Source organism: Kosakonia sp. YIM B13571 (assembly GCF_042788095.1).
Classification (GTDB): Bacteria; Pseudomonadota; Gammaproteobacteria; order Enterobacterales; family Enterobacteriaceae; genus Kosakonia; species Kosakonia quasisacchari.
In genome coordinates, this window is record NZ_JBHZPL010000011.1 from 1 (window position 1) to 56,754 (window position 56,754).

55 protein-coding genes (1 of these 55 only partly in view) are annotated in these 56,754 nt (G+C 53.2%); 26 read left to right on the top strand and 29 right to left on the bottom strand.

Annotation, left to right across the window (positions count from 1 at the left end):
- Nucleotides 1-185 precede the first annotated feature (185 nt).
- The gene (mobB, locus tag ACFX4O_RS19890; protein ID WP_380210637.1) at nt 186-695 is read right to left on the bottom strand and encodes a molybdopterin-guanine dinucleotide biosynthesis protein MobB; all 510 of its coding nucleotides are present in this window, start codon (nt 693-695) and stop codon (nt 186-188) included.
- On the bottom strand, nt 692-1,279 hold the full coding sequence (mobA, locus tag ACFX4O_RS19895; protein ID WP_380210639.1) for a molybdenum cofactor guanylyltransferase MobA: 588 nt from the start codon (nt 1,277-1,279) through the stop codon (nt 692-694). The genes mobB and mobA overlap by 4 nt, the downstream gene beginning before the upstream one ends.
- A gap of 69 nt (nt 1,280-1,348) precedes the next feature.
- Here mobA and ACFX4O_RS19900 point away from each other — a divergent pair, with 69 nt between their 5' ends.
- The 3 genes from ACFX4O_RS19900 to dsbA all read left to right on the top strand — a co-directional run bounded on the left by ACFX4O_RS19900 (nt 1,349) and on the right by dsbA (nt 3,320).
- Nucleotides 1,349-1,618 carry a YihD family protein gene (locus ACFX4O_RS19900; protein WP_017460091.1) on the top strand — a complete coding sequence of 90 codons (270 nt, stop codon included), beginning with the start codon at nt 1,349-1,351 and terminating at the stop codon, nt 1,616-1,618.
- A gap of 75 nt (nt 1,619-1,693) precedes the next feature.
- Nucleotides 1,694-2,680, top strand: a complete 987-nt coding sequence (locus tag ACFX4O_RS19905) for a serine/threonine protein kinase (protein ID WP_380210641.1) — start codon at nt 1,694-1,696, stop codon at nt 2,678-2,680.
- Nucleotides 2,681-2,696: 16 nt separating this feature from the next.
- Nucleotides 2,697-3,320: a thiol:disulfide interchange protein DsbA gene (dsbA, locus tag ACFX4O_RS19910; protein WP_131413656.1), complete on the top strand. Its 624-nt coding sequence runs from the start codon at nt 2,697-2,699 to the stop codon at nt 3,318-3,320.
- A gap of 77 nt (nt 3,321-3,397) precedes the next feature.
- Here the strand turns inward: dsbA and tnpA are convergent, their stop codons facing one another.
- A complete protein-coding gene (gene tnpA / locus ACFX4O_RS19915) occupies nt 3,398-3,835 on the bottom strand; it encodes an IS200/IS605 family transposase (RefSeq protein WP_074775106.1) in 438 nt (145 codons plus the stop codon).
- Between the two features lie 132 nt (nt 3,836-3,967).
- Nucleotides 3,968-4,876: an acyltransferase gene (locus ACFX4O_RS19920; protein ID WP_380210644.1), complete on the bottom strand. Its 909-nt coding sequence runs from the start codon at nt 4,874-4,876 to the stop codon at nt 3,968-3,970.
- A 423-nt stretch (nt 4,877-5,299) separates the two neighbouring features.
- On the opposite strand from ACFX4O_RS19920, the gene polA reads away from it, so the two are divergent.
- Complete coding sequence (gene polA / locus ACFX4O_RS19925) at nt 5,300-8,086, top strand: DNA polymerase I (RefSeq protein ID WP_380210646.1); 2,787 nt, start codon at nt 5,300-5,302, stop codon at nt 8,084-8,086.
- 317 nt (nt 8,087-8,403) lie between these two features.
- Here polA and yihA read toward each other — a convergent pair whose 3' ends face one another.
- On the bottom strand, nt 8,404-9,030 hold the full coding sequence (gene yihA, locus ACFX4O_RS19930) for a ribosome biogenesis GTP-binding protein YihA/YsxC (protein WP_380210818.1): 627 nt from the start codon (nt 9,028-9,030) through the stop codon (nt 8,404-8,406).
- Between the two features lie 574 nt (nt 9,031-9,604).
- Here yihA and yihI point away from each other — a divergent pair.
- Together yihI and hemN are read left to right on the top strand one after the other, a co-directional pair.
- Nucleotides 9,605-10,108: a Der GTPase-activating protein YihI gene (yihI, locus tag ACFX4O_RS19935; RefSeq protein ID WP_380210648.1), complete on the top strand. Its 504-nt coding sequence runs from the start codon at nt 9,605-9,607 to the stop codon at nt 10,106-10,108.
- Nucleotides 10,109-10,294: 186 nt separating this feature from the next.
- Entirely contained in the window at nt 10,295-11,668 is a 1,374-nt protein-coding gene (gene hemN / locus ACFX4O_RS19940) for an oxygen-independent coproporphyrinogen III oxidase (RefSeq protein ID WP_380210650.1), read from the top strand.
- 63 nt (nt 11,669-11,731) lie between these two features.
- On the opposite strand, the gene ACFX4O_RS19945 is transcribed toward hemN, so the two are convergent.
- From ACFX4O_RS19945 to glnA, 4 genes are all read right to left on the bottom strand, one after another.
- Nucleotides 11,732-11,854: a YshB family small membrane protein gene (locus tag ACFX4O_RS19945; protein WP_141399381.1), complete on the bottom strand. Its 123-nt coding sequence runs from the start codon at nt 11,852-11,854 to the stop codon at nt 11,732-11,734.
- Nucleotides 11,855-11,964: 110 nt separating this feature from the next.
- Nucleotides 11,965-13,374, bottom strand: a complete 1,410-nt coding sequence (glnG, locus tag ACFX4O_RS19950) for a nitrogen regulation protein NR(I) (protein WP_380210652.1) — start codon at nt 13,372-13,374, stop codon at nt 11,965-11,967.
- 8 nt (nt 13,375-13,382) lie between these two features.
- A complete protein-coding gene (gene glnL, locus ACFX4O_RS19955) occupies nt 13,383-14,432 on the bottom strand; it encodes a nitrogen regulation protein NR(II) (RefSeq protein WP_131413662.1) in 1,050 nt (349 codons plus the stop codon).
- Between the two features lie 264 nt (nt 14,433-14,696).
- Nucleotides 14,697-16,106: a glutamate--ammonia ligase gene (gene glnA, locus ACFX4O_RS19960; RefSeq protein ID WP_380210654.1), complete on the bottom strand. Its 1,410-nt coding sequence runs from the start codon at nt 16,104-16,106 to the stop codon at nt 14,697-14,699.
- Nucleotides 16,107-16,488: 382 nt separating this feature from the next.
- Between glnA and typA the strand changes: the two genes are divergently transcribed.
- From typA to fabY, 5 genes are all read left to right on the top strand, one after another.
- The gene (gene typA / locus ACFX4O_RS19965) at nt 16,489-18,312 is read left to right on the top strand and encodes a ribosome-dependent GTPase TypA (protein ID WP_131413663.1); all 1,824 of its coding nucleotides are present in this window, start codon (nt 16,489-16,491) and stop codon (nt 18,310-18,312) included.
- Between the two features lie 143 nt (nt 18,313-18,455).
- Entirely contained in the window at nt 18,456-19,055 is a 600-nt protein-coding gene (gene yihX, locus ACFX4O_RS19970) for a glucose-1-phosphatase (RefSeq protein ID WP_380210656.1), read from the top strand.
- On the top strand, nt 19,049-19,921 hold the full coding sequence (locus tag ACFX4O_RS19975) for a virulence factor BrkB family protein (protein ID WP_131413665.1): 873 nt from the start codon (nt 19,049-19,051) through the stop codon (nt 19,919-19,921). Before yihX ends, ACFX4O_RS19975 begins: the two co-directional genes overlap by 7 nt.
- Complete coding sequence (dtd, locus tag ACFX4O_RS19980) at nt 19,918-20,355, top strand: D-aminoacyl-tRNA deacylase (protein WP_131413666.1); 438 nt, start codon at nt 19,918-19,920, stop codon at nt 20,353-20,355. The genes ACFX4O_RS19975 and dtd overlap by 4 nt, the downstream gene beginning before the upstream one ends.
- Nucleotides 20,356-20,399: 44 nt before the next feature.
- On the top strand, nt 20,400-21,341 hold the full coding sequence (gene fabY, locus ACFX4O_RS19985; RefSeq protein WP_165501948.1) for a fatty acid biosynthesis protein FabY: 942 nt from the start codon (nt 20,400-20,402) through the stop codon (nt 21,339-21,341).
- Nucleotides 21,342-21,388: 47 nt separating this feature from the next.
- Here the strand turns inward: fabY and ACFX4O_RS19990 are convergent, their stop codons facing one another.
- The 6 genes from ACFX4O_RS19990 to fdnG form a co-directional block, all read right to left on the bottom strand.
- Nucleotides 21,389-21,727, bottom strand: a complete 339-nt coding sequence (locus ACFX4O_RS19990) for a nuclear transport factor 2 family protein (RefSeq protein ID WP_380210658.1) — start codon at nt 21,725-21,727, stop codon at nt 21,389-21,391.
- A 22-nt stretch (nt 21,728-21,749) separates the two neighbouring features.
- The gene (locus tag ACFX4O_RS19995) at nt 21,750-22,661 is read right to left on the bottom strand and encodes an alpha/beta hydrolase (RefSeq protein ID WP_380210660.1); all 912 of its coding nucleotides are present in this window, start codon (nt 22,659-22,661) and stop codon (nt 21,750-21,752) included.
- 159 nt (nt 22,662-22,820) lie between these two features.
- Nucleotides 22,821-23,750, bottom strand: coding sequence for a formate dehydrogenase accessory protein FdhE (gene fdhE, locus ACFX4O_RS20000; protein WP_380210662.1), 930 nt, complete (start codon nt 23,748-23,750; stop codon nt 22,821-22,823).
- Nucleotides 23,747-24,382, bottom strand: a complete 636-nt coding sequence (gene fdoI, locus ACFX4O_RS20005) for a formate dehydrogenase cytochrome b556 subunit (protein ID WP_017459690.1) — start codon at nt 24,380-24,382, stop codon at nt 23,747-23,749. Before fdoI ends, fdhE begins: the two co-directional genes overlap by 4 nt.
- Nucleotides 24,379-25,281: a formate dehydrogenase subunit beta gene (gene fdxH, locus ACFX4O_RS20010; RefSeq protein WP_131413671.1), complete on the bottom strand. Its 903-nt coding sequence runs from the start codon at nt 25,279-25,281 to the stop codon at nt 24,379-24,381. Before fdxH ends, fdoI begins: the two co-directional genes overlap by 4 nt.
- 12 nt (nt 25,282-25,293) lie before the next feature.
- Nucleotides 25,294-28,344: a formate dehydrogenase-N subunit alpha gene (fdnG, locus tag ACFX4O_RS20015; RefSeq protein ID WP_380210665.1), complete on the bottom strand. Its 3,051-nt coding sequence runs from the start codon at nt 28,342-28,344 to the stop codon at nt 25,294-25,296.
- A 241-nt stretch (nt 28,345-28,585) separates the two neighbouring features.
- Here fdnG and fdhD point away from each other — a divergent pair, with 241 nt between their 5' ends.
- The gene (fdhD, locus tag ACFX4O_RS20020) at nt 28,586-29,422 is read left to right on the top strand and encodes a formate dehydrogenase accessory sulfurtransferase FdhD (protein WP_380210666.1); all 837 of its coding nucleotides are present in this window, start codon (nt 28,586-28,588) and stop codon (nt 29,420-29,422) included.
- A 126-nt stretch (nt 29,423-29,548) separates the two neighbouring features.
- Complete coding sequence (locus ACFX4O_RS20025; protein ID WP_249880354.1) at nt 29,549-29,761, top strand: YdgH/BhsA/McbA-like domain containing protein; 213 nt, start codon at nt 29,549-29,551, stop codon at nt 29,759-29,761.
- A 50-nt stretch (nt 29,762-29,811) separates the two neighbouring features.
- Here the strand turns inward: ACFX4O_RS20025 and ACFX4O_RS20030 are convergent, their stop codons facing one another.
- Together ACFX4O_RS20030 and ACFX4O_RS20035 are read right to left on the bottom strand one after the other, a co-directional pair.
- On the bottom strand, nt 29,812-30,309 hold the full coding sequence (locus ACFX4O_RS20030; RefSeq protein ID WP_235855302.1) for a YgjV family protein: 498 nt from the start codon (nt 30,307-30,309) through the stop codon (nt 29,812-29,814).
- A gap of 55 nt (nt 30,310-30,364) precedes the next feature.
- On the bottom strand, nt 30,365-30,886 hold the full coding sequence (locus tag ACFX4O_RS20035; protein ID WP_380210669.1) for a Crp/Fnr family transcriptional regulator: 522 nt from the start codon (nt 30,884-30,886) through the stop codon (nt 30,365-30,367).
- Between the two features lie 136 nt (nt 30,887-31,022).
- On the opposite strand from ACFX4O_RS20035, the gene ACFX4O_RS20040 reads away from it, so the two are divergent.
- Nucleotides 31,023-31,235 (top strand): YdgH/BhsA/McbA-like domain containing protein, encoded by a 213-nt coding sequence (locus tag ACFX4O_RS20040; RefSeq protein WP_249880354.1) that lies wholly within the window; start codon nt 31,023-31,025, stop codon nt 31,233-31,235.
- Between the two features lie 249 nt (nt 31,236-31,484).
- On the opposite strand, the gene ACFX4O_RS20045 is transcribed toward ACFX4O_RS20040, so the two are convergent.
- Nucleotides 31,485-31,910 (bottom strand): flagellar protein FlhE, encoded by a 426-nt coding sequence (locus ACFX4O_RS20045; protein ID WP_380210670.1) that lies wholly within the window; start codon nt 31,908-31,910, stop codon nt 31,485-31,487.
- Between the two features lie 402 nt (nt 31,911-32,312).
- Between ACFX4O_RS20045 and ACFX4O_RS20050 the strand changes: the two genes are divergently transcribed.
- From ACFX4O_RS20050 to ACFX4O_RS20065, 4 genes are read left to right on the top strand one after another with little or no spacing between them, the layout of a single operon-like run.
- Nucleotides 32,313-33,050, top strand: a complete 738-nt coding sequence (locus ACFX4O_RS20050) for an ABC transporter ATP-binding protein (protein ID WP_380210819.1) — start codon at nt 32,313-32,315, stop codon at nt 33,048-33,050.
- On the top strand, nt 33,043-34,293 hold the full coding sequence (locus tag ACFX4O_RS20055; RefSeq protein ID WP_380210672.1) for an ABC transporter permease: 1,251 nt from the start codon (nt 33,043-33,045) through the stop codon (nt 34,291-34,293). Before ACFX4O_RS20050 ends, ACFX4O_RS20055 begins: the two co-directional genes overlap by 8 nt.
- Nucleotides 34,286-35,752 (top strand): TolC family protein, encoded by a 1,467-nt coding sequence (locus tag ACFX4O_RS20060; RefSeq protein WP_380210674.1) that lies wholly within the window; start codon nt 34,286-34,288, stop codon nt 35,750-35,752. The genes ACFX4O_RS20055 and ACFX4O_RS20060 overlap by 8 nt, the downstream gene beginning before the upstream one ends.
- Nucleotides 35,745-37,046, top strand: coding sequence for an efflux RND transporter periplasmic adaptor subunit (locus tag ACFX4O_RS20065; RefSeq protein WP_380210676.1), 1,302 nt, complete (start codon nt 35,745-35,747; stop codon nt 37,044-37,046). The genes ACFX4O_RS20060 and ACFX4O_RS20065 overlap by 8 nt, the downstream gene beginning before the upstream one ends.
- 9 nt (nt 37,047-37,055) lie before the next feature.
- Here the strand turns inward: ACFX4O_RS20065 and ACFX4O_RS20070 are convergent, their stop codons facing one another.
- Nucleotides 37,056-37,379, bottom strand: coding sequence for an AzlD domain-containing protein (locus ACFX4O_RS20070; protein ID WP_380210678.1), 324 nt, complete (start codon nt 37,377-37,379; stop codon nt 37,056-37,058).
- Nucleotides 37,379-38,041, bottom strand: a complete 663-nt coding sequence (locus ACFX4O_RS20075) for an AzlC family ABC transporter permease (protein ID WP_380210680.1) — start codon at nt 38,039-38,041, stop codon at nt 37,379-37,381. The genes ACFX4O_RS20070 and ACFX4O_RS20075 overlap by 1 nt, the downstream gene beginning before the upstream one ends.
- Before the next feature lie 101 nt (nt 38,042-38,142).
- On the opposite strand from ACFX4O_RS20075, the gene ACFX4O_RS20080 reads away from it, so the two are divergent.
- The 6 genes from ACFX4O_RS20080 (at nt 38,143) to ACFX4O_RS20105 (ending at nt 45,051) form a co-directional block, all read left to right on the top strand.
- Nucleotides 38,143-38,691 carry a helix-turn-helix domain-containing protein gene (locus tag ACFX4O_RS20080; RefSeq protein WP_380210682.1) on the top strand — a complete coding sequence of 183 codons (549 nt, stop codon included), beginning with the start codon at nt 38,143-38,145 and terminating at the stop codon, nt 38,689-38,691.
- A gap of 415 nt (nt 38,692-39,106) precedes the next feature.
- Entirely contained in the window at nt 39,107-39,643 is a 537-nt protein-coding gene (locus ACFX4O_RS20085) for a fimbrial protein (RefSeq protein ID WP_131412937.1), read from the top strand.
- 50 nt (nt 39,644-39,693) lie between these two features.
- Nucleotides 39,694-40,398 carry a molecular chaperone gene (locus ACFX4O_RS20090; protein ID WP_131412935.1) on the top strand — a complete coding sequence of 235 codons (705 nt, stop codon included), beginning with the start codon at nt 39,694-39,696 and terminating at the stop codon, nt 40,396-40,398.
- Between the two features lie 47 nt (nt 40,399-40,445).
- The gene (locus ACFX4O_RS20095; protein WP_380210685.1) at nt 40,446-42,983 is read left to right on the top strand and encodes a fimbria/pilus outer membrane usher protein; all 2,538 of its coding nucleotides are present in this window, start codon (nt 40,446-40,448) and stop codon (nt 42,981-42,983) included.
- 14 nt (nt 42,984-42,997) lie between these two features.
- On the top strand, nt 42,998-44,311 hold the full coding sequence (locus ACFX4O_RS20100) for a fimbrial protein (protein WP_380210687.1): 1,314 nt from the start codon (nt 42,998-43,000) through the stop codon (nt 44,309-44,311).
- Nucleotides 44,308-45,051: a molecular chaperone gene (locus ACFX4O_RS20105; protein ID WP_380210689.1), complete on the top strand. Its 744-nt coding sequence runs from the start codon at nt 44,308-44,310 to the stop codon at nt 45,049-45,051. The genes ACFX4O_RS20100 and ACFX4O_RS20105 overlap by 4 nt, the downstream gene beginning before the upstream one ends.
- A gap of 29 nt (nt 45,052-45,080) precedes the next feature.
- On the opposite strand, the gene rhaM is transcribed toward ACFX4O_RS20105, so the two are convergent.
- From rhaM to rhaB, 9 genes are all read right to left on the bottom strand, one after another.
- Complete coding sequence (gene rhaM, locus ACFX4O_RS20110) at nt 45,081-45,395, bottom strand: L-rhamnose mutarotase (RefSeq protein ID WP_380210691.1); 315 nt, start codon at nt 45,393-45,395, stop codon at nt 45,081-45,083.
- Entirely contained in the window at nt 45,392-46,540 is a 1,149-nt protein-coding gene (fucO, locus tag ACFX4O_RS20115; protein ID WP_380210692.1) for a lactaldehyde reductase, read from the bottom strand. The genes rhaM and fucO overlap by 4 nt, the downstream gene beginning before the upstream one ends.
- A gap of 62 nt (nt 46,541-46,602) precedes the next feature.
- Entirely contained in the window at nt 46,603-47,625 is a 1,023-nt protein-coding gene (locus ACFX4O_RS20120; protein WP_380210694.1) for an ABC transporter permease, read from the bottom strand.
- Nucleotides 47,622-48,626, bottom strand: coding sequence for an ABC transporter permease (locus tag ACFX4O_RS20125; protein WP_380210696.1), 1,005 nt, complete (start codon nt 48,624-48,626; stop codon nt 47,622-47,624). Before ACFX4O_RS20125 ends, ACFX4O_RS20120 begins: the two co-directional genes overlap by 4 nt.
- Complete coding sequence (locus ACFX4O_RS20130) at nt 48,626-50,137, bottom strand: sugar ABC transporter ATP-binding protein (RefSeq protein WP_380210698.1); 1,512 nt, start codon at nt 50,135-50,137, stop codon at nt 48,626-48,628. Before ACFX4O_RS20130 ends, ACFX4O_RS20125 begins: the two co-directional genes overlap by 1 nt.
- A gap of 49 nt (nt 50,138-50,186) precedes the next feature.
- Nucleotides 50,187-51,173, bottom strand: a complete 987-nt coding sequence (gene rhaS / locus ACFX4O_RS20135) for a rhamnose ABC transporter substrate-binding protein (RefSeq protein WP_131412917.1) — start codon at nt 51,171-51,173, stop codon at nt 50,187-50,189.
- An 82-nt stretch (nt 51,174-51,255) separates the two neighbouring features.
- Nucleotides 51,256-52,086: a rhamnulose-1-phosphate aldolase gene (gene rhaD, locus ACFX4O_RS20140; RefSeq protein WP_131412915.1), complete on the bottom strand. Its 831-nt coding sequence runs from the start codon at nt 52,084-52,086 to the stop codon at nt 51,256-51,258.
- Between the two features lie 65 nt (nt 52,087-52,151).
- Nucleotides 52,152-53,411: an L-rhamnose isomerase gene (gene rhaA / locus ACFX4O_RS20145; RefSeq protein ID WP_017459664.1), complete on the bottom strand. Its 1,260-nt coding sequence runs from the start codon at nt 53,409-53,411 to the stop codon at nt 52,152-52,154.
- Nucleotides 53,408-54,877 carry a rhamnulokinase gene (rhaB, locus tag ACFX4O_RS20150; RefSeq protein WP_380210701.1) on the bottom strand — a complete coding sequence of 490 codons (1,470 nt, stop codon included), beginning with the start codon at nt 54,875-54,877 and terminating at the stop codon, nt 53,408-53,410. The genes rhaA and rhaB overlap by 4 nt, the downstream gene beginning before the upstream one ends.
- A 299-nt stretch (nt 54,878-55,176) precedes the next feature.
- On the opposite strand from rhaB, the gene rhaS (ACFX4O_RS20155) reads away from it, so the two are divergent.
- A complete protein-coding gene (gene rhaS / locus ACFX4O_RS20155; RefSeq protein ID WP_380210703.1) occupies nt 55,177-56,013 on the top strand; it encodes an HTH-type transcriptional activator RhaS in 837 nt (278 codons plus the stop codon).
- A 73-nt stretch (nt 56,014-56,086) separates the two neighbouring features.
- Nucleotides 56,087-56,754 carry the 5' portion of an HTH-type transcriptional activator RhaR gene (gene rhaR / locus ACFX4O_RS20160; RefSeq protein ID WP_249880372.1) on the top strand. It continues 181 nt past the right edge of the window, so 668 of the gene's 849 nt are visible here — the first part of the coding sequence; its start codon is at nt 56,087-56,089; its stop codon lies off the right edge, out of view.

Below are 56,754 nucleotides of genomic sequence, written 5' to 3' on the forward strand. Positions count from 1 at the left end.
TCAGAAGTGAAACGCCGTAGCGCCGATGGTAGTGTGGGGTCTCCCCATGCGAGAGTAGGGAACTGCCAGGCATCAAACAAGTGAAGAGGCCATCCTGACGGATGGCCTTTTTGCGTTTTTACTCTGCGAAAAACCCGGACCACAATGCCAATTGCTGGCTTTTATCTACCAGTCAATAAGTAAAATTAATCCACTTGCCTAATCCAGCGCAAAATAAACGTTACTATCTGCTCAATATCATTCAGGTTTAGCACCGGCACACCATGCATCAGAGGGATATCACTGGCAATGGCGATAACATGCTCGTCTATCGCGAGTTCCGCTAAATCATGACCACAGTCATGCCGCCAGAGCAGGATTTTGGGCACAGCCTCGTGTTTAAAACCCTCGACCAGTACCAGATCCAGTTTTGTTGCATCCATTCTGCTCACCAGATATGCCAAATCTAGCTCTGCCTCATCCGGCGTTTCTGTCATTAGCGCCCAGCGTTGTGAGCTGGCAACCAACGTTTGCGCCGCACCTGCTTTACGTAATTCATAGCTGTCTTTACCGGGCTTATCGATATCCATATCGTGATGAGTATGCTTGATTAGCCCGGGGCGAATACCGTGTTCACAGAGAGCTGGAATCAACTTCTTAAGCAGCGTTGTTTTCCCTGTTCCGCTCCAGGCGGCAATGGCAAGTAATGGGATCATGCTCTCTCCTGCCAGTGCGCGAGATCATCAGGTGTGTTCACATTGACGAATGCGGATTTCGCATCACTGAAATCCACCGCATGCCCTCCCATTTGTCGCATAAACACCATCACTCGGCGTTCACCGCCTGCGAGATAATTCTGCAAAAATGGTAAAACGCTGCGGTGTACCAGAGCAATTGCCGGGTGATCTCGTTCACCATCATTAACCCACACTGCCGACGCATTATGCTGCCGGTTCTTTTGTAACCGAGCCACAAGATCCGTTGGTATACGTGGCGTATCGCACGGGCAAAACAGAAACCACTCCCCATCACTTTGTTGCATAACAGAGATAATTCCCGCCAGCGGGCCGGGAAAATCATCCAGCGTATCTGTGAGGACCGGTAAGCCGCTGGCGCGATAAATTTCAAGGTTTCGATTGGCGCTGATAACTAAGCTGGTTACCTGGGGTGCCAAACGTTCGGCAACATATTGCCAAAGCGGTTTGCCATTTAATTCCTGCAGCCCTTTATCTTTCCCACCCATCCGCGATGCTTTTCCACCCGCCAGCACCACGCCTGTTACTGCACTACTGTCCGTCACCCTTATCGCCTCTTTTATTGTGGGTTTTACCCTGCTAACGTGTCTGTACCCAGAGTAAGGAGCACAATTATGAAATGTAAACGCCTGAATGAAGTTATCGAACTTCTCCAGCCCGCATGGCAAAAAGAGCCTGAGCTTAATTTAGTGCAATTTTTGCAGAAACTGGCGCAAGAGTCAGGTTATCAAGGCGACCTTGTAGATTTAAGTGATGACATCCTGATCTATCACCTGAAAATGCGCGACTCCTCGAAAGATGCGGTGATCCCTGGCATTCAGAAAGATTATGAAGAGGATTTTAAAACCGCGCTGTTGCGCGCGCGTGGCGTAATTAAAGAGTAAAAGCTTGTAAGCGGCGCAACCGAATACGCTACGAAATGATATCCTGAATTATTCGTCGTATTTTCGGATCCCAGGATGACCTGCAACGCCTTTACCTTCCAGACATTACACCCGGATACCATTATGGATGCGCTGTTTGAGCAGGGGATCCGGGTGGATTCCGGGCTTACTCCGCTAAACAGCTATGAAAACCGCGTTTATCAATTTCAGGATGAAGATCGCAAACGTTATGTGGTGAAGTTTTACCGTCCGGAGCGTTGGTCTGCAGAACAAATTCTTGAAGAGCATGAATTTGCATTAGATTTGCAGGGTGATGATGTTCCGGTCGCGGCACCGCTCGCTTTCAACAATCAAACCTTGCTCATCCATCAGGACTTCTTTTTCGCCGTTTTCCCAAGCGTTGGTGGTCGTCAGTTTGAAGCCGACAACCTGGATCAAATGGAATGGGTTGGTCGCTACCTTGGCCGGCTGCATCAAACCGGCAGTAAAAGGCTTTTTTCAAGCCGCCCGGAAATAGGTGTTAAAGAATACCTGATTGAGCCACGTCAACTCTTTGAAACAACTACGCTCATTCCTTCTGGATTAAAAAAGAAATTTTTGCCTGCAGCCGATAAACTTATCGATGCCGTAATGGTGCAGTGGCACAACCGTTTTAATCTTCTGCGCCTGCATGGCGATTGCCATGCAGGGAATATTCTCTGGCGAGACGGGCCAATGTTCGTTGATTTAGACGATGCCCGTAATGGCCCCGCCGTACAGGATTTGTGGATGTTGCTACATGGTGATAAAGCCGAGCAGCGAATGCAGATGGAGATGATCGTCGAGGCCTACGAAGAGTTCAGTGAGTTCAATATGGCTGAGCTGGGGTTAATCGAGCCGCTACGCGCCATGCGGCTGGTTTATTATCTGGCATGGCTGATTCGTCGCTGGGACGATCCGGCATTTCCGAAAAATTTTCCGTGGCTGAACAGTGAAGATCACTGGCACAGGCAAACATTGATTTTTCTTGAACAGGTGAAGGTTCTTCAAGAACCACCTTTAGCATTAACACCAATGTATTAAATGGAGAGAGTTAACCATGAAGAAGATTTGGCTGGCGCTGGCAGGAATGATTCTGGCTTTTAGCGCCTCAGCAGCACAACCTACAGATGGTAAGCAATTTATTACGCTTGATAAGCCAGTGGCGGGTGAGCCGCAGGTGCTTGAGTTCTTCTCGTTTTATTGCCCGCACTGCTATGACTTTGAGCAGGTTTGGCATGTCGCTGACGCGGTGAAGAAGAAGCTGCCAGAAGGCACAAAAATGACCAAATACCACGTGGAATTCTTAGGTCCACTGGGTAAAGAGATGACGCAGGCGTGGGCTGTGGCCATGGCGCTTGGTGTGGAAGATAAAATCACCTCTCCACTGTTTGAAGCGGTGCAGAAAACGCAAACCGTGCAATCTGTTGCTGATATTCGCGATGTCTTCATCAGCGCGGGCGTGAAAGGCGAAGAGTACGACGCAGCGTGGAACAGCTTCGTGGTGAAATCGCTAGTTGCTCAACAAGAAAAAGCGGCTGCAGATTTACAACTTCAGGGCGTTCCTGCCATGTTTGTTAACGGGAAATACCAGGTTAACCAGCAGGGCATGGACGGCAGCAGCCTGGATGCCTTCGTTCAGGACTACGCAAATACCGTGAAATATCTGGTTGAGAAGAAGTAAAAAACCACCTGCATAGCAGGTGGCATTGATAACGCCCCATAGGGGCGTACTAAGTCCAGACTCTGAGAGCCTTCCCTTCACACCTCTTTTAGTGGAAGCTGGCTCTCTTCAACTTCATGTTTTTCCTGATACTTCACATACTTTCTGATCATTTCTTCGTTTATACCTACGGTATCCACGCAGTAACCTCGTGCCCAAAAATGATTTCCCCATAGCTTGTTCTTTCGCAGGTAGGGAAATTTACTGAACAATCGAAGTGCCGTTTTACCCTTTAAATGACCTATTACATGGGAAATCGAAAGCCGTGGCGGCACCTTTACCAGTAGATGAACATGATCTAGCTGGACATTTAGCTCCACAACTTCTATCCCAAGCTGTTCACTTGAGATCCTTATTTGCTTATAGACCTCTTTACCTACATTGTTCCTCAGGATGCGAAATCGGTACTTGGGTGTCCAAACGATATGATATTGACAACACCAGAGCACATGAGATGCTTTCTGGAATCTACTCATGGTTAAATCCTTATCAGTTATGGGGATAACAGATTCGGATTTTCCCATGAGTAGCATTACTGGCAGAGCCAACCTGTTGCTGACCACCTCCTCCGGAGGTGGTGTTTAGGCAGGGATAAATAAAAACGCCGGTCACTGACCGGCGTTTTTGTATTCAGTTTTGATGGTATCAATCAGTTCATCTTTCCCAAGCCACAGCTTATTCAGCCACTGCTGGAAACTCCGTTTAAAATTTTTATCGTTAACGTAGTCCCCATGTAACACGTCATCCACCGGCAATAAATTAATTCGCACGACAATACGCGTCAGCTTACCGGTTAGCATATTAAAGAATGGTGTGTTGTCGTTTTCTGGATAACAGAGCGTAACATCAAGTAATTTATCGAACTGTTTGCCCAATACATTCAGCGCCATGGCGACACCAGCCGCTTTTGGCGATAGCAGGTTTTTGAAAGAAGAACGTGTTTGGTTGCGCTTTTCTTCAGTAAAACGTGAGCCTTCAACAAAGTTCACAATCGTGGTTGGGTGTAAGCGAAATTTTTCGCATGAACGGCGTGTGGTTTCTACATCTTTACCCCGACGTTCAGGGTGGCGAATCAAATAACCTCTGGAATAACGGCGCATAAACGGCATATCCAACGCCCAGCAAGCAAGACCAATAAAAGGTACCCACGCCAGTTGCTGTTTAAGGAAATATTTGTTCATGGGGATATGTTTACGAAACAGCACACATAACACCACAATATCCGCCCAGCTATGATGATTGCAGATCAGCAAATACCAGTTCTTCTTATCCAACCCTTCCAGCCCCTCAACATCCCATTTTAAATAAGGGTTGAGGTGCAGTAGCCAGGAAAGCCCTTCACACCAGCAATACATCATAAAATTGCAAAAGGTTGAGATCATACGCCATAGCGCGGGAACTGGAATTAATAGCTTGAGTATTCCAGCGATAATAATGGGCACGGAGCAAACAATGGTAACCAATATGGTGAGCAGGACACTCAAAAATAGAGTAATTACCGCAAGGAATCTCGACATAGTTATATTATTCAGAAAGTTAGCCGCTAAAAGAACACTAAAAAAAGCGCAAGGCGCAGATCTTAACAGAAAACAGTTATCAGGAATGCTTAAACCTTGCTGGTAATACCTGAGGAATTATCGGCAATAAATCAAATCTAATTTACTTATATCCACATAGCGTAAATTGCCATCATAAAGCAATAACGATCGTTTTTAGTTGTGTAACTGTTTGAATATAAATGGTTTGTATAATTCTACGATCTGAGAAATGGCACAAAAGTCCAGCCTGACAGAAATTATTCACAAACTTATCCACAGGATGTTTATGCGAGCGATCCCGACGATCGCGAAATCTTTTTCGGCATTTTCCGCGAAAAACTCATGTTTTCTCCCTGTCTGTGGCATCCTTTAACCATAATTTGATAAACAGGCATGGACATCATGGTTCAGATCCCAGAAAACCCACTTATCCTTGTTGACGGCTCGTCTTACCTATATCGCGCGTATCATGCGTTTCCGCCATTGACTAACAGCGCCGGTGAACCTACTGGTGCTATGTATGGTGTACTTAACATGTTGCGCAGCCTGATTTTGCAATACCAGCCGACACATGCCGCGGTGGTGTTTGATGCGAAAGGCAAAACCTTCCGTGATGAACTGTTTGAGCATTACAAGTCACATCGCCCGCCAATGCCGGACGATTTGCGAGCGCAAATTGAGCCGCTGCACACTATGGTAAAAGCGATGGGATTGCCGTTACTGGCGGTCTCTGGCGTTGAAGCGGATGATGTCATTGGCACGCTGGCGCGCGAAGCCGAAAAGGTTGGCCGGCCCGTGCTGATAAGCACCGGTGATAAAGATATGGCGCAGTTGGTGACGCCAAACATTACGCTTATCAATACTATGACCAACACGATCCTCGGCCCGGATGAAGTCGTCACAAAATACGGTGTCCCGCCGGAGTTAATTATCGATTTCCTCGCCCTGATGGGTGACTCCTCAGATAACATTCCTGGCGTGCCGGGCGTTGGCGAGAAAACGGCGCAGGCATTGCTGCAAGGGCTGGGCGGTCTGGATACGCTCTATGCCGAGTCGGATAAAATCGCCGGGCTCACCTTCCGCGGTGCCAAAACCATGGCGGCGAAGCTTGAGCAGAATAAAGAGGTGGCCTACCTCTCTTACCAGCTGGCCACGATTAAAACGGATGTCGAACTCGAGCTGACCTGCGAACAGCTGGAAGTTCAGCAGCCTGCAGCGCAAGCGCTCCTGGAGCTTTTTAAGAAATATGAATTCAAACGCTGGAGTGCTGATGTAGAAGCGGGTAAATGGCTCCAGGCGAAAGGCGGGAAACCGTCGGCGAAACCGCAGGAACCCATTGAGATTGAAGCAGAAGTTGATATTCCTGCTGTCGTGCTGTCGGCGGAAAATTACGTCACCATTCTCGATGAAGAGACGTTGCAAACATGGATCGGCAAACTGAAAAGTGCACCGCTCTTTGCTTTCGATACAGAAACCGACAGCCTCGATAATATCAGCGCCAACCTGGTTGGTCTCTCCTTTGCGACCGAACCGGGTATCGCGGCTTATGTGCCCGTTGCGCATGATTATCTTGACGCACCGGATCAAATCCCGCGCGAGCGCGTGCTGGAATTACTGAAACCGCTGTTGGAAGATGAAAGTGCCCGTAAAGTGGGGCAGAACCTCAAATACGATCGCGGTGTGCTGGAGAATTACGGCATTCAACTGCGCGGCATTGCCTTCGATACAATGCTGGAATCCTACGCACTGGATAGCGTCGCTGGCCGTCATGATATGGACAGCCTCTCTGAGCGCTGGCTGAAACATAAAACGATTACCTTCGAAGAGATTGCCGGTAAAGGTAAAAATCAGCTGACGTTTAATCAGATCGATCTTGAGCAAGCGGGGCGTTATGCGGCGGAAGATGCTGATGTCACGCTACAACTGCATCTTAAGATGTGGCCGGAACTGCAAAATAATGCCGGGCCGCTGAACGTCTTTCAGAACATTGAAATGCCGCTGGTGCCGGTAATTTCACGTATCGAGCGTAACGGCGTCAATATTGATCCCGCCGTGTTACACAAGCACTCCGAAGAGTTGACGCTGCGCCTGGCGGAACTGGAGAAAAAGGCGCATGAAATTGCGGGCGAGCCGTTTAACCTCTCGTCAACCAAGCAGCTGCAAACCATTCTGTTTGAGAAGCAAGGCATTAAACCGCTGAAGAAAACACCTGGTGGCGCGCCGTCGACTTCAGAAGAGGTACTCGAAGAGCTCGCGCTGGATTACCCGTTGCCAAAAGTTATTCTCGAACATCGTGGGTTGGCGAAGCTGAAATCGACCTATACCGATAAGCTGCCGCTGATGATCAACCCGAAAACCGGTCGCGTGCATACCTCGTATCACCAGGCCGTTACGGCAACGGGCCGTTTATCTTCGACCGATCCGAACCTGCAAAATATTCCGGTACGTAATGAAGAAGGCCGTCGTATTCGCCAGGCCTTTATCGCGCCGAAGGATTACGTCATTGTCTCGGCGGACTACTCGCAAATTGAGCTGCGTATTATGGCGCACCTGTCACGCGATAAAGGTCTGCTGTCTGCGTTTGCCGAAGGTAAAGACATTCACCGCGCAACGGCGGCAGAAGTGTTTGGTTTGCCACTGGAAAGCGTCAGCAATGAGCAACGCCGCAGCGCGAAAGCGATCAACTTTGGGCTGATTTACGGCATGAGCGCCTTTGGTTTATCGCGCCAGCTTAATATCCCGCGTAAAGAGTCGCAAAAGTACATGGATCTCTACTTCGAGCGTTATCCTGGTGTGCTGGAATATATGGAGCGTACCCGCGCGCAGGCGAAAGATCGTGGCTACGTTGAAACGCTGGACGGACGCCGTCTTTACCTGCCGGATATTAAATCCAGCAATGCGGCCAGACGAGCCGGTGCGGAACGTGCGGCGATTAATGCTCCTATGCAGGGAACGGCTGCAGACATTATCAAACGTGCAATGATCGCGGTAGATAGCTGGCTGCAAAGCGAGAAACCGCGTGTGCGGTTGATCATGCAGGTGCACGATGAACTGGTGTTTGAAGTGCATAAGGATGATGTCGAGGCCGTGTCGAAAAAGATCCATGAACTGATGGAGAGCAGCACCAAACTGGATGTGCCGTTGCTGGTGGAAGTCGGGAGCGGTCAAAACTGGGATCAAGCGCACTAAGTATTCGGTGGATGAGGCGCTTTTCTGTAAGTAAGCAACAAATCACCGTGAGTTTTGTGACAATCATTAGAATTCCCTATGTAAAAATTGAAAAGAAATTACAAAAAGTGCTTTGTCAGGATCTAAAAAGGGAGTAGAGTTATTCGCGTAGGGTACAGAGGTAAGATGTTCTATCTTTCAGACCTTTTACTTCACGTAATCGGATTTGGCTGAATATTTAGCCGCCCCAGTCAGAAATGACTGGGGCGTTTTTTATTGTGCGAAAGGAAGGAAAAACAAAGAAAAAAGCGCGGCGAGTGCCACGCTGGATATGAAGATTATTCGCCGCTTTCTTCTACTGGCGGTAGGTTATTGAACCAGCCATCCAGTTTCTCACGTAATTTGTCCACGCCCTGTTTCTTCAGCGACGAGAAAGTTTCAACCTGTACTTCGCCGTTAAAGGCGAGCACGGCTTCACGCACCATATTCAGTTGCGCTTTACGCGCGCCGCTGGCAAGTTTATCCGCCTTGGTCAGCAGCACCAGCACTTGTAGATTGCTCTCGACTGCCCAGAGGATCATCTGTTGATCAAGGTCTTTCAGTGGATGACGAATATCCATCAGCACCACCAAACCTTGCAGGCACTGGCGTTTTTCGAGGTATTCTCCCAGTGCGCGCTGCCATTTAAGTTTCATCTCTTCCGGTACTTCCGCGTAGCCGTAACCTGGCAAATCGACAAGACGTTTGCCATCGGCGACTTCAAACAAGTTGATCAGCTGCGTACGGCCGGGCGTTTTCGAGGTTCGCGCCAGGTTTTTCTGGTTGGTCAGGGTATTCAGTGCGCTCGATTTACCTGCGTTGGAGCGGCCAGCAAAAGCCACTTCGATGCCGGTATCGGCGGGTAAGTGGCGAATATCAGGCGCACTGGTGACAAAGTGCGTCTGTTGGTAATTCCAGTTAGTCAAAATGGTCGTCTCCATCGTTAAAGCATGCGGCGATTATACCTGAACCTACGCAAAAGGCTGTTTTTCTCGCCAGAAACTCTGCTGTGAGCCATTACCGCGCGATATGTAAGATATTTGCCCTTTTCGTTATGCGAACTTTCAGAGAAATTGCAAGTTAAAAAATGAATAAACATTATATAATCAAAGAGTTATGCATATAGAATTTTCTTAAATTGCGGTTCTAGTCCTTTTCCTGCTTGTCAGTCTAGCTCAGAAAGGTAAAGTAACCCACCAAGGCCGGATGCCGCTTGTGGAAGGATAACTCACGGAATGAGGGGTCAGGAGCGCCAGGAGGCGAAGACCGGAGACTCATGTCAGAAGACATTGAACAAGGAAAAGGAACCGTAACAAGGAACGTTCTACGCTAACGGATAAACAGGGCAAGTTGATAGCGAACAGGGAATGTAAAACCCATTACGGGTGAAGGGTCAAGAAAAAAGGCGACAGTTTGCACTGTCGCCTTTTTTCTTTGCTTGCTTTCTGCTAGATTCCGCCGCAATTCTATACTGATGAAAAACGACTTAAGACCACAATTATGAAAAAACTGTCCACCAATCCGCGCGGTAAAGTGCGCCGTAAAACCCGTGAAGAGCTGAATCAGGAAGGCCGCGATCGCAAGCGTGATAAAAAGCACCGCGGTAATGTTTCAGGCAGCCGTGCGAACGGTGGCGGTGACGTTTCTGGCTCCGGAAGGGGTAAGCAGCAAAAAGATCCGCGTATTGGCAGTAAAAAACCGATCCCGCTGGGTGTCACCGACACACCGGTTACCAAGCAGCACAAACCTAAGAGCGAGAAACCTATGCTTTCACCGCAGGCTGAGCTGGACATGTTGGAAACGGATGAGCGCCTGGACGCGCTACTGGAACGTCTGGAAGAGGGTGAAACCCTGAGCGCTGACGATCAAGCGTGGGTCGATGCCAAACTGGATCGCATTGATGAGCTGATGCAGAAACTCGGTCTTTCTTACGATGATGACGAAGAAGAAGAGGAAGAAGAAGGTAAGGAAGATATGATGCGTCTGCTGAAAGGCGGCAACTAATCCTTTTCTATGGGGCTTTCTGTCCTGCTTATAACCCTTCCGGTTATATGTTATCTGGTGTGGTTATTCGTTAAACTACAGCGGTTGTCGCGGCGCAAACTGTGGCTGCGCAACCGGCTTATGACCCGAAGCGAGGTCAGGCCGGGCCGCCGGAACCGCCAGCGGCGTCATCGGAAGGAGTAAACAATGTCTGAGCAAGTCATCGACTGGGATCTGGCCCTGATCCAGAAATATAACTATTCCGGGCCGCGTTATACCTCATATCCCACCGCGCTGGAGTTTTCCGACGCTTACGGCGAAGACGATTTTCGCAAGGCTATTGCACGTTACCCTGAGCGACCGCTGTCGTTGTATGTGCATATCCCGTTTTGCCACAAGCTGTGCTACTTCTGCGGCTGCAATAAGATTGTCACCCGCCAGCAGCATAAAGCCGATCAGTATCTGGACGCGCTTGAGCAGGAGATTATTCACCGCTCGCCGCTGTTTGCCGGTCGTCACATCAGCCAGTTGCACTGGGGCGGCGGTACGCCGACCTATCTGAACAAAGCGCAAATTAGCCGCCTGATGAACTTGATGCGCAGCCATTTTGCGTTTAATGCTGATGCCGAAATCTCGATCGAAGTTGATCCGCGCGAAATTGAACTGAATGTGCTCGATCATTTGCGCAGTGAAGGCTTTAATCGCCTGAGCATGGGTGTGCAGGATTTCAATAAAGAGGTTCAGCGTCTGGTCAACCGCGAGCAGGACGAAGAGTTCATCTTCGCGCTGCTCAATCACGCCCGCGATATTGGTTTTACCTCGACCAATATTGACCTGATTTACGGCCTGCCAAAACAGACGCCGGAAAGCTTCGCTTTCACGTTACAACGTGTGGCGGCGCTTAACCCGGATCGCCTGAGTGTCTTTAACTATGCGCACCTGCCAACGCTGTTCGCCGCGCAGCGTAAAATCAAAGATGCTGATCTGCCGACGGCGCAGCAGAAGCTCGATATTTTGCAGCAAACCATCACCTCGCTGACCGGTTCCGGTTATCAGTTTATTGGCATGGATCACTTTGCCCGCCCGGACGACGAGCTGGCTATTGCTCAACGTGAGGGTGTATTGCACCGTAATTTCCAGGGTTACACCACCCAGGGTGACAGCGATCTGCTGGGGTTGGGCGTTTCTGCCATCAGCATGATTGGCGATAGCTATGCGCAAAACCAAAAAGAGCTGAAACACTATTATCAGCAAGTGGACGAGCGTGGAAATGCGCTGTGGCGCGGTATTACGTTAACCCGTGACGACTGTATTCGCCGCGATGTGATCAAAGGGCTGATTTGCAACTTCCGCCTCGAATTCGATGTGGTGGAGCGCGCCTGGGATCTTGATTTCCGTGACTATTTTGCCGAGGATTTGCGCCTGTTGGCACCACTGGTGGATGACGGGCTGGTGGCGATGAGCGAGCAGGGATTACAAGTCACACCGAAAGGGCGTTTGCTGATCCGCAATATCTGCATGTGTTTCGATGCTTATCTGCGGCGCAAAGCGCGTTTACAGCAGTTTTCAAGAGTGATTTAAGGATGGGCATCAAGCCTACAAAACACGTTCTGTAGGCTTGATAAGCGCAGCATACCGCGAAGGTTAGCTAAACAGCCCAACCAGCGCGGCACACAACACAGCCGCGATGGCCGTTTGCGGTGTGTGGCTTGCCGACGCGCCAGCTTCTACGCCTGCAGTGACCACATTGATTAATGATTCCAGCATGATGACCTCTCCCATGAACGGGCAAGATCATACGTCACTGCCGGTAACAGTAAAGCGCAAAATAGCGGCAATTTGCGATCGCGGATCATTCTTTACACTTCGCCTGCCTGTTATTCCATTCCCAGCTCTTTCAACTTACGCGTCAGGGTGTTACGACCCCATCCGAGCAGCCGCGCCGCTTCCTGTTTGTGGCCCTGTGTGTGGCGCAGCGCCGTGGTCAGCAAGGTGCGCTCCATTTCGGGTTGCGCTTCTGAAAGCAGGTTTTGATGACCGGAACGTAATGCGCGATCCGCCCATTGTGCCAGCAGCGTTGCCCAACTATCTGGCAGGCTCTGAGAAGGGCTATCCGGCACGGTAGTTTCGAACAGCTCGCCTGGCAAATCCTGAATCAACACTTCCTGGCCTGCGGCCATAACCGTTAACCAGCGGCAGGTGTTTTCCAGTTGGCGGACGTTACCTGGCCATGCCAGACGCGTTAACGCGATTTCGGTTTCCGGGTGCAGTAGTTTCGTTTCTACGCCCAACTCGCGTGCGGCGACTTGCAAAAAGTGGCGCGCTAAACGCGGAATATCTTCCCGGCGTTCGCGCAGCGGCGGCAAATGGACACGGATCACGTTCAGGCGGTGGAACAGATCCTCACGGAATTTGCCCTCCTGAACGCGTTGTTCCAGGTTCTGGTGCGTGGCTGCGATGATGCGTACATCGACTTTCACCGGCGCATAGCCGCCAACGCGGTAAAACTGGCCATCGGCCAGCACACGTAGCAAACGTGTCTGTACGTCCAGCGGCATATCGCCGATTTCGTCCAGAAACAGTGTCCCGCCATCGGCTTGCTCAAAACGTCCCTGACGAATCGTATTCGCGCCGGTAAACGCCCCTTTTTCGTGACCAAACAGTTCCGATTCAATCAAATCCTTCGGAATGGCCGCCATATTGAGGGCGATAAACGGTGCTTTCACGCGCGGGCTGTGGCGATGCAGTGCATGAGCCACCAGTTCTTTACCGGTTCCCGACTCACCATTAATCAATACGCTGATCGACGAGCGCGACAGGCGACCGATAATGCGAAACACATCCTGCATCGCCGGTGCTTCGCCGATGATGTCCGTTGTCGGGCCGCTGACCTGAACATTGCGCGGCTGCTGCTGTTCCTGATAATGGCTGATGGCGCGCTCAACCAGTGCCACGGCTTCGTCGATATCAAACGGTTTGGGCAGATAATCGAATGCCCCTTGTTGATACGCGCTTACCGCAGCGTCGAGATCGGAATGCGCGGTCATAATGATGACCGGGAGCATCGGATGGCGCTGTTTGATCTGTTTCAATAACGCGAGCCCATCCATCCCTGGCATACGAATATCCGAAAGCAGTACATCCGGGGTTTTGGTGGTGAGCGCATCTAGCACTTCATTGGCACTTTCAAACGTTGTACAACTCAAGCCTGCCCCGGTGAGCGCGCGTTCCAGCACCCAACGGATGGAGCTATCGTCATCAACGATCCAGACTATCCCTCGTTGCATAAACACCTCTACTTCCGAATAGGCAGAAATACCGAGAATTCGGTATGGCCTGGCCAACTGGTAAATTCAATTTTGCCAGAATGTTGATCAATCAAACTGCGTGCGATAGATAACCCAAGCCCGGTGCCGCCTTCGCGTCCGCTCACCATCGGGTAGAACAATGTATCCTGGAGGTGCGACGGAATACCCGGGCCGTTATCTTCCACATCTATTCTCGCCGCGAGGCGATAGCGCACACCATGCAGCGTCAACTGGAAGGCGGTACGGGTGCGCAGAATGATTTCACCCCCTTCCGGCCCCAGCGCCTGCAAAGCGTTACGCACAATATTCAGTAAAACCTGCTCGATTTGGTCAGGATCGTGCGCGAGCTCCGGCAAACTTGGATCGTAATCACGGGTTAAGGTGACATTTTCCGGCAGCTCCATTGATACCAGTTTCACCACGCGCTCGGCCACTTTGTGAATACTTTCGGTAACATGCATCCCCGGTTGCTGCGGCCCCAACAGACGATCAACCAGGTTACGCAAGCGGTCAGCCTGCTCAATGATCACTCTGGTGTATTCCAGCAGCGCCGGATCGGGCAACGCTTTGCTCAGCAACTGTGCCGCGCCGCGTAAACCGCCAAGCGGGTTTTTAATTTCATGCGCCAGACCGCGTACCAGATCGCGCGCCGCAACTTGTTGGGCGTGCTGGAGCTGCTCCTGGCTCAGACGGCGCTGGTTATCCATCGGCGCCATTTCCAGCAGAATCAAACCATCCGGCAGACGTTGCGCCGTCAGCGAAAGAATGTGTGAGCGCCCGTCAATGACGAGAGTCACTTCGTTATCGGTAAATCCCTGTCCGGCATGCAAACTTTCCCGCATCAAATCGATGTTCAGTGAAAAGTAACTCAGCAGTTCGGGGAGCGGAGTGCCGAATAGCTTACGTGAGCTTTGCGCCAGCAGTTGCTGTGCCGCAGGGTTGGCGTAATGTACCGCCAGGTCGTCATCAACCAGCAAGATGCTGTTGATCAAAGAATTGAGGATCTGCCCAGCATCGGGCAGCACGCCGCTTGCCATTTAGCAGTCTCCCGGAGGTGTGCACCAATTTAGTGCATTATAGCGTTTTATTGGTAAAAAGCGCGTTAGATCAGGTTGTTGGTGGAGAAAAAAGCCCATCCAGGGATGGGCTAAAAGTTCCACGGCAACTAAAATCCTCTGGCATCTTTCTCACCGTAGCTGCGTTGGTTCCCTCATTCGCCCGAATCACTTAATAGACTAAGCTCATCGGGACACATTCAGTTGCCACCTTACTGCGACAAGACCTCTGCCGAGTCTTAATTCTTAAACGCTGTAGTACAGTTCGAACTCTACCGGGTGCGGCGTCATGCGAACGCGGTCGTTCTCTTCGATACGCAGCGCGATGTAAGCATCGATAGCGTCGTCGGTGAACACGCCACCGGCAGTCAGGAACTCGCGGTCAGCATCCAGCGCGTTGAGCGCTTCTTCCAGAGAGCCTGCAACCTGCGGGATTTCTTTCGCTTCTTCAGCCGGCAGGTCATACAGGTTTTTGTCCATCGCTTCGCCCGGGTGGATTTTGTTTTTAATACCATCCAGACCGGCCATCAGCAGCGCTGCGAAGCACAGGTACGGGTTAGCTGCCGGGTCCGGGAAGCGCACTTCGATACGACGCGCTTTCGGAGACGCAACAACCGGGATACGGATAGATGCAGAACGGTTACGTGCAGAGTAAGCCAGCATTACCGGAGCTTCATAACCCGGGACCAGACGCTTGTAAGAGTTGGTGGTCGGGTTAGACAGGGCGTTGATGGCTTTCGCGTGTTTAATTACGCCGCCAATGTAGTACAGCGCCATTTCAGACAGGCCAGCGTATTTGTCGCCAGAGAACAGGTTAGTGCCATTCTTGGACAGAGACATGTGGCAGTGCATACCGGAACCGTTATCACCGAACATCGGTTTCGGCATAAAGGTCGCGGTTTTACCAAAGCGGTGAGCAACGTTGTGCACCACATATTTGTAAATCTGAATTTCGTCCGCTTTTTTAGTCATGGTGTTGAAGCGGGTTGCCACTTCGTTCTGACCAGCCGTTGCCACTTCGTGGTGGTGAGCTTCAACAACCAGGCCCATCTCTTCCATCACCAGACACATGGTAGAACGCAGATCCTGTGCTGAATCTACCGGCGGAACCGGGAAGTAACCGCCTTTCACTGCCGGACGGTGACCTTTGTTACCACCTTCATATTTGGTGGAGGTGTTCCATGCGCCTTCGATATCGTCGATAGCGACGCTGGAACCGGAGATGGAGCTGCCGAAGCGCACGTCGTCGAACAGGAAAAATTCCGGCTCTGGTCCAAACAGAACAGTGTCTGCCAGACCGGTTGAGCGCAGGTATTCTTCAGCGCGTTTAGCGATGGAGCGCGGGTCACGATCGTAGCCCTGCATGGTGCCTGGTTCGAGGATATCGCAACGAATGATCAGCGTAGACTCTTCGTAGAACGGGTCAATGACAGCGGTAGTCGCGTCCGGCATCAGCACCATGTCTGATTCGTTGATGCCTTTCCAGCCACCAATCGAAGAACCATCAAACATTTTACCTTCTTCAAAGAAGTCAGCGTTTACCTGATGGGCTGGGATAGTGACGTGCTGTTCTTTACCTTTGGTATCGGTGAAGCGCAGATCGACAAACTTCACTTCGTGCTCATTCAGCATCGTCAAAACGTGTTCAGCGGACATACTTAAACTCTCCCGGATTTGTCATTGTCGTCGTGGTAACGAGGTCTTCTAATTACTACATAAAGCTGGCGTAGTTAGCGTACAATCGTTAAAGCGAAATCTATGCCAACTTTTAAATGCCCCTAAAAAGGCGTTATCATGCACGGTATAGTGCAAAAGGGCTGCACCATGATGGTTATGTTGCACCAATATAGTGCCTCTATGTGAACATAGGGCACTATATTGGTGCAACTTTCGTTAATTGCCCCTTTTAACGCTCCGTGAAAGCGATCACAAAGCATCTCTGCAATACTTGTTTGCGGGGGATGTTTGTGATCCTGTTTTGTAGTGCGATTAATCCGTGTACAATAACGCGCTATTTCTAAATGCCTGAGGCAAAGTTGTGATCGAAAATTTGCGTAACATCGCCATCATCGCGCACGTTGACCATGGTAAAACTACCCTGGTTGATAAGCTGCTGCAGCAATCCGGTACGTTTGATGCTCGTGCCGAAACCCAAGAACGCGTGATGGACTCCAACGATTTGGAGAAAGAGCGTGGGATTACCATCCTCGCGAAAAACACCGCGATTAAATGGAATGACTACCGTATCAACATCGTGGATACCCCAGGGCACGCCGACTTCGGTGGTGAAGTTGAACGTGTCATGTCCATGGTAGACTCCGTTCTGCTGGTCGTTGACGCAATGGATGGCCCAATGCCGCAGACGCGCTTCGTGACCAAAAAAGCATTTGCCCATGGTCTGAAGCCCATCGTCGTTATCAACAAAGTTGACCGCCCTGGCGCGCGTCCTGACTGGGTTGTTGACCAGGTATTCGATCTGTTCGTTAACCTTGATGCGACTGACGAGCAGCTGGATTTCCCGATTGTTTACGCTTCCGCGCTGAACGGTATTGCAGGTCTGGATCACGAGAACATGGCTGAAGACATGACTCCGCTGTACCAGGCGATTGTTGACCGTGTTCCTGCGCCAAACGTTGACCTCGATGGCACCCTGCAGATGCAGATCTCTCAGCTCGACTACAACAACTATGTTGGTGTTATCGGCATTGGTCGTATCAAACGCGGTAAAGTGAAGCCGAACCAGCAGGTCACTATCATTGATAGCGAAGGCAAAACCCGTAATGGTAAAGTCGGTAAAGTGCTGACCCACCTGGGGCTGGAGCGTATCGATAGCGAAGTCGCAGAAGCAGGCGATATCATTGCGATCACCGGTCTGGGCGAGCTGAACATCTCCGACACCATTTGCGACCCGCAGAATGTGGAAGCGCTGCCGGCACTGTCTGTTGACGAGCCGACCGTTACCATGTTCTTCAACGTCAACACCTCTCCGTTCTGTGGTAAAGAAGGTAAGTACGTGACTTCACGTCAGATCCTCGACCGCCTGAACAAAGAGCTGGTGCACAACGTTGCGCTGCGTGTTGAAGAAACACCGGATGCTGACGCATTCCGCGTATCCGGTCGTGGTGAACTGCACCTGTCTGTTCTTATCGAGAACATGCGTCGTGAAGGTTTCGAAATGGCGGTTTCCCGTCCGAAAGTTATCTTCCGCGAAATCGATGGCCGTAAACAAGAGCCGTTCGAAAACGTCACGCTGGACGTTGAAGAGCAGCACCAGGGTTCTGTAATGCAGGCGCTGGGCGAGCGTAAAGGCGATCTGAAAAACATGAATCCGGACGGTAAAGGCCGCGTACGTCTCGACTACGTGATCCCAAGCCGTGGCCTGATCGGTTTCCGTTCAGAGTTCATGACCATGACTTCCGGTACCGGTCTGCTGTACTCCACCTTCAGCCACTACGACGACGTTCGTCCGGGCGAAGTGGGCCAGCGTAACAACGGCGTGCTGATCTCCAACGGTCAGGGTAAAGCGGTTGCGTTTGCGCTGTTCAGCCTGCAGGATCGCGGTAAGCTGTTCCTCGGTCACGGTGCGGAAGTGTATGAAGGCCAGATCATCGGTATTCACAGCCGTTCTAACGACCTGACGGTAAACTGCCTGACCGGTAAGAAACTGACCAACATGCGTGCGTCTGGTACAGACGAAGCCACGGTTCTGGTTCCGCCGATCAAGATGACCCTGGAGCAAGCTCTGGAGTTCATTGATGACGACGAACTGGTAGAAGTGACTCCGCTCTCTATCCGTATTCGTAAACGTCACCTGACGGAAAACGACCGTAAACGCGCAATGCGCGGGGCGAAAGAAGAGTAATTTCTCTTTATTTGCTTGTGAAAAAGCCGCTGAAAATCAGCGGCTTTTTTTATGCCTGTATCTTCTTCGCGTGAAGCCGCGAACTATTCAAGTCAGAACTTTCCCGCTACAGTTAACTCTCCACGGCTGGCAAGGAGAGAGAAATGCTCTATATCTTTGATTTAGGTAACGTGATTGTCGACATCGACTTCAATCGGGTGCTGGGTGCCTGGAGTGATTTTAGCCGTGTGCCGCTGGCGACCTTAAAGCAGAGTTTCACCATGGGCGAGCCGTTTCATCAGCATGAACGTGGTGAGATCAGCGACGAAGACTTCGCCAAAGCGCTGTGTCATGAAATGGAACTCCCGCTTAGCTACGAGCAGTTTTCCACCGGCTGGCAGGCGGTGTTTGTCGAGTTGCGCAAGGAGGTTATCGACATCATGCACAAACTGCGCGAGCAGGGGCATCGGGTCGTCGTGTTGTCGAATACTAACCGTTTGCACACCACGTACTGGCCGGAGCAGTATCCGGAAATCCAGGCGGCAGCTGACCATATTTACCTTTCCCAGGAGATGGGAATGCGCAAGCCCGAAGCGCGAATTTATCAGCAGGTGCTGGCGCTGGAAGGGTTTTCTGCCGACGATAGTGTCTTTTTCGACGACAATGCCGACAACATCGCCGGCGCGGAACAATTGGGCATTACCAGTATCCTGGTGACAGGAAAAACGACTATCCCGGATTATTTCACGAAGCAGCTATGCTAAAAAATCTGCGGCATCATGCAAAACATCGCACGCGCCCGCTGGCGGCGTGGTTGCGGCTGCTATGGCGGCGCATTGATGAAGACCATATGACGACACTGGCGGGGAATCTCGCCTATGTCTCACTGCTGTCGTTGGTGCCGTTGATCGCCGTAGTGTTTGCGTTGTTCGCTGTTTTTCCTATGTTTTCTGAAATTAGCATTCAGTTGCGCCACTTCGTGTTTGCCAATTTCATTCCCACCACGGGCGATGTGATTCAGAACTACATTGAGCAGTTTGTGGCGAACTCCACCAAAATGACGGCGGTAGGCGCATGCGGGCTGGTGGTGACATCGCTGCTGCTGATGTACTCCATCGACTCGGCGTTAAATACTATCTGGCGCAGCACGCGCGTACGCTCGCATGTTTATTCATTTGCAGTCTACTGGATGATCCTCACGCTTGGCCCGTTACTGGCGGGTGCCAGCCTTGCGATAAGTTCCTACTTGCTGTCGCTACGCTGGGCGAGCGAACTGAACAGCATGATTGATGATGTGCTGCGCATATTTCCGCTAATCCTGTCGTGGCTCTCTTTTTGGTTGCTGTACAGCATTGTGCCGACAACGCGCGTGCCGAATCGCGACGCCATTATCGGCGCGTTTGTCGCGGCGCTGCTGTTTGAGTTAGGTAAAAAGATTTTTGGTCTCTACATCACCATGTTTCCTTCTTACCAGCTGATTTATGGCGTGCTGGCTGTCATCCCCATTTTGTTCCTCTGGGTCTACTGGACCTGGTGTATCGTCTTGCTTGGTGCAGAAATAACTGTCACTCTCGGTGAATACCGAAAACTCAAAATAGCCGCACAGCAAGAAGAAGCAGACCAACCATGATTGCATTAATTCAACGTGTTTCCCGCGCGAGCGTTAGCGTGGCGGGTGAGGTGACGGGCGAAATTGGCCCAGGACTTTTGGTGTTGTTGGGCGTCGAAAGGGAAGACGATGAACAGAAGGCGAACCGCCTGTGCGAACGTGTGCTGGGGTATCGTATTTTTGGCGACGCAGAAGGGAAGATGAATCTTAACGTCCAGCAGGCTGGTGGGAGTGTGCTGGTGGTGTCGCAATTTACGCTGGCGGCGGATACAGAACGTGGAATGCGTCCGGGCTTTTCCCGAGGCGCTGCGCCGGAAAAGGCAGAAACGTTATACCACTATTTTGTTGAACGTTGCCGCAGCCAGCAAATGGAAACGCAAACCGGGCGATTCGCTGCCGATATGCAGGTTTCGCTGGTCAACGACGGCCCCGTCACGTTCTGGTTGCAAGTATGAGCCAGCTTGCGGCGTGGCCCCTGGCTACAAGAGAGAGTGCTGCTATGTATCACCTTCGCGTACCGCAAACGGAAGAAGAGTTAGAACTCTATTACCAGTTCCGCTGGGAAATGCTGCGTAAACCGCTGCACCAACCGAAAGGTTCCGAGCGTGATGGCTGGGATGCGATGGCACATCACCAGATGGTGGTCGACGAAGAGGGCAACATCGTCGCTATCGGTCGGTTGTATATCAACGCAGATAACGAAGGGTCTATCCGCTTTATGGCGGTACACCCGGACGTGCAGGACAAAGGCCTTGGCACGCTGATGGCAATGACGCTGGAATCCGTGGCCCGCCAGGAAGGGGTAAAACGCGTGACCTGCAGCGCCCGTGAAGATGCGGTGGCGTTCTTCGCGAAACTCGGCTTCGTCAATGAAGGGGAAATTACCGCGCCGCAAACCACGCCGTTGCGCCACTTTTTGATGATCAAACCGATCGCCACGCTCGATGATATTCTGCATCGCGGCGACTGGTGCGGGCAGTTGCAGCAGGCCTGGTATCAGCATATCCCGCTAAGTGAAAAGATGGGTGTGCGCATTCAGCAGTACACCGGACAGAAATTTATCACCACTATGCCGGAAACCGGCAACCAGAATCCGCATCACACATTGTTCGCCGGTAGCCTGTTTTCCCTGGCGACACTCACTGGTTGGGGGCTGATCTGGCTAATGCTGCGTGAGCGCCATCTCGGCGGCACCATCATCCTTGCCGATGCGCATATCCGCTATAGCACGCCGATCACCGGTAAACCGAGCGCGATTGCTGATCTTGGCTCGCTAAGCGGCGATTTGGACCGTCTGGCGCGCGGGCGCAAAGCGCGCGTTCAGCTTCAGGTTGAACTGTTTGGCGAAGATAAACAGGGCGCGATTTTCGAAGGCATTTATATCGTGTTACCCGCCAAACCCTTTGGATCGTTCGAAGAAGGCGGCAACGAGGAAGAGTAACCGACGGAGCGCCCGATGACGCGGGCGCGCAACTTTCTGCGTTGAAACTACTGCGCGAAGAAAAACCACGCGGTTTTGATCAACCCATCCTGCACTTCATAAACCGCCATATTTTCAATCACCGACTCGCCGATGCCGTAGATTTTTTCGTGATCGAACACCTTATTACCCATCACCGTGCGCGAGAGCAACTCGGCGCGTAATGCCGGGTTGTTAAAACGATGCGCAGCATAAAAGTGACGTAATGCTTCTCGCCCTTGCAGCGACGGCTCGGTGGATGGCAAGCGAAAAGCGATAAAATCCTCGCTAAAACAGGTGGTAAACGCCTCAATATCATGGGCATTGTAAGCAGCGAACTGCTTTTCTACAGGACTTACGATGGACATCGGCACTCCTTTTTTCACGCTGTTATATTCTGGCCACCCGTGCGGCCACGTCTCTTATCGCGTCTTTTGCGCTCTGGCTGATCCCCGCAAGCTGGAAGAAGCCGTGGATCACGCCCTGATATTGTGAACAGGTGCACGTTACGCCCTGTTCGGTCATGTGCTGAAACAGTGCTTCGCCCTCATCGCACAGCGGATCGAACTCTGCGGTAATAATGTGTACCGGCGGCAGACCGGAAAAATCGTCGCGCCACAGCGGGCTGACATCCGGTAACAGACGGTCGGTATCGCCGAGATACATTTCATAACCCGACAATAGCGCCTCGCGGGTAATCACATAATCGGAACCGTTAAAGGTATAGCTGTCGAAATAAGCGGTGGCATCGAGCATCGGGTAAATCAACACCAGTTGCGCGGGTTGCCATGTCGCCGCTTCTTTCAGCCGTAGCGCGGTCACCAGCGCCAGGTGACCGCCTGCGCTATCACCCGCTAGCGTGATACGTTCTTTGTCGATACCGAGTTTTTCGGCGTTTTTCCACACAATATCGGCACCGTTTTGCGCATCATCATGTGCGGCAGGCCAGCGATGTTCCGGCGCTAACCGATATTGCACAGCAACAACCCGGCAACCGCTATAAAAAGCCAACTGACGCAGCTGCTTATCGTGCGTGTCGAAGCCGCCGCTAATAAAGCAGCCGCCGTGGTAGTAAATCAACGCGGGAAGATGACCGCTGGCGTCTTGCGGCGAAAACAGACGAAACGTCATGCCTTCAAGCGTTATCTCTTCAACCTGAACGCACGTTTCCGTTTCCCCTGCCAGCACTGTGCTGGCGATATAACTGCTGCGTCGGTCATCAATACTCTTCGCTCGCGCTGACGGGCGACCTGCGGCAATAAAGTCGCTTACCAGCCCGGCAATACCTTTTTCCAGTGCCATTCCGCTAACCTTTATCTGTATAAATATCCAGTCTTTATAGCCTGGTTTAGCGTAAATGGGAACGGCTGATTTTTAATAACAGACGGCGAAATGACAGTGCCAGGGAAAGTAAAAAGAGAGGCTGACAACCCTTGCCAGAAAGGCAAGGGCTGGAGGAGATTATTCCCCCTCGCCGGGGAATAAGAACGGGTTGATGGAGCTGCGGGCGAAACCTTCTTGTTCCATGCGAGCATCTAACACCAGCGAGGCCAAATCGTCCGCGACCGGCTCGACGTTCGGGTCTTTTTCCTGATAGAGGATCTTCAGGTAAGTGCCGCAGTCGCCACAGCTTTCCGCTTTGATTGCCGCCTGCTCGTTATCCAGCGACCAGTAGTGCAAATCACGGGTTTGCTCGCAGTTGCTGCATTTGACGCGCACCACATGCCACTCGGTTTCGCACAGATTGCAGTGCAGATAACGCAGCCCTTGCGTTGTGCCAATATGTACCATGCTGGAAACCGGCATTGCGCCGCACACCGGGCAGAACTGGCGCTGTTCACCATATTCCGCGCGTGCTTTGCCTGGAATAAGGCTGGCCATTTGCGCCCAGTAGAGCGACAGCGCAGCCCAGATAAAAGGCGCTTTATCACTGCTTACGGAGGCGAAATCAGCGGCAAACAGCGCGCTGGCCATCGCTTCCAACTCTTGTGCAGAGGCTTTTTCCAGGTTCTCAATGACCGCCAGCGCCGGGCCGCTCATCTCCGGCTTCAGCTCGGCGATCAGCGAATGCAGCAGCTTGTGCCAGTGCGCATCGCGCGGCAGCACATGAATGTCCAGCGGCGGTTTGCCCTGCTCAGCGGCCTCTTTAATGCGCGCAGTCAGGTCAATATTCAGGGGATGGTCGTAAAGCACCACTTCCTGGGCATGGGCGATAAGCGCAGCAAAGCGCAGGTAATCACCCAGTGGGTTACTCTCTGCCAGCTCACGCAAACGCTCTGCGCGGCGGTTATAGAGATTTTTCAGTCTGGGGAATAATAACGGCGGAATAACTTCCGCCGTGCGTTTATCGCTCTTCTCCAGCTCATCTTGCGGGATTATGCGAATACTCATTCAGTCGATTTTTCCGTTGTCTTGCGAACTTCCCGGTACCAGCGCGGGTGATGTTTCTTCGCCCACGAGCTGGTAACCCAGCCTTCCACCATTGCGGTTATCGTGCCTTTCACCCACAGGGCGGCGTAAATGTGCACCATAATAACCACAATTAACGCGACCGCGGCAAATGAATGCACCATCAACGCTAATCGGATCACCGGAATGGGAAACGCTGGCGCGAAGTAAGGGCGCCAGATAACCACGCCGCTTACCAGTAGCAACACCAGGAAAATAATCGCCGCCCAGAAAACACACTTCTGACCGAAATTATAGCGCCCGGTGTCACCCACTTCCTCATTGACGACGATCTTACGAATATTCTTCGCCCAAAAGATATCATCCCTATTGATGAGGTTATGGTGCCAGTAGCGGAAAAACATGATTATAAACGACGCGAACATCACCACGCCGACAAACGGATGGAGAATGCGCGCCAGCTGCGGCGTACCCAGAATCCCCATCAACCAGTTGAAGGAAGGGAAGAAAAACCCCAACCCGCTCACCGCCGCCAGCACGAAGCAGAAGGCGGTGACCCAGTGATTGATGCGCTCTGGCGCCGTGTAGCGCACGATGGTGTCACGTTTTTTCATTTGCGCACCTCGTCTTTCTCTTCATGCAGGTTATCGTCTTCCTCTTCTGCACGGTTCGGACCGACACCGACATAGTGGAAGATGCTGGCAGCGAAGGTCGCGGCAAAGCCGACCGCCGCAAGAGGTTTCCAGATACCTTTCCAGAACTTCACAGTCGCGCTGATCTGCGGGTTCTCCGGCAGGCCGTGATACAGATTCGGCTTGTCGGCGTGATGCAGCACATACATCACGTGCGTACCACCAACGCCCGCTGGATCGTACAGGCCCGCGTTGTCGTAACCACGGGTTTTCAGTTCCGCTACGCGCTCGCCGGCCAGCGTTTTCATATCCTCTTTGGAGCCAAAGTGGATAGCACCGGTCGGGCAGGTTTTCACACACGCCGGTTCCTGACCCACGGTTACGCGGTCAACACACAGCGTACATTTGTAGACGCGGTTATCTTCCGGGTTCATGCGCGGCACGTCGAACGGACACCCGGCGATGCAGTAACCGCAGCCGATGCACTGCTCGGACTGGAAGTCGACAATGCCATTGGCATACTGAATGATAGCCCCTTCTGACGGGCATGCTTTTAGACAGCCAGGATCGGCGCAGTGCATGCAGCCATCTTTACGAATCAGCCACTCCAGTTTGTCGTTCTGTTCCACTTCCGAGAAGCGCATGACCGTCCACGATTTGGCGGTCAAATCCGCCGGGTTGTCATACACCCCGACGTTATGTCCCACCTCATCACGAATGTCATTCCACTCGGAACAGGCCACCTGACAGGCTTTACAGCCGATACAGGTGGTGACGTCGATAAGCTTCGCCACTTCCTGCTGGTGATCCCGCGCCTGCGGCGCGGGAGTGAAACCGTTAGTCGCGGAACGACGGATGATGTCTTGCGATTGATAAGCCATAAGTCGTCTCCGTTACACCTTTTCCACATTCACCAGGAACGCCTTAAACTCCGGCGTTTGGGTGTTCGCGTCGCCGACAAACGGCGTTAACGTATTGGCGATAAAGCCTTTCTTCGCCACACCTTCATAACCCCAGTGGATAGGAATACCGATGGTATCGACTTCCTTACCGTGCACGTTGAGTGTGCGGATACGTTTGGTCACCACCGCCTTGGCTTTGATATAGCCTCGGTTGGAGGAGACGCGCACCGTATCGCCCTGCGCGATGCCCAGCTTGTTCGCCAGTTTTTCGCCAATTTCCACAAACTGCTCCGGCTGCATAATGGCATTAAGCAGCGCATGCTTGGTCCAGTAGTGGAAGTGCTCGGTCAGACGGTAAGTTGTACCGACATACGGGAACTTATCCGCTTTACCCATCGCTTCCAGATCGCCTTTAAACACGCGGGCGGCCGGGTTGGAAACCACATTCGGGTGCAGTGGGTTAGTGCCCAGCGGCGTTTCAAACGGTTCGTAGTGTTCCGGGAATGGACCTTCCGCCATTTTATCGAGTGCGAACAGGCGGCCCATGCCTTCCTGCTGCATGATAAACGGCCCGACATTACTGCCAGGTGCGGCAGCGCTGTAGTCCGGAATATCCACGCCGCCCCATTTCGCGCCGTCCCATTTCAGCAACTGACGCTTCGGATCCCACGGGTTGCCCTGCGGGTCGGCTGAGGCGCGGTTGTAGAGAATGCGGCGGTTAAGCGGCCATGCCCATGCCCAGCCCAGCGTATTACCGAGGCCCGATGGGTCAGCGTTATCGCGGTTAGCCATCTGGTTGCCTTTCGGCGTCCAGCTCCCGGCGAAAATCCAGCAACCGCTTGAGGTGGTGCCGTCATCGCGCAGGTGAGCGAAGGTGCTCAGTTGCTCGCCTTTCTTCGCCAGCACGGTGCCGGTTGCCGGATCGATAATATCCGCCAGCGCTTTACCGTTGCTTTCCATGGCCACTTCTTCCGGCGACGGGTTTTCCGGCGTCGAGTAGTTCCAGGTCATGTTCAGCACCTGTTCCGGGTTGGCTCCGCCTTCTGCCGCGTACATTTTACGCATGCGCAGGAAGATGCCCGCCAGGATTTCGCCGTCGTTCAGCGCATCGCCCGGGGCGTCCGCGCCTTTCCAGTGCCATTGCAACCAGCGACCCGAGTTAACGATAGAACCGTTCTCTTCCGCGAAGCAGGTCGACGGCAGACGGAACACCTCGGTCTGAATTTTCGACGGATCGACGTCGTTAAATTCGCCGTGGTTCTGCCAGAAATTCGCGGTTTCCGTATTGAGCGGGTCAATCGTCACCAGGAATTTCAGTTTCGACAGTGAGGCGACAACTTTATTTTTGTTCGGGAACGACGCCACCGGGTTAAAGCCCTGGCAGAGATAGCCGTTGACCTTGCCCTGATTCATCATGTCGAAGTACTGCAGGACGTCGTAACCCTTGTCCCACTTCGGCAGCCAATCAAAGCCCCAGCTGTTTTCCGCTGTCGCTTTGTCGCCAAAGAAGGATTTCATCATCGAAACGAAGAATTTCGGGTAGTTGCCCCAGTAGTTTACCTGGCCTTCCAGCAGCGGTTTAGGTGTGTTGGCGGTCAGATAGGTCTGGAGATCGGTCTGTTTTTCGTTTGGCAGCGTCATATAGCCCGGCAGGCTTTGTGACAGCAGGCCAAGATCCGTCAGACCCTGAATGTTGGAGTGACCGCGCAGGGCGTTCACGCCACCGCCCGCCATTCCCATGTTGCCGAGCAGCAGCTGAATCATCGCCATGGTGCGGATGTTCTGCGCGCCAACGGAGTGTTGCGTCCAGCCAAGTGCATACAGGAACGACGCCGTTTTATCACGGGCGCTGGTTTCGGCAATGTATTCGCACACCTTCAGGAAATCCGCTTTTGGCGTCCCGCAGATGTCTTCAACCACTTCCGGCGTGTAACGGGAGACGTGCGTTTTCAGCAGGTTCCACACGCAACGCGGGTGGGTGAGCGTGGTATCGCGTTTGGCGAAACCTTTCTCATCCAGTTCGTAGTTCCAGCTGGTTTTGTCGTATTTGCGTTTTTCTGCGTCATAGCCGGTAAACAGGCCATCTTCGAAGCCGAAATCTTCACGCACGATAAGCGTGGCGTTGGTATAGGCTTCGGTGTATTCGCGCTGATATTTTTCGTTGGTCATCAGGTACAGCAACACGCCTGACAGGAAGGCAATGTCAGTACCGGAACGAATCGGCGCATAGAAATCCGCAACAGAGGCGGTACGCGTAAAGCGCGGATCGATAACAATCAGCTTCGCGCCATTGTGGATCTTGGCTTCCATCGCCCAGCGGAATCCCACCGGATGCGCTTCTGCCGCGTTCCCCCCCATCACAACGATAAGGTTGGCGTTTTTCATGTCGACCCAGTGGTTGGTCATCGCACCGCGACCAAAAGATGGAGCAAGACTTGCTACCGTTGGTCCGTGTCAGACACGCGCCTGGTTATCGACGGCTAACATGCCGAGTGCGCGGGTGAATTTTTGCGTTAAATAGCCGGTTTCATTACTGGATGCGGATGCGCACAGCATCCCGGTGCTCAGCCAGCGGTTGACGGTGGTCCCTTCCGCGTTTTGCGCGATATAGTTGGCGTCACGATCCGCTTTCATTAATTTGGCGATGCGGGTAAAGGCTTCATCCCACGAAATTTGTTGCCACTTATCCGAGCCTGGCGCGCGGTATTCCGGGTATTTCAGGCGGCTTTCAGAGTGGATGAAATCCACCAAACCTGCACCTTTCGGGCACAGCGCCCCACGGTTTACCGGATGATCGGGGTCGCCCTCGATATGAAAGATTGACGCTTTGGCGTTTTTTGCTCCGTCGCCGAGGCTGTACATCAACAGCCCACAGCCAACGGAACAATATGTGCAGGTATTACGGGTTTCGCGGGTGCGCAGCAGCTTATACTGCCGTGTTTCCGCGAGCGCAACACTCGGGGCAAAGCCCAGCGCCGCTGCCGTGGTTCCTGCCATACCGCCAGCGCAGATCTTAAAGAACTGCCTTCTGCTGACCTGCATGGTTTGCTCCTGGTTCGACATTACTCTTATCGTTTTTTCTTTGCGGTGGTTTTCGCAAAGGTTCAGAATTGCTGTTAATCCCTCATATCCTGGGGGATTAGCAACGAAGAATACCACAATGTAGGTATGCTCATTCTGCCGTGGAAGGTTCAGAACTGCTGCTATTCCCTCTTTTCCCCAAGGGATATGCGCGGAGAATACCATAATGTTGATACGCTTGTTCGATAACGGTTAAGACAAAGTGAACGATTTACAGACAAAAAAGCACAAAAATGCAACATCAGTCACAGGAGCCCGCGAGGTTAGCCTGTGGAAACGCACTGATTTGCAGCAGGCCGTGCCGGACATGCTGGCGGAGGAAGTGCCCGTCGCGCTGGTGTACAACGGTATTTCGCATGTGGTGATGATGGCGTCACCAAAAGATCTTGAGCTCTTCGCAATCGGCTTCTCCTTATCCGAAGGGATTATCGAAAACGCATCAGACATTTACGGAATGGATGTGGTGTCCTCCTGTAACGGCCTTGAGGTGCAAATTGAACTCTCCAGCCGCCGTTTTATGGGGTTAAAAGAGCGGCGACGCGCACTGGCTGGCCGTACCGGTTGCGGCGTATGCGGTGTTGAGCAGCTCAATGACATTGGCAAGCCCATCACGCCACTGCCTTTTACCCAGACCTTTGATTTGCAGGCGCTGGATGCCGGGCTGGCGCATTTAACCGATTTCCAGCCTGTTGGTCAGCTCACTGGCTGCACACACGCCGCCGCCTGGATGCTGCCATCCGGTGAGTTAGCGGGAGGGCATGAAGACGTCGGGCGTCATGTCGCGCTGGATAAGCTGCTTGGCCATCGCGCCCGAGAAGCGCAAGCTTGGGCGCGTGGTGCGGTGCTGGTTTCCAGCCGCGCCAGCTATGAGATGGTGCAAAAGTCCGCCATGTGCGGCGTTGAGATCCTGTTTGCCGTCTCCGCCGCCACAACGTTGGCGGTAGAAGTGGCGCAGCGTTGTAACCTGACGCTGGTGGGTTTTTGCAAGCCGGGCAGAGCGACAATCTATACCCATCCGCAGCGATTAATTGGTGTGTGAATTGGTCAAAAAAGTTGAATGTTGAGAACAAATCCTTCCGCTTTTTGTTGTGAGTAAACAGGTCTAGTATTTATTTCATCGAGGCAAAGCGCCTCACTCCAACAAATTAACGCAAGGATTTATATCATGAAAAGCATCAAAACTTTTGTCGCAGTTATCGCACTGGCTACGTCTTTCGGTTCTTTCGCTGCACAGTCTGTTACCGCAACGGATACCACTCTGAGCGGTGCTGAAGCGAAAATCGCCGCGCAGGCTCAGCAGGCTGGCGCATCTTCTTACCAGATCACTGAAGCGTATACCGGCAACCAGGTTCACATGACCGCCGAACTGAACAAATAAGTCACGCTGTACTGTCGAAAGAGCGCCCTCGGGCGCTTTTTTTTGCTTTTTTATCCACTCAGTCGGGGGAGCCGCCAGTATGACACCAGCGTACTGAGAATGAATGCGCTCTCCATGGCAACGGCCACCGGCGATCCGATCACCAGATTATTCAACAGCCAGCAGGCGCTACCGCAGAGGGTGAGCCGCCGCATACTTTTTGCCGCCGGGTGAAAGGCTGCGCTGGTCATCAGCAAGCTACCCAGTAGCGGTAAAACATCGGCGAGTTGCTGCCAGCTTAGCGCGCTGTACAAGCAGGTTGCGACAATAAACACCGTTTTCATTTTCCGCGCGGTGGTCATGATGGCAGCGAGATAACGGCAGGCGGCCAGTGCCATCAAACCTGCGGCAACGGGCGCATTCAACAAGCAGAAATGTATTGCCAGCAGGCTGGTGGAGGCGGCAAGTATCGCCAGCGTTGTCTGCCGCCGGGCAAACTGAAACGCCAACAAATCAAAAATGAAGGAAAAGCCAGCCAGCATTTGCGACAGCCAAAAAGCGTTCATCATCGTTTTCTCTCTTGCGTGATGGCGGTGATGGTAGCGGCTGAGCTGCGGGCTTTCGTTAACCTTTGTTAAGACGTGCGCGGATCCGCGACAAGCTCACCGGCGAGATGCCGATATAACTGGCGAGATCTTTTTGCGTTAATTGTGCTTCCCATGCCGGAAAATGAGCCTGCACATAGCGATAGCGTTGCTCCGGGTTATTGAGCAAAAACATCTGTTCTTTCTTCTCTTTAAAGATCAGTTGCTGGCGCAGGAGCGCTATTTTTACCGCCTGATGTTCTTCCTTTTCCAGTAAACGTAGCGGCACTTCGCTGAGCATGCCCGGCGTCAGCATTTGCAAGCTGTAATCCGCCACGCTACCCGTTAACCAGCTCAGATAGAGAAAACAGCACTCACCGGGAAAGTAAAACTCCTTTACGCGCTCGCTCCCTTCGGGCGAATGCCAGACAGCACGCGCGATACCTTCATGCAGCACAAACATTTTTTGTTGTACATCACCCTGTCTGAGCAGGGTTGTCGCCGGGCTGATTCGCGCCGTTTTCTGGTCAACAAGGAGAGGAGCTAACCAATCAGCTATCATGCGGATCTCTTTTGTTCATAAATTTTGATAAAGAAAGGCAAATCCTTCCGCTTTTTGTTGTGAGTAAACAGGTCTACTATTTATTTTATCGAGGCAATGCGCCTCACTCCAACAAATTAACGCAAGGATTTATATCATGAAAAGCATCAAAACTTTTGTCGCAGTTATCGCGCTGGCTACGTCTTTCGGTTCTTTCGCTGCACAGTCTGTTACCGCAACGGATACCACTCTGAGCGGTGCTGAAGCGAAAATCGCCGCGCAGGCGCAACAGGCTGGCGCATCTTCTTACCAGATCACTGAAGCGTATACCGGCAACCAGGTTCACATGACCGCCGAACTGAACAAATAAGCAAAGCTGTCCTGTCGAAAGAGCGCCTGCGGGCGCTTTTTTTATTTCTGCGCTGGAATGATAGCGTATTATCGGGGATGTAGTTGTATTCAGTAATTGCCTAAAGTATTTTAAAAAAGCTATATATGACTGAAATGCCCGATGGCATATAAGAAATGTCGTCGGGCATTATTATTATGGTTGCATTAAATTCACATTCTTATTATTACAGAACGTTATCAGTAATAATAAAATTACGCGGTAAGCGAATTATTGATTAAATGTGTAGTTAACAATAACCTGGCTTGATTGCCCATTTGCCGTCAGCATTTTACCGGTGCCATTTACGCGAGCATATAAACTGATTGGTTGGTTCGGTGCGATATTATAAGGCGTGAAGTCAACATTGCCTGAACGTGCATTAGAAACGTCCATGCAAGTATTACCGCTGTTATAGCATAAATAAACCTGCATACCCGCCGGATAATAGCTGTAAGTCCAGGTGTAATAAACCATGCCGACTTTACCGGTTGACGGCGTTCCGGCCGTAACCGGGAAGGCTTTGTTATACCATTGGTTTTTTACTGAAACTGAGGGTGCAAGCATTGAGCCGACTGAAGTGCCGCCCGTTGCAAATGCGCTTGAAGAGATAAACATTAAACCCGATAAAGCCAGCAGGATTGATTTCCGTTTCATTTAAAGCCTCATTAAAGAGTAAGCTAACGAATATCCATGATATTTACCTTAAATCATGGGAATTATTGAGTGGTCCTGTGTGAATACAAGATAACTCAATAATTCTTATTTGTTGGCTATATTTCCGTTTGTCCATGAGAAACTAAATAATATATTTATTGTTGTCAATGTTTATTGTTTTTATTAAGCAGGGCTTCATTGCTATTTAATATTTAAATATCCAGGGTAAAGCATACGAAATACCTATCGGCGATTGAGGTTAATTCTTTAGGTATCAATTTTGGTAGGTTTTAATGAAATAAATCCATGCCAAAAAAGCTAAAGTTTTTGTTTTTCTGGCCGTTAACGTTGATATGTAGTTCACACCATATCTGTGTTCTTCAGGATGAATGGTTGGCAAACATGGAACGGTTGCACGACTCAGGGATAAGCAAAACTCAACAAGTGACATCTGGCGCTGATTTGATAAGCCTGGATTCGGTGACCTATTCCTACGCCGCCGGTGCCGCGCGACAGACCATCCTGCACAACATTTCGTTATCTATCCCCGCCGGGCAAAGTTGCGCCATCGTTGGCGCGTCAGGCTCGGGGAAAAGCACACTGCTTAATCTGCTGGGATTGCTCGATACGCCCACTTCCGGGCGCGTGATGTTTCATGGTGAGGATATGTCCCGCTGCGGCGCAGATGCCCGCGCGACGGCGCGTAATCACATCATTGGTTTTGTCTTTCAGAGCTTCAACTTATTGCCCCGGCTTACCGCGCTGGATAATGTTGCTTTGCCGCTGCTCTACCGTGGCGAGCCGCGCCATGAAGCACAGGACACTGCCCGCAAACAGCTTCAGCGCGTTGGCTTAAGTGAACGCGCGCACCACCGCCCTGCGGATTTGTCCGGCGGGCAGCGCCAGCGTGTAGCCATTGCCCGCGCGCTGGTTGGCGAACCGGCTTTGCTGCTCGCCGACGAACCCACCGGTAACCTTGATAGCCAAAACGCGGCTGACATTATTGATTTATTGCTGGCATTGAATCGCGACAGTGGCACCACGCTGGTGCTAGTAACACATGACAATTCGATTGCCCGACGCATGTCGCGCTGCATTCAGGTGGCGGATGGACGCATCAGCGAGGCATCGTATGTCTGATCTGCGGATGCCCGCAACTCTTCGCCCCTCTCAGCCGTTACGTTACGGTATGCCGTGGCTGCAACTTTTGCTGGAATCGCTGGAGAACCTGCGGCTGCTGGGGCGGCGCGCGGTGCTGGCGCTATTGGGCATTGCGGTGGGCTGCGCCGCAGTGGTGGCGTTGCTCAATATTGGCTACAACGCCGAACGCGAAGCGATGAGCATCTTTCGCGGTATGGGCAGCGAGCTACTAGTTGCCAACATTCAGCAGCCTGTCGGTTCTGGCAGAAAACCGCTGGTTGCGCCCGCCGATCTGGATATCGATGCCTTGCATCAACAGATCCCGGAAATTGACGCGGCTTCGGCGCTCGTCCCCAGCAACACGGAAGCACGTTTTAATGGCCGAACGACTGCGGCAACGCTGGTTGGTAGCGGCGCTGAACTGCCTTTTGTTCTGCGGCTGCAACTGGAACAGGGCCGCTTTTTGAGCCGCTTTGATGCGCAGAGCACCTATGCTGTGCTCGGGGCCAATATCGCCGAACAATGGGCCCAGCCCGACCGCCCCGTTCTGCTGGGCGACCGCATTCAGATTGGCGGTTATCTCTTTGAGATTGTCGGTATTCTTCAGCATCAGGGGCCAAACCCGATTATTCCTGTCTCTGTGGATGATGCCATTTTGCTGCCGATCACCGGTATGCGCCGGGTGATCGGTTTTCCGCAAATAAGCAGCGTAGCGGTGCGTAGCCGCAGCGGTGAAGCGCTGGATCACATCGCGCCCAGGCTACAGAAATGGCTCAGCGAAAAGATGCCCGGCTTCGAGGTCAATGTGCAGGTTCCTCAGCAGTTGCTGGAAGGCATTGAGCAGCAGTCGCGCCTGTTTTCGTGGTTGCTCGCCGGGCTTGGCGGCGTTTCGCTGCTGGTCGGCGGGGTGGGCGTGATGAATGTGATGGTGATGAATGTATCGGAGCGCTGCCGGGAAATTGGTGTGCGGATGGCGCTGGGCGCGCGTCCGCGCGATATCGCGATGCTCTTTTTGTTGGAAGCCATTGTACTGGCGACGGCTGGCGCACTGCTTGGCGCGGCGGCGGGTTTCGCGGCGGCATGGCTGTTTGTCTGGTTTTCCGGCTGGTCTGATTTTGCCTTATCCGCCGCCGCTTTGCCGCTGGGCATTGGCAGCGCCATTGTTATCGGGCTGTTTTTTGGCCTATCTCCCGCTCTGGCGGCGTCCCGGCTGGAGCCGGTGGAGGCGCTGCGCGATGCGTAGACATGGCTGGCTGTGGTTACTGGCAAGCCTGATGGTTTGCCCGGCGCGTGGCGAAATGCCGGTGAACCCTTCCCACGCCACGCGTGACGGTGAGACGGCGCGTATTACCCTGAAGGGCGACAATATCGATCTCACTCTGAGCGATGCCATTTATCTCGGGCTGCGTGATAACCGCGCCATTCGTAGCGCGTATCTCGACAGGGTTGCGCAGAAATTTGACCTGCGCGTGGCCGAAGATCGCTTCACGCCAAAACTGGTGCTCTCCGGCAATTATCTCTCCACCCGCAACCAGGACGACCGCTACCGGCAGGGAAACCTGACGCCGACCTCCACGCTGCTCACCCCTTACGGCACGCGCGTTAGCCTCGGCTGGACATATCAACACACCGATGCCAATCAGGCGGGGCTGTCTCACAACGACGGCGCGAACTTTTCGGTTATTCAGCCGTTGCTGCGCGGCGCGGGTAAAGATATAGCCACCGCGCCGGTTCGCCTTGCGCAGATGACTGAGCAAATCAACCGCCTGAATTTGAAGTCCACCGTTTCGCAGACGATCACCCAAATTATCACCGCTTACCGCGATCTGTTGCTGGCGCAAGAGCAGTTAAAGATCGCTCAGGATTCGCTGGCGCGTGCGCGTCAGTTGGTGGAGGTGAACCAGGCGATGATCAGCGCGGGGCGCATGGCGGAGTTTGAAATTGTGCAGACCGAAGCCGAAGTGGCTTCACAAGAGCTGGCGCATGAAGAGGCGCGAAACCGGGTGGATATGGCGCGCCTGGCGCTGTTGCAATTGCTGGCGTTGGATCTGCATGCGCCAATTGTCGCGACCGAAGCGTTACAGGCAAAGCCTGTCGAGGTGCAGGCCGATCGCGCGTTGAAACAGGCGGAGGCGTCTCAGCCCGCGTACCTGGCGCAACTGCTTGTGGGCGAACAGGCAACGATTAACCTCGCCGTCGCCCGTAATGACAGGTTATGGGATGTTTCCCTGGTCGGCGGCGCGACGCAGCAGCGTAACCGTGCGGCGCAAGGTGACGGCGCGCGCAACTGGGATAACTATGTTGGGGTTCAGGTGGAGATCCCCCTCGGCGACATGACCGCCCGGCAGGCGGAAGTGCAAGCGCAGGTCAATGTGAAAAATCAGCAAATCCAACTGGCGGAAGCACACCAGCAACTTGATCGGGACGTGACCAACGCCGTGCGTGATATGGGCACCCGCTGGCGGCAGTTTGAAATAGCCCAACGTGCACGGGATTTGTCGCGCCGCAAGCTGGAGATTGAACAGGAAAAACTCACTGCTGGCCGCTCCAGCAACTTCCAGGTGCTGAGCTTTGAAAACGATCTCCGCAACGCGGAAAACGCCAGGCTAAATGCGCTTATCAGCTATTTGAATGCGCAGGCCGGGCTCGATCAAACGCTGGGAACCACGCTGCAAAGTTGGGATATTTCGCTCAATGATTAAGTTTTTTACGCAAAAGCAGCGCCTGCTTTTATTGCTGACACTTGCGGTGGTGGTTGGCGGCTCGCTCTTATGGTGGGCAGTCGCACGCGAACCGGAAAGTGGCGCTGCGCAGGAGATCTGGTTGCCGGTTCAGCCGCAGCGACTGGAAAACCAACTGGGGCTGGTGGGGCGTATTCAGGCGGCCCGCCAGCAAACTCTTGCCGCGCCATTTGACGGGGTGATCCGTGAAATCGCGATTCACGAAGGGCAGCGCGTTGAAAAGGGGCAAGTGCTGATAGTGCTTGATCCCGGACAGATTGAGATCCAACTTCGCCAGGCGCAGGCGGAGCTTTTGAAAGCGCAAAAAGAGGTGGCGCTATTTCGCAACTGGGGCAGCAGTCCGGATGTCTCGCGCGCCAGACGCGTGGTGCAAGGCGCGCGCGCAACGCTCTCCAATACGCAGGCCAATCTTCGCGATACCACTGCGCTTTTTAAGCGCGGGATTGTCGCCCGTATGGAAGTCGATGCGCTGGCACAGCAGGCGCGGGCGCAGCAGCAGGATCTGGCTGCCGCGCAGGAAGAGTTACAAACAGCACAAGCGCGGGGTAAAGGCGAGGACAGCAAAATTGCCGATATGGAACTGGCGAATGCACAAGCCCGCTACGCTACGCTGAAGGCGCAGGTAGAGCGGCAAACGATACGTGCGCCGTTTTCAGGTTTTATTGTGCGCCCGGTCGCGCCGGAAAGCGGTAAACCGATCACCCTCCAGCCGGGTTTGTCGGTGAGCCAGGGGATGGCGCTGTTGACGGTGACGGGGCTGGACACGATGCAAGTCGTCACGCGTGTTGAAGAGGCGGATCTGCATCAATTAAAAGAAGGGATGCCAGTCAATATCACCGGTGAAGGGTTTGCCGGAAAAACGCTCAGCGGGCAGATCCGCGAAATTGGCGTTCAGAGCAGCGCGGCAGAGACGCAGGGCGCTTATTACGATGTCACTGTGTCGGTAGATACGCCGTTGGCGGATTTACAGCAAGATATTCGGCTGGGGATGAGCGCGCGGCTGGCGGTGATCACCTGGCAGAACGAACACGGATTCGCGGTGCCCGCTCAGGCGTTACATTTTGATGCGCAATCGGGTTTGCGCTGGGTGCTCTGGCGTTCATCGTCTACTTCGCCGCCGCGCAAAGTGGTGGTTACCACCGGGCAGACGGTGGCGCAGGGGGTGGAAATCCACGGTATTGACGCGGGGGAAGTGCGGGTTGAAATGGGCGCGCAGGGCGGTTCGGCTAACCCGGTTTCCGTGAGTATTCATTAACGCGCCCGTCTAGGTGATTCCGGCAAGGCGCAGCAGTGCGGTAGCGACTGCTGCAGAGAGGATCACCACAATCAGCGGCATTTTGCGCCAGGCAAGAAATAGCGCGAAAAGCACGCCCAGTACGCGCGCCATTCCGGCGAAATGTTCACCTTCATAAAGCATCGATGCCAGCGCGACCGCGAAAAGCAAGGTGGTTGCCGCATCCGACAGCAGCGCCTGCGAGTGCTCAGCAAGTGCCAGCCTGCTGCCGAGCTTTGCGCCGCCAAGGCGCATCAAATACGTGCCGATAGAAAGGATGGCGATACCGCCGATAATGAGCGCAACGCTGGCCATTATTTCTTCCTCGTCAGTAAGCCCAGTAAAGAGAGCAGCACCGGTAATCCCACTGGCGCAAAGGGAACGGCGGCGAGTGACAATACCGCGCCGCTCGAGGCGCGGATCAGCGTGGTGCGCTTTTTCAGCGCCGGCAATACCAGCGCCAGCAAAATTGCCGGGAAAACCGCATCCAAACCAATGGTTTCCGGCGCGGGCAGCAATTTACCTACCGCCGCACCAACGAGCACACCAGCGGGCCACAATAACGCGACGCCTAATCCACACAGCCAGTAAGCGGCTTTACGCTGCTCGGCGGTCGGTTGTGATAAGCCGAACACGACACTTTCATCGTTCATAATATGGCAGCCGAGAAAACTGGCCGCGCGTTGACCCACCAGTTCACGCACCGTGACGCCAAATGGGATATGGCGAGCGTTAACTAACAGGCCTGCAACGGCGGCGGCCAATGGATTGCCGCCGCTGGCGACAATACCGATAAACATAAACTCGGATGCGCCAGCCAGCACCAGGGTGGAGAGCGCCAGAGGCACCCATAAAGGAAAGCCGTAAGCCATGGCCAGCGATCCATAAGAGACGCCGACAACGCCCACGGCCAGGCAGACCAGGAAAATAGCTTTTATGGTATCGCCCTTCAGCGAGGCGAAGTGTCTGGTGAACATCTCTCTTTACCCATATCGAACGTTTATCCATTATAATGAACACACCAGAGTCGTTTTACAAGAAGAACGACTCGTTCGATTAAATGAACAATGGGGTGTTTATGACACAGCCAATTAGCATTATTGCCAAAAGTCTGGTGCGCGAGCGCCAGCGAACCGGACTTTCGCTGGCGGAAATTGCCCGCCGGGCGGGTATCGCTAAATCCACGCTTTCACAACTGGAAGCGGGCAACGGTAATCCTAGTCTGGAAACGCTTTGGGCGCTGTGCGTCGCGCTGGACATTCCCTTTGCTCGCCTGCTGGAACCGCAAAAGCCAACGACACAGGTTATTCGTCGTGGCGAAGGCACTAAAGTTATCGCCGAAGAGGCAAATTACCAGGCGATATTGCTCGCTGCTTGCCCACCCGGCGCACGACGCGACATCTATTTATTGCTGACGCAACCTGGCGCCGATCGGATTTCGCATCCGCACCCGACAGGCTCAGTGGAGCACATTATTGTGACACAAGGGCGCGCGCTGGTAGGGCTGATGGAAGCACCGGAAGAGTTAGGCGAGGGGGATTACATTTGTTATCCGGCAGACAGGGAACATATTTTTAAAGCGCTGGAAGCGGATACCCAAGCGATTTTGGTGGCTGAACAAAATTAATGCTGTTTGATTCCACCTGGCGATAATAAAAACGGATAAAGATAACAGAGAGTGGAACAATTTAATTGTTCCCTTTACATGATTTAGTCTTTTTAAGACTCTTCATTTAATTTCTCTTTGTGAATATTCTGATTAAATGTCATTTTTAATGAATTAAATCATCAGTTTACTTAAATCGATATTAATGTATATTGCTGTTTTTATTATGTTTTTTATTTTATGTCTATAGTTTTTTTGAATATTTGTTTGGGTGTTATTTATTATTTCTATGTTATAGATTAGTTCCATTAAACGCTCTCCTTTAATATCTTTACATCAATATTAACCCAGTGTAATTTACTCGCGATATTAAATTGATTGAATATATATCAATCAATTGTTTTGGGGTTGTTAATATTAATAGTGAGGCGAGTTTATGCATAAGTTGATAAATGTTTTTGCAGCGACGGCAATTTTATCGTTAAGTGGTTCTGCTTTTTCGGCGACATCGAGTAATACCGTGCGTTTTATGGGTGAAGTTAGCGAACAGACATGTGATATTAATGTCAATGGAAGCTCTTCTTCTCCCGTTATCCTTTTACCTACCGTAAGTAGTAGCCAATTAGATGTTTCGGGTACAACGACAGGCGATACGCCATTCACCGTGACATTATCTGGTTGTGGTGGTGCGCAAGCATCAAATGCAGCGATTGTATTTGTCGCTAACGATGTCGACGGGACGAATTTGAAAAATACCGCAACAACGTCTCCGGCAAACAATGTCGCGATTCAGTTGATGGAAGGTTCAAATACGCTGGATTTTGTCGGAAATAAAGCGCAGACGGCAACAAAATCTGTAGATAGCACCAATCCAACTGCGACCTACGATTTGGCTGCTCGTTATTATGCCACCGGGCAGTCAACATCAGGTGCGGTGGAAGCACAGGCGCAATTCGCTGTGACTTATCAATAAATTATTTAAAGCGCTGCCCTGTGCAGCGCTTCTATGTGGCCTAAATCAGTATGTCGAAATATAAGAAACTGACTGCGCTTTTTTTATTTTTTATGTTCGGCGATGCCTGCGCCAGTGTAACGATGGTGGGCACTCGCGTTATTTATCCTGCTGACATAAAAGAAAAGGCATTAGCTTTTACTAATACAGGTAATGAACCTGTTCTGGTGCAGGTTTGGGCGGATAAAGATAATCCTCAGTCGACACCTGAGACGGCTGACGCGCCGTTCCTTTTGATGCCTTCTATTTTTCGTATTAACCCTACTTCAGAACATACGTTACGGCTGAAGTTTACAGGTGCAGGGTTGCCTCAGGATAGAGAATCACTTTTTTGGCTCAATTTTCTGCAATATCCGGCCAGGAAGACATCCGATCGCGGGCAGAATAGTTTAACGGTGCTGGTAAAAAGCCGGTTAAAGCTTTTTTATCGTCCCGCCAGTCTTACGGGAGATGCTAACCATTCGCTCGATGATGTGAAAGTAAGCTTACGTGGCCAGGCGATTGAAATTAATAACACGGGTGCTTATCACATTTCTGTCATTAGTGCATTTACGCAAGTTCGGGCAAAGAAATATCCCATAAAATATAAAGGAATCATCGTGCCGCATTCCGTCACCAAATGGGATCTTCCTTCCGGCGGTGGAGATAACTTAACAATTAATGCAATAAATGATTATGGCGGAGTATTTAGCAAATCGTATTCTTTAGTTAAATAAATCTTCCGTTCGGAAATATAAAACATTATTCAACTCGGATGGTACTGATGCATCTGCGCTCCTCATGCTTTCGTATTTTCATAGGGTTTATTTCTGTTGTATCGTTGACGGTATCGGCGAAAGATAATGAATTTTATTTTGACTCATCCTTGCTAAGAAATAGTGGGTTATCTAATGAAGATCTCCAGCGCTTAAACAAGGATGAATTAATTACTCCCGGCCGACATTCTCTCGATATTTATCTTAATGGGAAATTTACTACCCACCGTGAGATTGAATTTTCCCGGCGGGGTAAAAAAATCGAGCCTTGTCTACCCCATGATTTATTAACCACGCTGGGTTTTAACGCATTGTCTGATGACGCTGCGCCATCATGTTATTGGCCAGATGATAAGGTGTTGAACGGTATCGCACGTAAAGATGACATGGCGCAATTGCGTATGGATTTCACCGCGCCGCAGGCGTTATTGAAATCTGTTCCTCGTGGCAGCGTAAGTGAAGCAAGCCTCAATGCTGGGGAAAGCATGTTATTTCTCAACTATATGGCTAACCAATACCATGTTAAATCGCGGCAGGGTAGCGCGGGCGGTATGGATTCAACCTGGCTAAGTTTTAATGGCGGTATTAATTTGGGGTTATGGCGTTATCGCCAGCAATCCAATTTTAGTTACAGCAAATATAACGGTAGCCGCTGGAGCACCAGCCGCCGTTATATTCAGCGTGCGATTTATCCGTTACGCAGTGAAGTCTTGGTCGGCGAAGGCTACACCAACGGGCAATTCTTCTCCGGCATGAGTTTTCGTGGTTTCCAGATCTCATCGGATACGCGAATGCTGCCTAATTCCCAGCGAGGCTATGCGCCAGTCGTGCGGGGCATTGCCAAAACCAACGCCAAAGTGACCATCCTGCAAGGCAAAACCACGCTATACGAGACAACGGTTGCCCCCGGTCCGTTCACCATAAATGATCTCTATCCCACCAACTTTGCCGGGGATTTAACCGTTGTTGTCAGCGAGGCGGATGGCAGTGAAAACACCTTTAGCGTGCCCTTCTCCGCTCTGGCTGAATCCATGCGTCCAGGCGCTTCCGACTATGTCTTCACCGTCGGGCGAGCGCGCGACGTTGGCGATAACAATGTCTTTAGCGAAGCGGTTTGGCGTCAGGGGCTGACGAACTCCCTCACCCTCAACGTCGGTAATCAGCTCGCCGCAGGTTATATGAGCTATTCATTGGGGGCGGTTTACAGCAGCGTGGCCGGGGCATTTGGCCTGAACAGTATGTTCTCACATGCGAATATGGGCGGCGAGGGTAACAAGAGCGGTTGGACGCTGCGCGCGAACTACAGCAAATTCATTCCGCGCACCGGCACCTCATTTACGCTGGCGGGTTATCGGTATTCAACGGAGGGTTATTCTGAACTTTACGACGCTCTGGGTTCGCGTGAAGCGCGCAATCATGGGCAAAAATGGCAGTCGCTGAGCTGGAAACAACGCAGCCGCATTGAGATCTCCGCGGGTCAGCATATTGGCGCGCTGGGTGATATCACTCTTTCTGCCTCATCTCAGGATTACCGTGACGGTAAAAAACGCGACAAACAGTTGCAGTTCAACTGGAGTAAAACGTTCAACCATGGCATCTCGCTGAATCTGGGGGTGGCGAGGACGTATAACGTCGTGCCTGGCATGAACAGTACCCCGTGGCAAAACAGTGGTAACGACCATACGATTTTCCTGCGTGACCGCATACAAACCATGTGGTCGCTCTCTGTTTCCGTGCCGCTTGGCAGTACGCGTTATGCCCCGATTTTGTCGGCCAGCGCGAACCGCTCAAACAGCAGCAATAGCCGCGATGGCGGCTACCAGTCGACGCTGAGCGGAGTATATGGCGAGCAGAATCCGCTGAACTACAACCTGAATTACTCGACCGATAGCAAAGGGGAACAAGCTGTTTGGGGCGGCGGGCTCCAGCGCAGTTTCCCGTATGCCAATGCGGGTCTCTCATGGTCCTCCTCGAAAAATTACTGGCAAGCCTCGGGTTCTCTCCAGGGCGCATTGGTGGCGCATAAAGGTGGCGTCACGCTCGGTCACTGGGTGGGCGACAGCTTTGTGTTGGTTGATGCGCCCGGTGCCAAAGGTGCGGAAGTGATTGGCGGGCAGGGGGCGCGTATTGATGCGTTTGGTTATGCGATTGCGCCGTCGCTGGGGGCTTACCAGTTCAACAACATCGGTCTGGATCCCCGCAATATGAATGAGGATGTCGAACTGCAAACGTCACTCCAGCGTGTTGCACCTTATGCGGGTGCGACGGTGCGGGTACGTTTTAACACGCTGAATGGGCAGGCCATGCTCATTACCGCGCAGTCGCAGAACAATACGCCGATTCCCATGGGTTCCGCCGTCTACGACAGCTATGGCAATTATGTCGGCATGGTAGGCCAGGCCAATCAAATCTACCTGCGTTCGAGTGACGACAACGGAACGTTGCGCGTTCAGTGGGGAAATAGCGCCCAGGAAATTTGCCATATCTCATGGCGTATTACGCCGCCACGCAAACCTCTGCTTCTGATGAGCTTGCCATGTCGTTAAGCAACGGAGTTTTTATGCCATTTATACGCATCATTTTGCTGAATATTCTTTTATTAACCAGCCTGTCTGCGAGCGCGCTGTGTAAAAAAGGTCCGGATTTTGTTCGCACAGAGTTAGATGCCTGGGGCGTTAGCTTAGCATTGGGTACGGTCAATCTATCCAGCCTGGAGCTACAGCCGATAGGCTCTCCTTTGGGATCGAGTATCGTGACGTTTGCGGATAATCCGCGTTACAAAGGCCCGGACAGCGTGTTATGGGTGTGCGATATTGCGGATCGAAATAATATTTTCGAAATCATCGCCACCAACGGCGATGAACGTAATGGCGGTTTTTTTGAATTGGGCGCAAGCGAGGGTTACCCTGGCTACTACGGGACATATTTTGCCCATGTGGCGTTACGTTTGACGCATATGAATTCAGGTAAAGTCTTCGCTCGTCAGTATCAACGCATCCCTTTGACGAATTACCTGGTTTCACCTGATGGCAGCCAAATCTATATTCGGGTTAAAGATTTTAGCCCTATCCGTGCCGATTTGATTCGAGTGAATTCGACCACACCGACAGGACAAGCACCAAACAACTACTGCGGTACGCAACTGACATCCGGGAGTTATAACTGCGTCCAACCCAATGCCTATGTTTCGTTCTGCTCACCCGGTAGCCCGGATGCCTACTGCGATACCGGGGACTCTGCCTATGACTGGACCGGCTGGTTACTGGATAACTGGATGGCCGTTAATATGGGTGTTTCTACTGGCTATCCCGCCAATCTGGTATCAACACCCACCTGTGTCGCGAAAAGCGTCACACCGATGGTGTTTTTCCCCACGATTTCCGTGAGCGATCTGAACAACGGCCAAACCGCGCAGAGCAACTTTAATGTGCACATTCTTTGTGAGGGTCAGTCGACAAGCGGTGAGACGCAGGGGATGACGGCGATGGGCCTTCAGGTGCCCTATGAAAGTTACCAGATGGCACAGCAGCTTAATCTGGTGAATGCGTCAGGCGGCGTGAGCCATTTGCTTTCCGAAAAATATGGTCAACCGGGTTACGCCAGCGGAGTGGGAATTCAGATAGCCAATAGCAATGACGGTGTGCTGCGTAATTTTATTGGCTGGTCTCGCTGCCTGGCCGCAACCTGCCAACCCGGCGGCAACGGCGGCTGGTACGCGGTGCGTGATGGCGCGACGCAAGTGACGAATAACGGCTCAACTGCGATCAACGAATATGTGGTGAATTTCAATGCTTATCTGACGCGTATCGCGGGCGAAACGGTCACGGCGGGTAAGGTTGATGCCAGTGCTGAAGTGCTGGTGAAAGTCCAATGAGATCCCGCCTTGCCATCGCGCTGCTCACCTCTTTCTTGGTGGCCGCCTTTTCCACCCGCGCCGGGCTTATCGCCGCCTCGACGCGGGTGATTTTTAACGAAGGTCAGACCCAGCAAAGCCTGATGCTGGTCAACACCAACAGCTGGCCGGTGATGGTGCAAACCTGGGTCGATAACGGCGAAGCGGATGTCGATGCGCCCGCCCGTTTTAAAGCGCCATTTGTGGCAGTTCCCACGCTGTTTTCACTCGAACCCAAAGGGATGCAGGGGTTGCGGCTGCTGTATAACCAGCAAACGCTGCCGAAAGATCGGGAGTCGGTATTTTGGCTCAATCTCTACGAGATGCCGCCAAAATCATCCACCTCAGCGCCAGACGCACACAGTGTGATCCTGACGATGAACACGCAAATGAAAATCTTCTGGCGGCCAAAAGGGCTTGGCGCGCCGGTGGATATGGCGAAAAAAATCCGTTTCAGTGTGGTGAACAGCGGCAAAAATATAGCGATCGTCTGCCACAATGCATCGCCGTGGCATGTCTCATTTGGTGGGTTATCGTTACGCTACGGCGAAAAAAACTACGCCGTGGAGCAGCAGCCGGACATGATGGTGGCGCCCTACGGTGAGAAGCGATACACCGTGGTTGCAAAAGACCTTCAGCCGACGGTTTTACCGCTGCGTATCGAGGCAAAAATGATTGAGGATAGCGGTCTGGTTGCCGAACAGACATTTCCCGTTCGTTAAACCCCCTCCTTTGCGAAGGGGGCTAACGCTTAATCCAGATAGAACACTTCTTTTAATTCCGCGCTGACCGGGCTGTTGTCCGGATTAGCAGGCATTACATCACGCATATGTTTCCACCAGCGCTGACACACTTCTGTGTTAGCGACGGCGTTCCAGCGCGCTTCCGATTCAATCTCAACGGTAGCGAACAGCAGGTTGCGCTCTTTATCGAGAAAAATGGCGTAATGGTGCGCGCCGCCTGCTTTCAACGCCGCTTCCAGCTCCGGCCAGATCGGGTTGTGGCGGCGTTCATACTCTTCGTGCGCATCGGGATTCACCTGCATCACAAAGGCTTTGCGGATCATAATGCCTCCAGATAAAGCTCACGCACTTCTTCCCGGCTGGCGGTTCGCGGGTTGCACGGTGCGCACGGGTCGGCGAGCGCTTTATCCAACCAGCCTTCGATATCGGCTTTAGTCACACCCAGTTTGCTGAAACCAGAAGGAATGCCGACGCGCGCGCTCAGGGCGCGGATCGCATTGATGGCTTCCATGCTGGCGGCTTCATCGCTCATCCCTTTGGTGTCGACACCCATCGCCTGCGCCACGCGGGCAAAGCGGGCAACGGCGTTCGGACGGTTAAAATTTTCGATGACCGGCAACAAGATGGCATTGCACACGCCATGTGGCAAATTGTGCGTGGCACCCGGCTGGTGCGCTAACGCGTGAACAAGGCCAAGACCGGCGCTGTTAAAGGCCATACCGGCAAGATACTGGCCGTACGCCATTTGCTCACGCGCTTCAAGGTTGTGACCGTCATCAACCGCTTTCGGTAACCACGCGGTAATTAAGCGAATGGCTTCCAGTGCATTGGCGTCGGTCAACGGATGCGCGCCCACAGAGACATACGCTTCAACGGCGTGGGTCAGCGCATCCATGCCGGTTGCGGCGGTTATCGGGGCGGGGATCTCCAGCATCACGCTGGCATCATCTACGGCGATATCCGGAATAATATTGGCGTCGATAATGACTTCTTTCACCTGACGCGCGGAATCAATGATCACTGCGTTACTGGTCATCTCCGCCGCCGTACCGGCGGTAGTATTGATGGCGACCAGCGGCACGCCGGGGTTTTTCACTTTGCCTACGCCGGAATAGGCGGTTGACGGGCCAGGGTTGGCGGTGAGGATTTTCACCCCTTTGGCGGTATCGATCGGGCTCCCACCGCCGAAGGCGATAATGTAATCGCAGGCAGCGTTTTGATAAGCCGCATAGCCTTGCTGCACCAACGCTTCCGTTGGGTTCGGGAACACGTCATCAAACAGGTGATACGCCATGTTATGCGCTTTCAGCGCGGCAAACAGGCTGTCCAGCAGACCCAGTTTGACCAGTTGCCCGTCGGTGACAATCAGCGCTTTTCCCCACTGTTTGTTCGCCACCATCTTGACCATATCGCCGATAGCGCCCGCGCCGTGCAGGCTGATTTTGGGTAGTGCTAACATAAAGCTCATATATAACTCCTTTATTTTGTTTGATTTTTACCGGCGACGAAACGCCCTGTCGCCGGAGGGATTCATAAACGCCTGCGCTGCATAATGCGGCGGGTAATGATCGGCAGCGAAATCACCACAATCAGCATCGCGCCGACGATAATCGACATCACAATGCCCGGCACATTGAGCAGGCTCAGGCCAAAGGTCACCAGCCCCATCAGGAAGGCGGCGATAATCACGCCCACCATGCTGCCGGAACCGCCGAGAATATTGACGCCGCCGAGCACCGCCATCGTCACCACCGACAGCTCCCAACCGAGTGCAATCGTCGGGCGCGTGCTGCCCAAACGCGACGTCAGCAGCACCGAGGCCAGACCCGCCATCAGCCCCACCAGCGCAAAGAGGATCAGGTTATGGCGTTTCACATTGATGCCGGAATACCACGCGCCAGTCGGGTTATTGCCGATGGCATACGTGCGGCGGCCAAAGTTGGTTTTGTGCAGCAGAAAAGCAAACAGCAGTGCCAGCACGATGAACAAGGCAAACTCAAACGACAGCGCGCCCCACACGTAACCCTGGCCAAACCACGCAAAACTCGCAGGCCAGGTATTAAGTGCCTGATCGCCCAGCAAAATGTAAGTAATGCCGCGATACAAGCTCATGGTGCCGATGGTGATCACAATTGAAGAGAGGTTGAAGCGCGTGACCAGAATGCCGTTGAACAATCCGCACAGCAGCCCCACGCCCAAACCGACGCACACCAGCAGCGGCGTATCCATACCCGCCTGGGCGCAAAAGCCCATCGCCGTTGAGCTGAGCGCGATGGTGGCGGCGACAGAAAGGTCAATTTCACGGGCAATGATCAGCATTGCCATCGGCAACACAATGATCGCCTTTTCGGTGAAGTTGAATGTCGCGTCGGAGAGATTCCAGATGTTGAGGAAATAGGGCGACGCGAGAGTGTTTACCACAAACACCGCCAGCGTTACCGCCAGTAAAAAACCTTCCCAGCACAACAAGCGCTTAAAGAACGGTGTCCCGGCAGGGGTATTTTTCACGGGCTCGGAAGTTTTCACGGGCTCGGAAGTCAATATTTTGCTCATGGTTTCACCGCCTGTTTTTGTCGCGCCAGCGCCGCGTCGCGCAGGATCAAGCGGCCTTTGCGTTTGTTACCGCGCTCGTTAAGCAGCACTGCAATCACGATCACCGTGCCGGAAATCGCCATCTGCCAGAACGGCGAAATGCCAATTACCGGCAGTGCGTTATTGATAACGCCGAGGAACAGCGCGCCGAACAAACAGCCGAGTACGCGCCCGGTGCCGCCCATGGTGCTGATGCCGCCAATCACACAGGCGGCAACCACTTGCAGTTCGAAACCGTTAGCCACGTCGACATAGGCCACGGCAAAACGTGAGATCCACAAGTAGCCGCAAAAGCCCGCCAGGGCGCCAGAAAGGCAGAAGCTGATAAACTGCATTTTCCCGGCGTTGATACCGGTGTAATACGCTGCCGTGGCGTTGCCGCCTGCGGTATAGAGCGCACGTCCGGTGCGGCTGTAACGCAGGAAGTAGCCCACCAGCAGCAATACGGCGATGGCGCACCAGCTCAGTACCGGCAAACCCAGCACCGAGGCACGCGGCAGGCCGAGAAAATCTGCGCCCATCTGATTAGAGTTCACCCAGCCGCCGCCGGAGAGTAAAAAGATAATCCCGCGATAAATACTCATGGTGCCAAGCGTGACGACAATCGCCGGAATACCCAGTTTCCACACCAGCAGACCATTGATGATGCCCATCACCAGCCCGAGCACCGTTGCCAGCAGCAGTAACGACCAGACCGGCACATCCGGATGATGGAAATTAATGAGTGCGACAATCATGCCGGTTAGCGCCAGATTGGCCGCCATCGACAAGTCGATGCCTTTGGTCAGCAGCACCATCATTTGCCCGAGGGCGAGAATGATAATAATGGCGGTGTCGTTGAACATTTCCACCAGGTTGCCGGGGCTGATAAACGAAGGGACACGGCTGCCGATAGCCAGCACCAGCAGCACAATCACGCCGCCGAGCAGCGCTTCGCGATGTTTAAGCAGTTGTTGCCACATTATGCTGCCTCCTTCCCGGCACCGCTGGCGGCGCTGACGATGGTTTCCGCCGTCGCTTCACCGGCCTGGTACTCGGCGACCATCAGCCCTTCGTGCATGACGATCACCCGATCGGCCATGCCCATCACTTCCGGCAGTTCGGAAGAGACCATAATCACCGCCAGCCCGTGCGCCACCAGTTCAGACATAAACTGGTGTACGGCGGCTTTGGAGCCGATATCGATGCCTTTCGTCGGTTCATCGAGAATGATCACGTCCGGATGGGTAGCGAGCCATTTGCCGATCACCACTTTTTGCTGATTGCCGCCGGAGAGGGTTTCTACGGCTTGCTTCCAGCTAAAGGCTTTCACCTGCAAACGTTTGGCGTACTCATCCGCCAGCGCCCACTCTTTGGCTTCGTTCAGCACGCCATGACGGTTCAGCTTGCTGAGCTGCGGCAGGCTGATGTTCTGGGCAATCGACAGTTCAATGATCGCGCCCTGCTTTTGCCGCTCTTCCGGCACGCAGACAATTCCGGCGTTGATGGCATCCGCCGGCTGGCGGAAATGCACTGTTCGTCCGTTAAGGATGATGTCGCCAGAAGAGGGGCGTGACACGCCGGAAAGCGCCTGCATCAGTTCTGTGCGTCCGGCACCGACCAGGCCGTAAAAGCCGAGGATCTCGCCTTTGCGCAGCGAAAAGTTGATATGGGCAAATTCGGTGGGATGGCATAAATCGCGTACTTCTAGCACGGTTTCCCCGAGCGCGCAGGCCACTTTCGGCCAGCTCTGATTAATGGCGCGCCCGACCATCATCGCCACCATTCGCGCTTCGGTGATGTCATTGATGGCGCCGGAATCGACATACACCCCGTCGCGCAAAATGGTGTAGTGATCCGCCAGCTCAAAAATTTCATCAAACTTGTGCGAGATAAACAGGATCGCTTTGCCTTCCTGCTTCAGGCGTTCAACGATTTGGTAGAACTCCAGGATCTCATGCTGCGAGAGCGCGGCGGTCGGCTCGTCAAGAATCACCACCTGCGCCTCAAACGACAGCGCACGGGCAATCGCCACCATATGGCGCTGGGCGATACTCAATGTTTTCAACGTCGCGCGCGGGTCAATTTGCACCTCCAGCCGGGTGAGGATCGCCTGCGCTTGCTGGTGCATGGCGGGCCAGTCGAGTTTTTTCAGCAGCCCTTTATATAAATACTGCCCAACGAAGATGTTCTCAGTCACCGAGAGTTCGTCGAACAACACCGTTTCCTGGTGAATGGCGGTGATCCCCACTTTATGCGCCGACTCGGGTGTGGGGAGCGAAATGGGGATCGCTTTGTAGAGTATTTCGCCCGCGTCAGGTTGGTAAATACCGGTCATCACTTTGACCAGCGTGGACTTCCCCGCGCCGTTTTCACCGATTAACGCGGTGACTTTGCCGGGCCAGAGATCGAGCTGTACGTTCTCAAGGGCGCGCACACCGGGAAACACTTTGGTGATGCCCTTAAGCGACAGCAGAGGGGTGGATGCCGTCATGATAGTTCTCCAGTTTTTGCCCTCTCCCGCAAAAGAGGGCAGGAAGGGATCAGAAAATCTTCGAGAACTTATCAATGTTGCTGGCGTCGTAAACGAACGGCTCAGCCATGGCACCACTGCCGTCGGCGTCCAGTTTCACTTTGCCAAGTTTGCCCATGCTGGCTTCGTCTTTGGTCGCCGTGCCTTTCACCAGATCATCCGCTAAATAGGTGGCGGCATAACCGAGGTCGATCGGGTTCCAGATGGCGAAACTTTTGCTCGCGCCGGACTTAATGGCCCCCGCCATTTCAGACGGCAGCCCTAAGCCTGTGACATACACTTTGCCAATCTTGCCCTGGTCTTTTACCGCTTGCGCTGCGGCGACAATGCCGACCGACGACGGTGAGACGATCACTTTCAGGTCCGGGTAAGATTTCAGCAGGCCGACCGCTTCGCGGTAGCTCTTATCGGAAAGATCATCGCCATAAGCGACGGTCACCAGGTTAATCGACGGGTACTTCGGCAGCACCTTTTTCATCTCCGCAATCCAGATGTTCTGGTTGGTGGAGGTGGGTGTGGCGCTAAGAATGGCCACATCGCCTTTTTCAACGTTCAGCGCTTTTAGTGCATCGGCGGCCAGTTTGACGTTGGTTTCACCAATCAGCGCGTTATTGGAAGGATTGAGGTGAATCTGGCGTCCGGCTTTCGCCACGCCGGAATCCCACGACACGACTTTAATGCCGCGCTGCATCGCTTTTTTCAGCACCGGCACCACGGCGTCGGGATCGTTGGCGGAGATGGCGATCGCATCCACCCCCTGGGCGATCAACCCGTTAAGCACTTCGATCTGCGCTTCGGCCGTGGTAGTGGTCGGGCCGGTGTAGATCACTTTGACATCTCCTAGCTCTTTGGCTGCCTCCTGTGCGCCGGTGTTTGCTGCTTCAAAAAAGCCATTACCTAAAGATTTCGCCACGAGGGCGATTTTTACTTCAGCTAAAGCGGAACCGGACAACGCCAGAATGGCAACGGTGAGGATTAAGCTTGCTTTTGTTTTCATTGCTTTTACTCCACGAGAGTTAGTGTTTGTAGGGCTTGCAGGTGAGGATTCGCCCCGTCTCAGTGAGCGGGGCGCGATGTTGTTATGGGTACAGATCTAATGCGGATTGCAGCGGCGTCACGCCAAAGCGTTTACCCAGCGCAATCAATTCTTGCTGCGTGATGGTCTGTTTCATACCGCCCATCGAATAGATTTTTACCAGCACCTCGGCGGATTTCTCGGCGGTGTCGATCAGGCCAAAGGCTTCATCAAGCGTTGGCCCGCTGCCGAACACACCGTGGAAAGGCCACAGCACCAGTGAATGTTTTTGCATATCTTTGGCGGTTGCCTGGCCGATTTCATCGGTGCCTGGCACCATCCACGGCAGAATGCCGACGCCATCCGGGAACACCACCAGACATTCGGTGCTGCCTTCCCACAGCTTGCGGGTAATCAAATCAGAGGTATTTTCTAGCACGTAGGTCAGCGCAATCAGATTGGTGGCATGACAGTGCATGATCACGCGGTCTTTCCCGCCGGTGGCTTTGATGCGTTCGCAGTGCGACAAAAAGTGCGCCGGGAGCTCTGATGTCGGAACCGCTTCATGCTCCAGCCCCCACAGAATGTGGTAGCCCGCGCCGTCGCTGTCGACTTTCACCACACCTAAATTTGCTGCCGGATCGAGCTGCACGTTACGGAAAAATTTGCCGGAACCGGTGACGATAAACGGCGTGTTAGCCAGCAGCGGCATCGGCTGGCTCAGGGCGATATAGCGCGGTTTCTGGTGAAAATCAGCGGCGAACGATGTGATATCGGCCTCCTCCAGGCGCAGCGTCAGGTTGCCGCCGTTGCGTTCATCCCAGCCTTTCAGCCAGGCGTCCGAGGTGGCTTTGATCATCCCCTGGACGAACCAGGAATCGGTAATGGTCTGCATAGTCTTCTGTTTCCCGTTTATTGCCCGGTAGCGCTGCGCTTACCGGGCTGATGAATGCACAGCGATTAGCCACGTTTGCTTAATACGTCTTTCTCATAGGCCCGCACGCTTTCCAGCCACTGGCTACCGGCTGGCGTGTCGTGACGCTGGCAGTACATTTCCCACACCGCCTGCCACGGCAGGGATTTCTGCTCTTCGAGCAGCGCCAGGCGCGCGGTGTAATCGCCGTCCGCTTCCAGTTTGCGCAGTTGCTCAACCGGTTCGAGCAGCGCGCGCAGCAGCGCTTTTTTCATGTTGCGCGTACCAATCACCCACGCGGCGATGCGGTTGATGGAGGCGTCGAAGAAGTCGAGCCCGATGTGTACGCGGTCGAACAGTTTGTGGCGGATGATTTCGCTGGCGATGGCCTGGGTTTCGTCATCCAGCAGCACAACGTGGTCGCTGTCCCAGCGTACCGGGCGGCTGACATGCAGCAGCAGACGCGGCACATAGAGCATGGCGGCAGAGATTTTGTCGGAGATAACCTCCGTTGGATGGAAGTGACCGGCATCGAGACACAGCGCGGTCTGGCGGCTGGTGGCGTAACCCATATAAAACTCGTTGGAGCCGACGGTGTAGCTCTCTGCGCCGATGCCAAACAACTTACTTTCCACGGCGTCGATATGGTGCGCCGGGTTCAGTTTTTCGCTGATCACTTCATCCAGCGCAGCCAGCAGACGCTGGCGCGGCGCAAGACGGTCAACGGTGACATCTTTCATGCCGTCCGGGATCCAGATATTCATCACCGACGGCGTACCGAGTTGTTCACCAAAGTAGGCGGAAACGCGGCGGCTGGCTTTTACATGGTCGATCCAGAACTGGCGGATCTCGTCATTGGCGTGGGAAAGCGTGAAGCCATCGGCGCTCAGCGGGTGCGAGAAGCAGGACGGGTTGAAGTCCAGACCCAGATTGTTGGCTTTTGCCCACTGCACCCAGTTTTTGAAGTGTTCGGGTTTGATTTCATTACGCGCGACCGGCGTTTCGGCTTCGTGATAAATCGCATGCAGGTTCAGGCGTTTCGGGCCTGGGATCAGGCTTAGCGCTTGTTCCAGATCGGCGCGTAATTCCGTGGCGTTGCGCGCTTTGCCCGGATAATTACCGGTAGCCTGAATGCCGCCAGTCAGGCTGCCTTCCGGGTTTTCGAAACCGGCGACATCATCGCCCTGCCAGCAGTGCATGGAAACCGGCAGCCTGTCGAGCTGGCGCAGCGCCTCCTCGACATCAATCCCCACAGCGGCGAAACGCTGTTTAGCAATGTCCCAGGCTTGTTCAAGTTGAGTGGTCATGCGCAAAGCTCCTTTGTCTGTCGTTTTTGTTGAAAGCGCGCGACGTAGCGGGCGATTTCATTATCAGGATTAGGGGTAAACGTAATCAGTGAATGGTTAGCCGTGACCAGCTGGCGAAAATCATCGACGTTGCTTAGCTCATCCAGCGTCATCAGTTGCACGCCAATATTGCCCAGCGTCGAAGCTTCCACCGGCCCGGCGACTACCGGCAGCCCGCAGGCATCGGCGCAAAGCTGGTTCAGTAACTGGTTCTGGCAGCCGCCGCCGACGATATGCAGGCAGGTAAAAGGTTTGCCACGCAGGAAAGCCAGTTCGCTCAGCACATCGGCATACAGCAGCGCGAGGCTATCGAAGATGCAGCGCGCCAGTTCGGCGGTGTTCTGCGGCACGGGTTGGCCCGCTTCCCGGCAGGCGGCCTGGATTTCGGCGCTCATGTCGCCTGGGTTGATAAAGCGATCCGCGTTCGGGTTAATCACGAATTGGCAGGTAGGGATCAGCTCGGTGAGCGCGATCAACGCAGGCAAGTCAGTGATGTTTTGCTCTTTCAGTACGCGTTGCAGCAGCCACAATCCCATGATGTTTTTCAGCACCCGGTAACGGCCTTCGGCACCGCCTTCGTTGGTGATATTGGCGGCCAGCGCCTCATCGCTGGTGTGCGGGGTTTTGCTTTCAAAGCCCATCAGTGACCAGGTGCCGGAAGAGAGATACGCCGCGTCGGGATTTTCCAGCGGTGCGGCGATAACCGCGCTGGCGGTATCGTGGCTGGCGACGGCGACGACAGGAATGGCATTCCCCTGCGGGCAGATCCAGTTGCCGATAACGTTGCCAGGATGGGTTGGCGCGCCAAACCAGCGAGACGGAATGCCTGCCCAGCTCAGTAACGATTCATCCCAGTTATCGGTGTTGATATTGACCAGTTGTGTGGTGGTGGCGTTGGTGTATTCCCAGTTGAGATTACCGGTCAGGCGGTAGCTGAAGTAATCCGGGATCAGCAGCGCATGGTCGGCCTGTTCCAGCAGATGCGGTTGCTGTTCTGCCAGCGCGCGTAGCTGGTACAGAGTGTTGAAGGGTAAAAACTGAATGCCGCTGCGGCGATAGATATCGGTTTTGCCGGGGTTTTGCATCGCGCGGTGCATCACGCCATCGGTGCGATTATCGCGGTAGGCAATTGGCAGCCCGACGCGCTGGCCATCGCGGTTAATCAGGATGTAATCGACGCCCCAGGTATCAATACCGATGCTGTCCGGCTGTATGCCTTCGGCGCAAACCTTGTTCAGGCCGAGGTGGATTTCAGTTTCCAGGCCGTCGATATCCCAGCAATCAAAGCCGTCCACTTTTTGCAGACAGTTTACAAAACGGTGGATTTCGCGAAGCGAAAGCGTGCGGTTCTGGCGGTCATAGCGCGCCAGCATGACGCGTCCGCTGGAGGCGCCTAAATCCACCGCAACACAATGGCGAAAAGTCATGATCGGGTCCTTCTTAGAGTCATTGTGGACAGTCTAAAAAGGGCGGGACAGTTGTACCTTCTTGCTACTGACAGCGGCGATTTCGCGCTGGCAAGAAAGCAAAGGTGAACGTGAGAGAGTTCACAGTTTCCAGTAATCGCGAGGTTTTCGGCCATTGTGACTCTCACCACATTTCCCGATCTTTCCGGTCGTTTCTTGAAAAAACGACAGGCTATGCGCAAATCGGCGTCGAAAATTTAAGGTGAGGTCGAAAACCCTTAATTACTATTTTGAGAACATTTCTCAAGACCGGGGCAATCATGACCGTACTGCATAGCGTGGATTTTTTTCCGTCAGGTAAATCACCCGTTGCCATTGAACCGCGATTGCCCCAGGCGGCGTTTCCGGAACATCATCATGATTTTCATGAAATTGTGATTGTTGAACACGGAACGGGGATTCATGTGTTTAATGGCCAGCCTTATACCATCAGCGGCGGCACGGTCTGTTTTGTGCGCGATCATGACCGCCATTTGTATGAACATACCGATAATCTCTGTTTGACCAATGTGCTGTACCGCTCGCCGGATGCGTTCCAGTTCCTTGCCGGGTTGAACCAGTTGCTGCCGCAAGAGCAGGATGGGCATTACCCGTCGCACTGGCGGGTAAGCCAGCATACGCTGGGGCTGGTGCGCGGCATCATTAGCCAGATGGAAGAGATGGGCAGTGAAGCGGCAACGCACGACATTGCTAACCGCGAGATCCTGTTTATGCAATTGCTGGTGTTATTGCGTAAAAGCAGCCAGCAGGAAGATGCGGGCAACAGCGATGCGCGGCTGAATCAACTGATGCTGTGGCTGGAGGATCACTTCGCAGAGGATATTTGCTGGGAGTCGCTGGCGGAACAGTTCACCTTGTCGTTGCGTACGCTGCATCGCCAGCTAAAACAGTCCACCGGCATGACGCCGCAGCGCTATTTAAACCGCCTGCGGTTGATTAAAGCGCGCCATATGTTGCGCCACAGCGACGAGAGCGTTACCGGTATCGCCTTTCGCTGCGGTTTTGGCGACAGTAACCACTTTTCGACGCTATTTCGCCGCGAGTTTGACTGGTCGCCGCGCGATATCCGCCAGGGGCGCGACACGCTGCTTCAGTAACGAGAAGGCTATCACCGATTTTTTGCCAGGCTTCCGCTAATAATGTCAGGTTGTTCACGGCAGAGGTGGCGTTGTGGCTGGTCAGTTAATTCTTCGTAAAGCAGACTTTTTCCCGCGCGCCGGACAGGCGGTCGCGGTGGCTGATCGCTACCCGCAAAATGTTTTTGCCGAACATACCCATGAGTTCTGCGAACTGGTGATGGTGTGGCGCGGCAATGGCTTGCACGTGCTCAATGACCGGCCTTACCGCATTACGCGCGGCGACCTGTTTTATATTCGCGCCGAAGATTGCCACTCTTACGCCTCGGTTAATGACCTGGTGTTGCAGAACATTATCTACTGCCCGGACCGGTTGACGCTGAATCTCGACTGGGCTGCGCATATTCCGGGGCTTAACGGCGCGCCGTCCAACCCGCACTGGCGCATTGGCAGCAGCGGAATGGCGCAGGCGCGGCAGGTGATTACGCAACTGGAACATGAGAGCGCGAAGGACGATCCGCTGGCCAATCTGATGGCGGAAACCCTGTTTGCTCAACTGGTGATGACCCTAAAACGCCACCGTTTCGCCACCGATAACCTTGCCGCGACCCACAGCGAAACGCTGCTGGATAAGCTCATCACCGCGCTTTCCGGCAGCCTGAATCGCAGCTTTGTGCTGGAGCATTTTTGTGAACAGGAACAGTGCAGCGAGCGGGCGCTGCGCCAGCAGTTTCGCACTCAAACCGGGATGACCATCAACCA

What these genes read in the sequence shown, in the direction of transcription:
- mobB (WP_380210637.1), bottom strand. Translation starts at nt 695, where the DNA reads ATGATCCCATTACTTGCCATTGCCGCCTGGAGCGGAACAGGGAAAACA.
- ACFX4O_RS19900 (WP_017460091.1), top strand. Translation starts at nt 1,349, where the DNA reads ATGAAATGTAAACGCCTGAATGAAGTTATCGAACTTCTCCAGCCCGCA.
- ACFX4O_RS19905 (WP_380210641.1), top strand. Translation starts at nt 1,694, where the DNA reads ATGACCTGCAACGCCTTTACCTTCCAGACATTACACCCGGATACCATT.
- dsbA (WP_131413656.1), top strand. Translation starts at nt 2,697, where the DNA reads ATGAAGAAGATTTGGCTGGCGCTGGCAGGAATGATTCTGGCTTTTAGC.
- tnpA (WP_074775106.1), bottom strand. Translation starts at nt 3,835, where the DNA reads ATGAGTAGATTCCAGAAAGCATCTCATGTGCTCTGGTGTTGTCAATAT.
- ACFX4O_RS19920 (WP_380210644.1), bottom strand. Translation starts at nt 4,876, where the DNA reads ATGTCGAGATTCCTTGCGGTAATTACTCTATTTTTGAGTGTCCTGCTC.
- polA (WP_380210646.1), top strand. Translation starts at nt 5,300, where the DNA reads ATGGTTCAGATCCCAGAAAACCCACTTATCCTTGTTGACGGCTCGTCT.
- yihI (WP_380210648.1), top strand. Translation starts at nt 9,605, where the DNA reads ATGAAAAAACTGTCCACCAATCCGCGCGGTAAAGTGCGCCGTAAAACC.
- hemN (WP_380210650.1), top strand. Translation starts at nt 10,295, where the DNA reads ATGTCTGAGCAAGTCATCGACTGGGATCTGGCCCTGATCCAGAAATAT.
- ACFX4O_RS19945 (WP_141399381.1), bottom strand. Translation starts at nt 11,854, where the DNA reads ATGCTGGAATCATTAATCAATGTGGTCACTGCAGGCGTAGAAGCTGGC.
- glnG (WP_380210652.1), bottom strand. Translation starts at nt 13,374, where the DNA reads ATGCAACGAGGGATAGTCTGGATCGTTGATGACGATAGCTCCATCCGT.
- glnL (WP_131413662.1), bottom strand. Translation starts at nt 14,432, where the DNA reads ATGGCAAGCGGCGTGCTGCCCGATGCTGGGCAGATCCTCAATTCTTTG.
- glnA (WP_380210654.1), bottom strand. Translation starts at nt 16,106, where the DNA reads ATGTCCGCTGAACACGTTTTGACGATGCTGAATGAGCACGAAGTGAAG.
- yihX (WP_380210656.1), top strand. Translation starts at nt 18,456, where the DNA reads ATGCTCTATATCTTTGATTTAGGTAACGTGATTGTCGACATCGACTTC.
- ACFX4O_RS19975 (WP_131413665.1), top strand. Translation starts at nt 19,049, where the DNA reads ATGCTAAAAAATCTGCGGCATCATGCAAAACATCGCACGCGCCCGCTG.
- dtd (WP_131413666.1), top strand. Translation starts at nt 19,918, where the DNA reads ATGATTGCATTAATTCAACGTGTTTCCCGCGCGAGCGTTAGCGTGGCG.
- fabY (WP_165501948.1), top strand. Translation starts at nt 20,400, where the DNA reads ATGTATCACCTTCGCGTACCGCAAACGGAAGAAGAGTTAGAACTCTAT.
- ACFX4O_RS19990 (WP_380210658.1), bottom strand. Translation starts at nt 21,727, where the DNA reads ATGTCCATCGTAAGTCCTGTAGAAAAGCAGTTCGCTGCTTACAATGCC.
- ACFX4O_RS19995 (WP_380210660.1), bottom strand. Translation starts at nt 22,661, where the DNA reads ATGGCACTGGAAAAAGGTATTGCCGGGCTGGTAAGCGACTTTATTGCC.
- fdhE (WP_380210662.1), bottom strand. Translation starts at nt 23,750, where the DNA reads ATGAGTATTCGCATAATCCCGCAAGATGAGCTGGAGAAGAGCGATAAA.
- fdoI (WP_017459690.1), bottom strand. Translation starts at nt 24,382, where the DNA reads ATGAAAAAACGTGACACCATCGTGCGCTACACGGCGCCAGAGCGCATC.
- fdxH (WP_131413671.1), bottom strand. Translation starts at nt 25,281, where the DNA reads ATGGCTTATCAATCGCAAGACATCATCCGTCGTTCCGCGACTAACGGT.
- ACFX4O_RS20025 (WP_249880354.1), top strand. Translation starts at nt 29,549, where the DNA reads ATGAAAAGCATCAAAACTTTTGTCGCAGTTATCGCACTGGCTACGTCT.
- ACFX4O_RS20030 (WP_235855302.1), bottom strand. Translation starts at nt 30,309, where the DNA reads ATGATGAACGCTTTTTGGCTGTCGCAAATGCTGGCTGGCTTTTCCTTC.
- ACFX4O_RS20035 (WP_380210669.1), bottom strand. Translation starts at nt 30,886, where the DNA reads ATGATAGCTGATTGGTTAGCTCCTCTCCTTGTTGACCAGAAAACGGCG.
- ACFX4O_RS20040 (WP_249880354.1), top strand. Translation starts at nt 31,023, where the DNA reads ATGAAAAGCATCAAAACTTTTGTCGCAGTTATCGCGCTGGCTACGTCT.
- ACFX4O_RS20045 (WP_380210670.1), bottom strand. Translation starts at nt 31,910, where the DNA reads ATGAAACGGAAATCAATCCTGCTGGCTTTATCGGGTTTAATGTTTATC.
- ACFX4O_RS20050 (WP_380210819.1), top strand. Translation starts at nt 32,313, where the DNA reads ATGGAACGGTTGCACGACTCAGGGATAAGCAAAACTCAACAAGTGACA.
- ACFX4O_RS20055 (WP_380210672.1), top strand. Translation starts at nt 33,043, where the DNA reads ATGTCTGATCTGCGGATGCCCGCAACTCTTCGCCCCTCTCAGCCGTTA.
- ACFX4O_RS20060 (WP_380210674.1), top strand. Translation starts at nt 34,286, where the DNA reads ATGCGTAGACATGGCTGGCTGTGGTTACTGGCAAGCCTGATGGTTTGC.
- ACFX4O_RS20065 (WP_380210676.1), top strand. Translation starts at nt 35,745, where the DNA reads ATGATTAAGTTTTTTACGCAAAAGCAGCGCCTGCTTTTATTGCTGACA.
- ACFX4O_RS20070 (WP_380210678.1), bottom strand. Translation starts at nt 37,379, where the DNA reads ATGGCCAGCGTTGCGCTCATTATCGGCGGTATCGCCATCCTTTCTATC.
- ACFX4O_RS20075 (WP_380210680.1), bottom strand. Translation starts at nt 38,041, where the DNA reads ATGTTCACCAGACACTTCGCCTCGCTGAAGGGCGATACCATAAAAGCT.
- ACFX4O_RS20080 (WP_380210682.1), top strand. Translation starts at nt 38,143, where the DNA reads ATGACACAGCCAATTAGCATTATTGCCAAAAGTCTGGTGCGCGAGCGC.
- ACFX4O_RS20085 (WP_131412937.1), top strand. Translation starts at nt 39,107, where the DNA reads ATGCATAAGTTGATAAATGTTTTTGCAGCGACGGCAATTTTATCGTTA.
- ACFX4O_RS20090 (WP_131412935.1), top strand. Translation starts at nt 39,694, where the DNA reads ATGTCGAAATATAAGAAACTGACTGCGCTTTTTTTATTTTTTATGTTC.
- ACFX4O_RS20095 (WP_380210685.1), top strand. Translation starts at nt 40,446, where the DNA reads ATGCATCTGCGCTCCTCATGCTTTCGTATTTTCATAGGGTTTATTTCT.
- ACFX4O_RS20100 (WP_380210687.1), top strand. Translation starts at nt 42,998, where the DNA reads ATGCCATTTATACGCATCATTTTGCTGAATATTCTTTTATTAACCAGC.
- ACFX4O_RS20105 (WP_380210689.1), top strand. Translation starts at nt 44,308, where the DNA reads ATGAGATCCCGCCTTGCCATCGCGCTGCTCACCTCTTTCTTGGTGGCC.
- rhaM (WP_380210691.1), bottom strand. Translation starts at nt 45,395, where the DNA reads ATGATCCGCAAAGCCTTTGTGATGCAGGTGAATCCCGATGCGCACGAA.
- fucO (WP_380210692.1), bottom strand. Translation starts at nt 46,540, where the DNA reads ATGAGCTTTATGTTAGCACTACCCAAAATCAGCCTGCACGGCGCGGGC.
- ACFX4O_RS20120 (WP_380210694.1), bottom strand. Translation starts at nt 47,625, where the DNA reads ATGAGCAAAATATTGACTTCCGAGCCCGTGAAAACTTCCGAGCCCGTG.
- ACFX4O_RS20125 (WP_380210696.1), bottom strand. Translation starts at nt 48,626, where the DNA reads ATGTGGCAACAACTGCTTAAACATCGCGAAGCGCTGCTCGGCGGCGTG.
- ACFX4O_RS20130 (WP_380210698.1), bottom strand. Translation starts at nt 50,137, where the DNA reads ATGACGGCATCCACCCCTCTGCTGTCGCTTAAGGGCATCACCAAAGTG.
- rhaS (WP_131412917.1), bottom strand. Translation starts at nt 51,173, where the DNA reads ATGAAAACAAAAGCAAGCTTAATCCTCACCGTTGCCATTCTGGCGTTG.
- rhaD (WP_131412915.1), bottom strand. Translation starts at nt 52,086, where the DNA reads ATGCAGACCATTACCGATTCCTGGTTCGTCCAGGGGATGATCAAAGCC.
- rhaA (WP_017459664.1), bottom strand. Translation starts at nt 53,411, where the DNA reads ATGACCACTCAACTTGAACAAGCCTGGGACATTGCTAAACAGCGTTTC.
- rhaB (WP_380210701.1), bottom strand. Translation starts at nt 54,877, where the DNA reads ATGACTTTTCGCCATTGTGTTGCGGTGGATTTAGGCGCCTCCAGCGGA.
- rhaS (WP_380210703.1), top strand. Translation starts at nt 55,177, where the DNA reads ATGACCGTACTGCATAGCGTGGATTTTTTTCCGTCAGGTAAATCACCC.